This window comes from Streptomyces sp. NPDC048612 (assembly GCF_043199295.1).
GTDB lineage: Bacteria > Actinomycetota > Actinomycetes > Streptomycetales > Streptomycetaceae > Streptomyces.
In genome coordinates, this window is sequence record NZ_JBICVV010000010.1 from 1 (window position 1) to 57,129 (window position 57,129).

Genomic DNA, 57,129 nt, shown 5'->3' on the forward strand with positions numbered 1-57,129 from the left:
CGCCGTTGCGCCTGCGGCGGGCGGGTGCGTTGTGGGTGCGGTGACGGGCCTCCGGGGCCTGGTGTGTGGACTGCTTCGCTTTACGTCCACACACCAGGCCCCTCCGGCCCGTCCCCTCCAGTTGGGGGGAGTTCTTTCCGTTGGTGGGGGTGGGCGTGGAGGGCCTTGTGGACTTTGGGTTCGGTAGGGCGGATGAGGCGTTTCGGGGTGAGGCCCGGGAGTGGTTGGAGGGGCATCTCGTCGGTCCGTATGCGGGGCTGGCGGGGGTGGGTGGGCCCGGGAGTGAGCACCTGGGGGTTGCCGAGCGGCGGGAGTGGGAGCGGGAGTTGGGGGGTGGGGGGTGGATCGGGCTCGGGTGGGAGTGTGCGGAGGGGGCGTACGGGAACCGGGTGGGGAGTCTGACGCGGCAGGTCGTGTGGGCCGAGGAGTACGCGCGGGCCGGGGCGCCGGGGCGGGTGGGGCACATCGGGGAGAATCTGCTGGCGCCGACGCTGATCGCGTACGGGGACGAGGCGCAGCGGCGGCGGTTTCTGCCGGCCGTCGCGCGGGGTGAGGAGCTGTGGTGCCAGGGCTACAGCGAGCCGGACGCGGGGTCGGATCTGGCGGGGCTGCGCACGGTGGCGGTTCGCGACGGGGCCGGCTATCGCGTCAGCGGGCAGAAGATCTGGACGTCGCTGGCCCGGGAGGCCGACTGGTGCTTCGTGCTGGCGCGGACGGACCCGGGGGAGCGGCGGCACCGGGGGCTCTCGTTCCTGCTGGTGCCGATGGACCAGCCGGGGCGGGTCGAGGTGCGGCCGATCCGGCAGATGTCGGGGACGGCGGAGTTCAACGAGGTGTTCTTCGACGGGGCGCTCGCCCCGCAGGTGGTCGGCGGCGAGGGCGCGGGCTGGCAGGTGGCGATGGGGCTGCTGGCGCGGGAGCGGGGGGTGTCCACGCTCGTGCAGCAGATCGGGTTCGCCGCCGAGCTGGCCGCCGTGATCGCCGAAGCGGTGCGCTGCGGGTCGCTGCGGGATGCGGTGCTGCGTGAGCAACTCATCGGGCAGTGGGCTGAGTTGCGGGTCATGCGGTGGAACGCGCTGCGGACCCTGGGGGCCGCCGGGGACGCGGGGGCGCCGAGTGTGGCGAAGCTGCTGTGGGGTGGCTGGCACCAGCGGCTGGGGGAGCTGGCGATGCGGGTGCGGGGCGCCGCCGCGGCGCTCGGGCCCGTCGACTGGACCGCGCGGGCGCCGTACGAACTGGACGCGCTGCAGCGGCTGTTCCTGTTCACCCGGGCCGACACGCTCTACGGCGGTTCGGACGAGATCCAGCGCAACATCATCGCCGAGCGTGTGCTCGGCCTGCCCAGACTGGAGCGGTGATGAAGGGCGTCATATTCGACGGCGAGCAGCCCCGGGTCGTGGACGATCTGACGGTGCGGGACCCGGGGCCGGGTGAGGTACTGGTCGGCATCCGGGCCGCGGGGCTGTGTCACAGCGATCTGTCGGTGATCGACGGGACCATTCCGTTTCCGGTGCCGGTGGTGCTGGGGCACGAGGGCGCGGGCGTGGTGGAGGCCGTGGGCGCGGGCGTCGGCCATGTGGCGCCCGGCGATCATGTCGCGCTGTCGACGCTGGCCAACTGCGGGGCGTGCGCGGAGTGCGACCGGGGGCGGCCGACGATGTGCCGGAAGGCGATCGGGATGCCGCAGAAGCCGTTCCGGCGGGGCGAGCGCGAGCTGTTCAGCTTCGCGTCGAACTCGGCGTTCGCGGAGCGTACGGTCGTCAAGGCGGTGCAGGCCGTGAAGATCGCCGAGGACATTCCGCTGACCTCGGCCGCGCTGATCGGGTGCGGGGTGCTGACCGGTGTCGGCGCGGTGCTCAACCGGGCGAAGGTGGACCGCGGGGACTCCGTCGTGGTGATCGGCGCGGGCGGGATCGGCCTCAATGTGCTCCAGGGCGCGCGGATCGCCGGGGCGTCGGCGATCGTGGCGGTGGACGCCAATCCCGCGAAGGAGGCGGTGGCGCGGCAGTTCGGCGCGACGCACTTCATCGACGCCTCGGCGGTGGCCGACAGCGTCAAGGCGGTGAAGGAGATCCTGCCGACCGGCGCCGACCACGCCTTCGAGTGTGTGGGCAGCACCCGGCTGATCCGGCAGGCCGTCGACCTGCTGGACCGGCACGGCCAGGCGGTGCTGCTCGGGGTGCCGCCGGCCACTGCGGAGGCGTCGTTCCTGGTGTCCTCGATGTACCTGGACAAGTCGATCCTGGGCTGCCGGTACGGGTCGGCGCGGCCCCAGCGGGACATCGCGCTCTACGCCCGGCTGTACCGCGAAGGGCGGCTGCTGCTGGACGAGTTGGTGACCCGGACGTACCCCGTGGAGGACTTCGCGCGGGCGGCGGACGACGCCCACCACGGGCGAGTGGCCCGCGGGGTGCTCACCTTCGGGGACGAGGCCGCTCCGGCGCCGGACCGTTCCTGAGGGGGCCTAGCCTTCCGGCCTGGTGGGGTCCGATTGCCCCGCGGCGGCGGGCGTGCCGGGCCCGGTCCTCGCCGCCGTCGTCTTCTTCGGAGTGGTGGCCGCCGGGTAGTGCGGCCCCGTGGTGGGGCGGCGCCTGGCGGGTGCATCATCCCGGGGGAGGGGTGATGGGGATGGGGACCACGGGTACTACGGGGGACGGGCGGCCTGCTGGGGGGACGGAGGTCGGTGCGCCCAAGGCGGCCGGGGCGGGCGGGAGTTACGGCAGTGGCGGAGGTCGTGGCCGTGGCGGAGGTCATGGGCGTAGCGGCGGTCATGGCCGTGATGGATTTCAGGGCCGGACCGGTCTTCACGGCACCGCCGGTGTTCACGGGCGGACCGGTCTGCACGGGCCCCTCGGTCCCGTATGGAGCGGCCGGACGCTGCTGGTGTCGATGGCGGCGCTGCTGGGTGAGGCCGGGCTCGCCGTGGTCGGGCTGCTGTTGCACGGTGCCACCCAGGAGGGCCCGGCCGGCAACGGCTTCATGGCGGGCATGGTCCTGCCGGTCGCGCTGGTCCTCGGCGCGCTCCCCGGGTTCGTGCTGACGGTCACCCTGGTGCTGCCGACCCTGTCGCTGGCGCGCCGGGCGGCCCGGTGGATCGGGCGGCGGGGGTGGCAGGCGTGGTGGTGGACGGCGGCCGCCGCCCCGTTCACGGCGGCCGCGGCGACGGTGGCGTACGGGGCGCTCTGCGCGCTCCTCACCGGCTCGGCGGGGCCGCCCGGGGTGTACGCCGGGTGCTGGCTGGCGCTCACCGTGGCGGCCGTACCCGCCGCCCTGACGGCCGCGGTCGCCGCCCGGGGCACCGGGGCCCGGCGCACCGTCCGGCTGACGCTCACCGTCGCGGGCAGCGGCTTCCTGGCCGCCCTCGTGCTCGGTGTCCTGGGCGTGGGCGCCCTCGCGACGGGCCTGTTGACCGTGTACGAGCACCCGAAGCCGGCCCGGAGCGCGCTCGTCGGGGTCTGGACGGACGGCGGGGGCGGCACGCTGGAGCTGTCCGCCGGCGGAGCGGCGACGACCCGCGGGATGAGCACCCCGGGGGACGACTGCGGCGGCGCCGGCAGCTGGGAGCTGAAGCGCGCCCCGGCGGGCGGGCAACTACGGGTGGAGGTGGGCCGCTGCGAGTGGTACGTCGGCGGCACGGCGGACGCACCCACCCTCTACGCCTTCCTGGGCGACCCGGACACGGGGGACCGGCAGGTGCTGACCCGGCGCGGGGACTGAGAGCGGCTCAGACGGCGGGACTCGGCTTCGCCGTCGCCTGCCGTCGCTGTCGCGGCCGGACTGCCGCGCTCACCGGCGGAAGTGGCCGAAGGCGCCCCGGTGGAAGAGGAGCGGGCCGCTCCCGGCGGCGGCCGGGTCGGTGCCGAGAGCCTCGACGCGGCCGACCACGATGAGATGGTCGCCGCCGGTGTGGACGGCCTGGATCGTGCAGTCGATCCAGGCGGGGACGTCCGCCAGCCGCGGTGCGCCGGTCACCGGCGCGGGCTCGTGGCGGACCCCCGCGAACTTGTCGCCGCCGCTGACCGCGAACCCCCGGCAGAGATCGCCCTGTCCGGCGCCGAGGACGTTGACGCAGAACACCCCGGCGCGGGCGATCCGCGGCCAGGTGGTCGACGTACGCGCCACCATGAACGTCACCAGCGGCGGGTCGAGGGACAGCGAGGCGAAGGACTGGCAGGCGAAACCGGCCGGGCCCGGCTCCCCGGGGGCGGTGATGACCGTGACGCCACTGGCGAAGTGCCCCAGGACGGAGCGGAATTCCATGGGGTCCATAGGGGCGCGCTCGTCCTCGCGTACGGCGCGCAGCGCGGGCCGGGGCGGCGTGGGGGCGGGCGACGGGCCGGCCGCAGTGGTGGGCGCGCCGACGGAGCGCAGGTACCGCACGACCGTGGCTGCCATTCCCGCGTGTCCCATCATGAGTTCATTGAATCTGATGGAGTGTCAGATGTGAAGGCGTACGGAGCGGGCACCACCCACAGGTGTGGTTTTCCCTGGTTCCGGGATGATCTGCGGCGGATTCGGGGGAGATCGGTGACTGGATTCCTGATTGCGTGGCGTCGCCGCGGGTAGCGTCCACTTCGGCCGCGTCCGTAGCCGAGCACGGGGGAGAGTTCCGGTACATGGCCGATGCGACACCGTCGTCAGCTTCGTCTGCCGCGACACCCAGCTTTGACGAGGTCTTCTGCGGGCTGCTGCCCCGGCTGTACCGAAGGGCGGTGATGCTGGCCGGATCGAGACAGTCCGCGGAGGACGTGGTGCACGAGGCCTATCTCAAACTCGCGGCCCGGCCCCAGCGCTTCCTCGCCCATCCCGAGCCCTACGCCTATGCCTTCACCACCGTCCTCAACGTCGCCCGCGACGCCTACCGCAAGGACCGGCGCCAGGTGCTGGTCGACGGCATGGAGGGGGTCGAGGAGGCCGGTGCGGGCGGTGGCGCCGGGGTGGGAGCCGGCGGGGCGGCCGGCGGCTGGGACGGCGGGGTGGAGCGGCGGCAGGCGGAGATCGAAGCGGTGCGCCTGCTGGGGCGGTTGTCGCACCGGCAGGCCGGCATCGTCATCCTCGTCGACCTCGACGGCTACACCCTCGACCAGGCCGCCAAGATCATGAAGGTGCACCGGGGCACCGCCGCCCGTCATCGCGCCCGAGCGCTGGACAGGCTGCGCGCCCACCTCGTTGAATCGGAACACGGGCAGGCCGGGAGGTGAGCGGCGCGGTGGACGTGGGGCCACGCCATGACGGCGGTGCGGGCGCGGCGGGCGGTGACGGCCGGGGCTTCGGCGGCGGGCGGGGCGACGGCTCCGGGGACGACGCCGAGACGCTGCTGCGCGCCCGGCTGCGGCTCGCGGACGAGCAGATCGAGACACCGGCCGGCCTGTGGGACCGCATCAGGGAGCCGGGTACCGCGCAACTGCCCGAGGTGGTGCCGCTGCCCCGGAGGCGGCCGCGGTGGGTGGTGCCCGTGGTGGCCGCGGCGGTGACCGCGGTGGTGCTGGGGGTGTGGTGGCTGGTGCGCCCCGGGCCCGTCTCCCTCCAGCCGGCGGGACCGGACCCGAAGGTGCAGATCACGGTCTACAACAGCGAACAGGCCTGCCGTACGGGCCGCTCCCTGGAGTGCGCGCTGCGGCTGGCCAACGACCCGCGCGCCAGGTACGCCGCGCGCGGCAACTCCGCCGGCCGCGTCTGGCACGGCGATGCGCTGTCCGCCCGCTGTGTGGTGACGGACGGCCGGATGGTCCGCGACGAGGCGGGCGTCACCTCCACCCGCTGGTATCTGGTCACCAGCGGGCAGGGGGTGCGGGGCTGGCTGCCGGGCGTGCGGACGCGCAACACCCGTGAGGTGCCGGAGTGCCCGGAGGGGGCGCGGTAGGCGCACGGGGCCTGCGCTCAGGGCCGTGATGTCGGGCGCCGGCCTCGGGCGCCGGGCGCGGTCCGTGGGAAGGGGGCCGGGGACGGTCACCTGCCGCGGTATGCCGGATGGCGGCGCGCGACGAAGGAGGCCACGCCCTCCTGTGCGTCCGCCGTCGTCATATTGATCTCCTGCGCGGTGGCCTCGGCGGCCAGGGCCGCCGCCCTGTCGGTGTCGAGCGAGGCGTTGACCAGCTGTTTCGTCAGGGCCAGTGCGCGGGTGGGGCCGGCCGCCAGCCGCTCGGCCCACTCCCGGGCCGTCGTCGCCAACGCGCCGTCCGGCACGACCCGGTTGACCAGACCCAGCCGCTCCGCTTCGGCGGCCGGTACGGCGTCCCCGAAGAACATCAGCTCCTTGGCGCGCTGCGGGCCGATCAGCCGCGGCAGGAGGTAGGCGCCGCCGCCGTCCGGGACCAGGCCGCGGCGGACGAACACCTCGATGAAGCGGGCGGATTCGGCGGCCAGCACCAGGTCGCAGGCGAGCGCGAGATGGGCGCCGAGCCCGGCCGCGGTGCCGTTGACGGCGGCGATGACCGGCTTCTCGCAGTCCAGCACGGCCGTGATGAGCCGCTGGGCGCCGCCCCGGATCAGCCGGGCGACATCACCGGCGACCCGCTCGCCGGCCGACGGCGCTCCGCGCAGATCGGCACCGGCACAGAAGCCCCTGCCGGTCGCGGTGAGGACGACGGCCCGCACGCCGGGGTCGGCCGAGGCGTCGGCGAGCCGGTCGATGAGGCGTTCGCGCTGGTCGGGGGTGAGGGCGTTCATCGCCTCCGGCCGGTTGAGGGTGAGCCACGAGACGCCGTTGTCAGTGGTGTGCAGTATCAATGAATCGATGGGGTCCGCGGGGGAGGCGGAGCCGGTCCGGCCGGCGGGCTCGCCGGCCGCGGCGGGGGGAACGGAACCGGGGGACGGTGAGGGTGTCATGGGGGAACGGCTCCAGAGGGTGCGGTCGGGGTGGTCACGGTGGCCGGTGGCGTGGTGGGCGGTGGTCCGGGCGCTGCTGTGGTCCGGGGCGTGGGTGTGGGCGCGCCGGTCGGTGCGGTTACGGGTGCGGGCGCCGGTGCGGTCAGCGGCAGACGGCGAGCGCGTCGAGGGCCACGGCACCCTGGCCGCGCGGCAGCACCACCAGCGGGTTGATGTCCAGTTCGGCCAGCTCGTCACCGAGTTCGAGCGCCATCCGCTGCACCCGCAGGACGACCTCGACCAGCGCGTCGAGGTCCGCGGGCGGCGCTCCGCGCACGCCGTCCAGCAGGGCCCGGCCGCGGAGTTCGTCGAGCATCGCGCGCGCCTGGTCCTCACCGAAGGGCGGTACGCCCACCACCACGTCCCGCAGCACCTCCACGAGCACCCCGCCGAGCCCGACGGTCACGGTCGGCCCGAAGAGGCTGTCCTGGGTGACGCCGACGATCGTCTCGACGCCCCGCTCGATCATCTGGCAGACCAGCACCCCGTCCAGCGGGACGTCCTCGTAGCGGGCGATGTCGGTGAGTTCGCGATAGGCGTCCCTGACCTGGCTGGCCGAGGTCAGCTGGACCTTGACCAGGCCGAGTTCGGTCTTGTGCGTGAGCTGTGGCCCGGAGGCCTTCATCACCACGGGATAGCCGACCAGGCTCGCGGCCCGTACGGCCGCCGCCGCGCTCGTCACCAGCTGCTCGCGCGGGACCCGGATGCCGTAGGCGCGCAGCAGCTGCTTCGCCGCGTGCTCGCTGAGCTGCTGGCCCGGACGCATCAGGGCCTGCGCCTTGCGGGCGGACGGGGACAGGACGCGCGGGGCGTCGTCGAAGGGGGAGCGGTAGCCGGCGACGAAGCGGTGGTGGTCGAGATAGGCGCGGACGGCGGTGATGCAGTTGGCGAAGGTGCGGAAGGTAGCCACCCGCGAGGAGCCGAGGAGGGTGCGGCGGTAGGCGTCCTCCGTGCCGACCGGCGAGCCCCACACCACACACACCAGCTTGTCCGTCTGCTCCGCCGCGTCCACCAGATCCTGTGCGAGCTTGTCGCTCATCGGCGGGAAGGGGCCGGTGATCGGGCAGATCAGGATGCCGACGGCGGGGTCGGCCAGGAGCGCGTCGAGGATCTTGCGGCCGCGCCAGTCGCCGACCGGGTGCCCGCCGTTGTCGACCGGGTTGGCGACGTGCAGGTACTCCGGTATCCACTGGTGCAGTTCGGCCTGCTTGGCGGCGCCGAGGGTGGGCAGCCGCAGCCCGGCCGCGGTCGCCAGGTCGGAGAAGTGGGCGCCGGTGCCGCCGGAGATCGAATAGACGGCGACGCCCTCGGCGGAGGGCTTCCTGGCACGGGCCAACAGCGCCGCGGTGTCCTGCAGCTCGTCGAGCCCGTCCACCCGGATCACGCCGAACTGCCGCATCGCGGCGTCCACGACCTCGTCGGCGCCGGTCAGCTTGCCGGTGTGCGAGGCGGCCGTCCGGGCGCCGGTCTCGGTGCGGCCGACCTTGACGGCGACGACGGGCACCTTGTTGCGGGCGGCGCGGTCGGCGGCCAGCAGGAAGCTCCGGCCGTCCTTGAGCCCTTCCACATACGCGGCGATGGCGCCGACCTCGGGACGGGTGGCGAAGTAGGAGAGGAAGTCGGCGGTTTCCAGATCGGCCTCGTTGCCGGTGGGGGCCCAGTGCGAGAGGCGGATGCCCAGTTCCTGGAGGCTGAAGACGGGGCGGCCCTGGTGGCCCGACTGAGTGATCAGGGCGATCGCCGGTCCGTCCAGGTCGGTACGGAACTTCTCGAAGGCGTTGAGGTTGGTGTTCGGGCCGAGCAGCCGCAGCCCGGAGCGGGCGACGGCCTCGGCCAGCCGGTCCTGGGCGGCCGCACCGCGCTCGCCGGTCTCGGCGAACCCGGAGGCGAAGGCCACCGCGAACTTCACCTTGGCCTCGGCGAGTTGCTCGATGACCGGCAGCGGGTCGCCGACCAGCAGGACCGCGAGATCGACGGGTTCCGGCAGCTCGGCGATCCCGGCATGGCAGGGCCGCCCGAAGACCTCGGTGCGGCCCGGGTTGACGGGGTGGAGCCGGGCGCCGACCCGTTCCGCCCAGCCGATCAGCTGACGGGTGATGCCCGTATTGGGGCGCCCCTCGCTGTCCGAGGCGCCGATCACGGCCACCGACTCGGGCCGGAAGAACCGGTCCAGGTCCGGCACCGGAGCGTGCAGTGGACGGCCACTGACATCCCGGTCGACGGGGCAGGCGCCCTGTCCCCCGCCGTCGCGGTGCGGTTCACTCATGCCGTGGACGGTGTGTGGTGGTTGCTCCCCACAGGCCACGACGCGGGCCGGCCGGGAGTGAGTGGTGAGGGTGCCGTGAGTCGATCCAAGCATCGCAGACGCCCGCTCCTGTGTGACGGCTCTCATAACTGACGCATAGTCAGATTACTGAACTGACGGCATGTCAGGAATGGCCGTGCAAGGGAAAGGTTGCGCGAGGCGGGGCCGATGCGGCGGTGTGGCGGGTGATCGAGTGTCGTGGGTCCCGGGCTGTATCGCGCTGGGCCTCTTGCGCGCCCGACCCGCTTCGGTTGAACTGACGTACCGTCAGGCGCCGGGCTGCGGGCGTCCGCCGCGAGGAGCCGCGCGACAGGCCGGACCGGAGGGTGGCGGCGGGCCGGGCGCACGCCGTGCCGGATACGGCCGGCCCGGTGGATACGGCCGACCCGGCGGGCAGGGCCGGTCCGGTGGACAGGGCCGGATCGCCGGACGTGATCGGGTCGCTCGACGAGGTGCTGGGGGTGTTCCGGTGAGTGTTGGGGCTGCGGGGACGGGTGCGGACTCGGCGGGGGCGGGTGCGGCAGCGGACGTGGCTGCGACTGCTACTGCGGGGGCAGGTCCGACTGCTGTGGGCACGGGGACGTCCACGGGCGCGGCAGGGAGTGCCGGTGCCGCCCGTGGGGCCCGTACCGTCCGTGCCGCCGGGCCGGTGCGGCGGGCCGCGCGGTTCGATCTGCCGGAGGTGGACGCGTTCACCCGGCCGTACTGGGACGCGGCGGCCGAGGGGCGGCTGCTGCTGCGCCGCTGCCGGGCCGAGGGCTGCGGTGCGGCCCACCACTACCCGCGCGAGTTCTGCCCGCGCTGCTGGAGCGACGACGTCGGCTGGGAGGAGGCCACCGGCCGCGCCACCCTCTACACCTGGTCCGTCGTGCACCGTAACGATCTGCCGCCGTTCGGCGACCGGGTCCCGTACGTCGCGGCCGTGGTCGACCTCGCCGAAGGCCCCCGGATGATGACCGAGATCACCGACTGCCCGGGGCAGGAGCTACGGATCGGAATGCCGCTCAGGGTGCACTTCCGGGGCGAGGGCGAGGGCGAGGGCGGAGGCGCCGTGGCTGCCATCCCCGTCTTCCGGCCGGCGTGAACCCACGCCTCCCGGGGCCCGGCACCCGGCCGCTCGCCTCCCGTGCCCGATGCCGCCGAGCGGTCGCGGCCCGTGCCCGGCACCCCGGTTGTTGCCCGCTGTTCTCCCCCGCGGCGAAACCCGGTGGCGGCCCGGGCGGCCCCGAGGCATGCTGTGGCCGTGCTGATTCGTGAGGCGACCGCGGCTGACTGGCCCGCCATCTGGCCCTTCTTCCACACCATCGTGGCGGCCGGGGAGACCTACACCTACCCGCGGGACATCGACGAGGAGACGGCCCGCGGGACCTGGCTGCTGGCGCCGCCCGGCCGCACGGTCGTCGCGGTCGACGACTCCGGCACGGTCCTGGGGACGGCCAAGATGAACCCCAACCACATGGGCGGCGCCTCGCACATCGCCAGCGCCAGCTTCATGGTCGCCCCCGAGTGCGGCGGACGCGGCGTCGGCCGGGCCCTGGGCGAACACGTACTGGGCTGGGCCCGCGCCGAGGGCTACCGCGCGATGCAGTTCAACGCCGTGGTGGAGACCAACACCGGCGCCGTCGCGCTCTGGAAGTCCCTGGGCTTCCAGATCATGACGACCCTGCCCGAGGGCTTCCTGCACCCCACCGAGGGCTATGTGGGGCTGCACATCATGTACCAGCAGCTGTGAGCGCGGGCGGGAACGGCCCGAGCCGGTCACGCCGCCCGGACGACAGGACGAGCGGGCGCTGCCGCAGTCGGTGACACCGCGGCCGATCACCCCGCGGCCGATGCCGCCGCAGCCGGTGCCGCCCGTCCGGTGACACCGCAGGCCACCGCCGCGCGCACCTGCCGCCCGTGCCACCCGTACCGGCCCCCGCTCACGGCCAGAGCAGCTCCTTCACCCACCGCCCGCTCTCGAAGCGGTAGTTGAGCCGCAGGTGACGGCGTTCCGCGTCCCCCTGGAAGAACTCGACCTCCTCCGGCTGCAGCACATACAGCGTCCAGCTCGGCACCGGCGCCTCGGGCTCGTGCCGCGCGCGCTCCCAGGCCGCCTCCGAGGCGCGCGCCAGCTCCTCTACCGAGCCGAGCACCTCGCTCTGCCGGCCGACCAGCGCAGCGGCCAGCGCGCCCGTGGAGCGGCGGTGCAGATCGGCCGCGCTCTCCTCGGGGCCCGCCGCGGTCACCGTCCCGCTGACCCGCACCTGCCGGCCGACCGCCGGCCAGTAGAAGCCGAGCGCCGCTCGCGGCCGTACGGCCAGTTCGCGGCCCTTGCGACTGCCGCGGTGCGAGGCGAAGTGCCAGCCGCGCTCGTCGGCGTCGTGCAGCATCAGGGTCCGTACGGAGGGGGCACCGGCCGCGTCCGCCGTGGCGAGGGTCATGGTGTGCGGCTCGGGGACCCCGGCCTCGGCGGCCTCCCGCAGCCACTGCCGGAACAGCGGGAGCGGTGCGGCCGGGGCCGCCGCCGGGTCGAAGGACGGCAGGGCGACGTCCCAGACCCGCAGCCCGCGCAGCAGTTCGCGGAACGCGCGGGCGTCCGCGTCGTCGGAGTGTTCCGCCGGGGCGCCGGCGGGTGCGGCGTCCGGTGATTCCTGGGGCGCGGGGTGATCGGTCATGCCAGGCAGCGTACGTGGGGCGCCCGGCGGCCGGTGCGGGGCGAGGCCGAGAGCGAGAGCGAGGGCGAATCGGTCCCGGGCAGGGCGGGGTTCCCTTCGGTTCGGGGTGGGCGACGTCGGTGTCGGGGCCGTGACGCTCCCGCCAGCACCTGCGCCGAAGCCGACGCGCCCCCCACTGCCGCGAGCCGCTCGCCGACCGGCGGTTCCCCTTCAGGACTCAACCTGTCCTCAACCCCCCTTAGCGTCGGCCCAGGCCGTGTCACCGTGAAGGAGCAGACCACCATGAGCGAGATCAGCAGCAACCAGCCGCTCGGTACGCCGACGTGGATCGATCTCGGGGTCCCCGACCTCGACCGGGCGAAGGAGTTCTACCGCGCACTGTTCGGCTGGGAGTACGAGGAGCGGTCGGCGGCGACCGGGCCGCTCACCCTGTGTCTGCTGCGCGGCCGGCGGGTGGCGGCCCTGCGGTCCGTCTCCGCCGCGGATGTCGCGGGCGAGTCCTGGTGGCTGCCGTACCTCGCCACGGACGACTGCGACGCGGCGGCCAAGCGGATCGTCGAGTCCGGCGGGACGGTGCCGGTGCCGCCCGCGGAGGTGGCGGGGCTGGCCCGTACGGCGGTCGTGGCGGACCCCGTCGGCGCCCGTTTCGGCCTCTGGCAGGGGCGTACGCTGCCGGGCTGCGAGCTGGTCAACGAGCCTGCCACGCTGATCCGCAACGACCTCACGTCCCCGGACCCCGAGCCCGCCCGCAGCTTCTACGCCGACGTCTTCGCCTTCACGCTCGACGGCAACGACGACCTGCCCGGCGTCGACTTCACCTTCCTGCGGCGGCCCGACGGCCATGAGATCGGCGGCATCATCGGCGACGCCACGGCCCGCGCCTCCCGCTGGCAGACCCTGTTCGAGGTGGCGGACACCGACGAACTGGTGGCCCGTGCCGTCGCCGCCGGCGGAGCGGCCGAGGCCCCCGAGGACACCCCGTACGGCCGCATGGCCGTGCTCACCGACCCCTTCGGTACGGCCTTCAGCGTCGGCGCCCGCCCCGCCGCCGACTGAGCAACGGCCGGCCTCCCGGCTCTGTCCGGTCGCCCGGCCCCTCCGGCCTCGGCGCCGGGCCGCCCGCGAGCCCCCGCAGGGCTCCCACCGGGCGCCTGCCGTCCGCCAGACCCCTGCCGTCCGCCGGGCCCCGCCTCCCGAGGCCCGGCGCAGGGCCCCGCCTCACCCCCGCCCCAACACGACCGTCCCCGAGGAGCAGAACCAGCCGCCGGTGCCGGAGGCGACCGCGAGCTGGGGCAGCCGGCCGCCGGGCCGGTGGACCTGGCGGTCCGGGCCGGCCTCGCCGCGGAGCTGGCGTACCGCCTCGACCAGCAGGAACAGCCCCCGCATCCCGGGGTGGCAGGCGGCCAGCCCGCCACCGTCGGTGTTGACCGGCAGCTCCCCGTCCCGCAGCAGCCGCCCCTTGCCCACGAACGCGCCGCCCTCGCCCTTGGCGCAGAACCCGAGGTCCTCCAGCGTCACCAAGGTCATGTAGGTGAAGGCGTCATAGATCTCGGCGAGGTCGATCTCGTCCGGGCGGACCCCGGCGCGGTCGAAGGCCAGCCGGCCGGAGACCGCCGCGGGGGAGACGGTGAAGTCGTCCCACTCCGACATGGTGGTGTGGGACACCGCGGTGCCGGAACCGAGCACCCATACCGGCGGTTTGGCGAGGTCCGGGACGTGGTCCTCGGCGACGAGCAGGACCGCGCAGCCGCCGTCGGAGCGGATACAGCAGTGCAGTTTGGTGAACGGGTCGGCGATCACCGGCCCGTCCAGGACGTCGTCGACGGTGATCGGTTCGCGGTACAGGGCGTCCGGATTGGCCGCCGCGTTGGCGCGTGCCTGGACCGCGACCTGGGCCAACTGCTCCAGGGTGGTGCCGTATTGGTGCATATGGCGGCGGGCGGCCATGGCGTACTTGGCGATCAGGGTGTGCCCGTAGGGGACCTCGAACTGGAGCGGGCCGCGGGCGCCGAAGGACAGGTTCGCGGTGCGCCGCCCGGCCCTGATGTCGGCGCGGGCGGTGGAACCGTAGACGAGGAGCACGGCGTTGGCGTGGCCGGCGGCTATCGCGTCCGCGGCGTGCGCGGCGAGCACCTCCCAGGTGGCGCCGCCGACCGAGGTCGAGTCGACCCAGGTGGGGCGCAGTCCCAGGTATTCGGCGACCTCGACGGGCGCGAGGGTGCCCAGACCGGCCGAGGCGAAGCCGTCGATCACCGCACGGTCCAGCCCGCTGTCGGCGAGTGCCCGGCGGGCGGCCTGGGCGTGCAGGGCGTACGGGGTGGCCCGGTCCACGCGTCCGCAGTCGGACAGGGCGACTCCGGCGACGGCGACCTTGCGCTTCCCGTAAGTGGTCCCTGAGGTCATGAATCTGACGGTACATCAGGTATAGGGAGCCCGGGCAGGGGGCGGGGTGCGGCTCCGGCCCGGAAGGGTTCCGCGCTCGCCGGTCGGAATGCGATCACCATCGCCGCTGCGGCGTCGTCCGGAGAAGGCGACTTAAAGCGATTATCGGAGAATCTGAGATATGTGGCGGTCTTTAAAAGACCTCCCGGGAACGGTATTCTCGCACCGCTTTGTGCATTTCACCGGCCGGCTCTCGGCCGGCTGACTGCTCGCTGTTTGCCCATGCGGCGGAGCAGACATTTCCGTGTGCGGGACGAAAACGCTCCCGCCTGCCTGAGGGAGTGTCATGTTCGCCTTTACTCCGCACATTCCGACGCCCGCACTGGCGCGAAGTTCCGGATTACGTGCCGCATTTGTGGCGGGCGCGGTTATTCCGGTGGGTGCGCTGCCCCAGGGAATTACCCTTTCGCCCGACGGTTCCCGCGCCTATGTCGCCAACCGGGGCTCGGACACGATCAGCGTGATCGACACCGCCACCAGTACCGTGACTGACACCCTCCCCACGGGAGCCGGTCCCGGCATCGTGGCGCTCACACCGGACGGGACTCGTGGCTATGCGGTCCTCGCCGACGCCGGACTCGTCAGCGTGCTCGACACCGCCACGAACACCTTCGGCACGGACATCCCGGTGGGGAACGGGCCGGCGGGGGCAGCGGTCACCCCGGACGGCAGCCGCGTCTATGTGAGCCAACAGGCCGGTGGCACCGTGAGCGTGATCGACACCGCCACCAATACGGTCAGCGATGTCATCACCGTCGGGAACGCCCCGACCGGCGTGGTGATCGCCCCGGACGGGGCCGGTGTCTATGTGGCATGTTTCGGCTCGGGGGCGGTGAGCGTGATCGACACCGCCACGAACACCGTCTCGGCCGCCATTCCCGCCGGTCCGGTCCCCATCCTGCTGGCGGTCAACCCCGACGGGTCCCGCGTCTATGTCACGAACGTCGGCAACTCCACGGTCGGCGTGATCGACACCGCTCTGGGGGCCGTCATCGACACCATCGGGGTCAGTGCCCAGCCGCGCTTCCTGGCGGTGACCCCGGACAACGCCCATGTCCTGGTGGCGAATTCGCTCCCGGACACGGTGAGCGTGATCGACACCGCCACCCATACCGCCGTCGAGAACATGGGGGTGGGCGCCGGCCCGGCCGGCCTCGCCATCCATCCCGACGGGACGCACGCCTACGTCGTCAACACCGAGGCCGGCACGGTCAGCGTGATCGCGACGACCGTGCTGCCGGACCAGGGGGCCACGGCGGGCGGGGCCACCGTGACGGTGACCGGTCACCACCTGGCCAACGCCACCGCCGTGCGCTTCGGGACCGCGCAGGCCGGCATCACCGCCAATACGGACACCTCGCTGACCGTCACCGAGCCCGCCGGGTCGGGTGCCGTCCCCGTGACGGTCACCACCGCGGGCGGCACCGGCACCCTCGGCACCTTCTACTACACGCCGTTGCCCGCGCTCACCAGCATCAGCCCCGCCTCCGGGCCGGTCGCCGGCAGCGACGACGAGATCGTCCTCACCGGCCGCAACCTCGCCGGGGCGATCGATGTGTACTTCGGCACCAGCCGGGCCGTGATCCAGAGCGTCTCCGACACCGCGATCACCGTCCGGGCGACCACGGCCCCGGGGCCCGGCGGCGTCCCCGTCACCGTGCGCACCGCCGGCGGCAGCGTCCAGGGCCTGACCTACACCTACGTCAGTTCCTCCACCGTCACCGACATCAGCCCCAATTCGGGACCGACCTCGGGCGGCACCGTCGTCACGATCACCGGCACCGGCCTGTCCTACACCGAGCAGGTCACCTTCGGCGGCGTCCCGGCGCCCTTCGGGATCGTCTCCGACACCGCCGTGACCGCCACCTCCCCTCCCGGCGCCGCCGGCACCGTCACGGTCACCGTCACCGGCCCCGTCGACGACCCCACCGGCTCGTTCACCTACGTCGACGACCCCGGCATCTGACCCCGGGGGAGCCGAGCCGCGGCCGGGCGGACCCGTCCGGCCGGCGCGGCACCGGCACACCGAGTTTCCGGCCGACCGGAACCCGGCCGACGGGCCGGGCGGGAGTCGCGGGGCCCTGCCGTCCACGCGACAGCGGACCGGGATCGAAAGCACCTCACGGCACAGCGTCAGAGCAATTCCCTTCCAGTCCCAGAGGAGAAAACTGTGCGTCCCTTCAAGCAGATCCTGCTGACCGCGGCCACCGGAATGTCGGCGCTCCTTTTCTGCGCACCGGCGGCCTCCGCGGCCGGTGCCGCGGCCGATTCCTTTCCCCCGAACGAGACGGTCTTCCAGCTGGTCGCCAAGCAGACGCAGGGCACGTTCGTCGATGTGGACGGATCGTCCGGGCCGAGCCAGGGCGACGAATTCGTCAACACCGGGAATCTGTTCCGCGCGGGCCTCCCGGTCGGCACCTACAGCCAGATCTGCACCCTGACCCGGACCGCCCCGGGCGACGAGTTCGACCTCCAGTGCGCGTCCGACCTCGCACTTCCCCTGGGGCAGATCACCGCGGAGGGCCGCTTCACCGTCACCGCCGCCGGCCCCGGCACCATCAACTTCGCGATCACCGGAGGCACCGGCCACTACCGCACGGCGCACGGCTCCATCCACGCCGTCAACGTCAGTGACACGGAGACCAACCTCACCGTGCACCTGATCCGCTGACCGGCAGCGGGCGCGAGGGAGCCGGGTCACGGCAGTGTGTGACCCGGCTCCGTCCTGCTTCCGGATGCCCGAGTCCCCGGCCGCCCCGATGACTTGCGGACCCGGCCTAGGAAAGTGCACCCCTCGTCCCTACTATGACGGCCCGTCAGATCGGAAGCGGAGGCCCGTCGGACCGGACGGGCGTTGTCGCACGGCCGGGAGGAGCCCGCCGATGGATGCCGCGTTCACCGAGGAGCAGCACGAAATCCGCCGTACGCTGCGCGAACTGCTGCTCAAGCGCTGCGGTCCGGACGAGGTCAAGGCGGCGGTGCGCACCCCGCCCGGGTACGACACCCAGCTGTGGCAGCAGCTCGCCGGCCGGCTCGGGCTGCCCGGTCTGGCGCTGCCCACGGCGTACGGAGGGGTCGGCTGCGGCCCCACCGAACTCGCCCTGGCCTGCGAGGAGACCGGCCGCGCTGTGCTGCCCGCACCGCTGATCGCGACCGCCGCGCTGGCCGCCCCGCTCCTCCTCGCGCTGGGCAGCGAGCGCCAGCGCCACACCCTGCTCCCCGCCCTCGCCGCCGGGGAGCTGACCGCGACCCTCGCGGTGCCGGGCGGCCGGCTCGCCACCGCACTGGCGCTGACCGGCCCGAACGACGGCGGCTGGGCGGGCGGCGGCCGGGCCGGCGGCATCCAGGCGCGGCGGGTGCCGGAGGAGGGCGGGACGGCGAACGGCGCAGGCCCGGCCGGCGGCTGGCGGCTGTACGGGGAGGCCGGGCAGGTGCTCAACGGGCACACCGCGGACGTACTCCTGGTGGCCGCGCACACCGGCGGCTTCGCGCGCAGCCGCACCCTGCTCTTCCTCGTACGGGCGGACGGGGGCGGTGCCCGGTCCGGCGCGGCGTCCGGGGTGCCCGGTCTGCTGCGGACCCGGCAGACCGCACTGGACGAGACCCGGCCGCAGGCCCGCCTCGAACTGCGCGAGGTGCCCGCCGCGTTGCTGGGGGAGGGCGACGGCGACGAGACGGCGGTGGCCGGGGCGCTCGCCGCGACGGGGGCGACGGCGGCCGCGGCGCTGGCCGCCGAGGCCGTGGGCGCGGCCGACGCGGCGCTGGCCCGCACCGTCGCCCATGTCCGGCAGCGCGAACAGTTCGGCCGGCCCATCGGCTCCTTCCAGGCGGTGCAGCACCGGCTCGCCGACCTCTATGTGCGGCTGCAGGCGGCCCGCTCGGCGGCGTACTACGCGGCCTGGTCGGCGGGCGGCGGACCGGCCGGGAGCGGCGCCGGTCCGGACGGCACGGCCGAGCCCGGGGTGGGGGCGCTGGCGCTCGCCCAGGCGCTGGAGACCCTGCGGGCGGTGGCGGCCGAGGCGGTGCAGCTGCACGGCGGCATCGGCTTCACCTGGGAGCACGAGGCACATCTGTACTTCAAGCGCGCGGCCTGCGACGAACTGCTGCTGGGGCCCGTGCACCGGCTGCGGGCGCGGGCCGCGGAGGCGGCCGGGCTGTTCCCGGACGGGGCGGCGGAGCCGGGCGGGCGCGGGGAGCCGGCCGGTGTGCCGGCCCCGGGCCGGCCGGCGGCGGTGCGGCGCTGATGCGCCCGGGTGAGCGGTTGCTCATGAAGGTCTCCGCGACCCGCGCGTTCGCCCGCACCGCGCCGTACGTCATTCCCGCGCTGGACCGGGCGGTGCACCGGCTGAGCCGCGGAAAGGTGCTGCTCAGCGCCCGGATGCTGCCCGGTGTGGTGCTGACCGCGACCGGCGCCAGGAGCGGGCGGCCGCGGCGTACCCCGCTGGCGTGCGTACCGGAGGAGGGCGGCAGCTGGCTGCTGGTCGGCAGCAACTTCGGGCGGCCGGGGCATCCGGCCTGGACCGGGAACCTGCTCAGCAATCCGGAGGCCGAGGTGAGTTGGCGGGGCCGGGACATTCCGGTGCGGGCCCGGCTGCTGTCCGGGGAGGAGCGGGCGCGGGCCTGGCGGGCGGCGCTGGCGCTGTGGCCGCCGTACGCCGCGTACCAGGCGCGGGTGGAGCGGGAGATACGGGTGTTCCGGCTGGAACGGCGCTGAACGGGCCGGTGCGTGCCCGGATACGCGCAGCGGGCGCCGTGCCGGACCCCGGAGGGCCGCGCGGCGCCCGCTGCGTGTGCGGTACAGCTATGGCAGGACGGACACAGGAACGACGGCGAACCGTCCCGGGAACACCGGGACTTCGAGGCGCGGCGGCTTCTCCGGCCGCTTCCCCGACCGCTCTCGCGGATGCTTCGGTTATTTGGTCGGCTTCTTGCCGGTGACACCGAGGTGCACCAGCAGCGCGAGATTCGGCTTGAGCTCGGCCTGCTTGACGCCCCAGCTCTGGAAGCCCTTCTGGTGCGCGGCGACCGCGGCCAGCATCGCGACCATCGAGCCGGCGATGGCGGCCGGGCTCACGTCCTTGTCGACCTTGCTCTTGCTCTGCAGGTCCTTGATGGAGTCGGTAAGGGAGTTGGTGACGGCATTGAGGATCTTCATGCGGATCTTGTAGAAACGCTTGTCGCCCTCGGCGGCACCCAGGTCGACGACGCGCAGAATGGCGTCGTTCTTGCGCCAGAAGGAGAGAAAGCCCTCGACCAGATCCTCCGCGGCCTGCCAGGCGGATTTGCCCACCCAGGAGCGTCCGGCGACAAGATCGGTCAGAGTGGCGCCTTCTTTGGCCATCTCCTCGGCGATTTCGAGGACGGCACCCTCGACGTCCGGGAAGTACTGATAGAACGTTGCGGGTGAAGTCCCCGCTTTTCGGGCTACATCGATGACCTTGACGTCCCGATAGGGGGACGAACTGAGCATTTCACTGAGGCAGTCGAGAAGCTTTTGCCGCGTCGCCTGTCCGCGGCGGCCGGCAACTCTGCCGTCGACGGTTCGAACTTGTCCTGTCATGCCGTCAGCTTACCGAGGGGTGATCGGAGCGCGATTTGGCTGCCTGCAAATGGGGATGGGGGAGTTAGGGGTGGGTGGCCCCGGGGAGTGCCGTGCCGGCGGGCCGGTCCGCACTCACGGCTCGAATGCCGCCGCTTGGTCCGAACCGGTGAACGGTGTTATCAACAGCCTGTGGACAACTTCGGTGGATAAGTGGTCACCCTCCGTCCAACAAGTGCACGACGATGGCCGTCAGTTGAACTCCGCCCCCTTCTCTCCCGTCGGTGGCGCCGGGCCCTTCGGGCCTCTCAGTAATCGATCCCGTGTTCGAATCTCTGCCGAGCGTACTGCGCGAACCGGTACTAGCGTGGACATATGGCCGCCGCGGCGGCCGTTGCTTCCGGCTGCCCCGGTGTCATTCAAGGCGCCACGCCCGGCGCGCGTGCGCCGAAATGACCTTCGAACACGCAGAATTGGAGCGTGGGGCGGACGTGACGGCGGGGAGGCCAGGCGTGATGGGGGGCGGGTGTGTGCGGCCGGTGGGGCGGCAGCGTGCGGAGCATCGCGGCGACCGGATGCCGGGGAAGCTCAACCGTTCTCCTCATGGGCGCGTCAAACGAAGTGGTGAACGTCCGCAGGGCGGGCGGTGCCCCGCGCAGGGGACCCGCGACCGAGCGGTAACCCGGTGGGCAATCGCCCGTCGCAGGACGTATCGGAGCACGTCAGGCGGGGTTGGATGACGTCGGGTAACGGACCCGGTGCGGGCTACGGGGGGTATGCCGTGACACGGCGGACAGGCCCCGGGTTCGCAACCGTCGGCTCGGCCAGGAAGAATCAGCACGCGTACGGCCGTTTCGGCCAGGCGGTGAGACGCTGCACGGGGCAGTGGCTCTCGGCAAATCGTGGCAATTGAGAGTCTCTTTCAACGCCCCACGGGGAGGTGGCAGGTAAGTGGTGGAGCAGCTGAAGCAGCTGACGCAGCACGATCCCCGGCGGATCGGGCCGTTCGAGGTGCTCGGCCGTCTCGGGGCCGGCGGCATGGGGCTGGTCTATCTGGCACGCTCGGCGTCCGGCCGGCGCGTGGCGATCAAGACGGTGCGTACCGAGCTCGCCGAGGACCAGCTGTTCCGGGTCCGCTTCACCCGCGAGGTCGAGGCGGCCCGCGCGGTCAGCGGCTTCTACACGGCCGCGGTGGTGGACGCCGACCCGCGCGCGGCGGTGCCCTGGCTCGCGACGGCCTATGTCCCCGCGCCCTCCCTTGAGGAAATAGTCAATGAGTGCGGGCCGCTCCCGGCCCAGGCGGTGCGCTGGCTGGCGGCCGGGATCGCCGAGGCGCTGCAGTCCATCCACGGCGCGGGCCTGGTGCACCGCGACCTGAAGCCGTCGAACGTACTGGTCGTCGAGGACGGCCCCCGGGTGATCGACTTCGGTATCGCCTCCGGGGTGTCCAACACCCGGCTGACGATGACCAATGTGGCCGTGGGCACGCCCGCCTACATGTCGCCCGAGCAGGCCCGTGACTCGCGCAGTGTGACGGGCGCGAGCGATGTCTTCTCCCTCGGGTCGACGCTGGTCTTCGCCGCCACCGGGCACGCGCCGTTCCACGGTGCCAACCCCGTCGAGACCGTCTTCATGCTGCTGCGCGAGGGCCCCGACCTGGCGGGGCTGCCGGACGAACTCCGTCCGCTCATGGAGTCCTGCATGCAGATGGAGGCCGGCCAGCGGCCGTCCCCCGCCGATCTCCAGTCCCAGCTCGCGCCGCACCTCTTCGGCTCCGGCAGCGATGACAGCGGTACCGCCTCGGCCTGGCTGCCGCCCGGCGCGGTGGGCCTCATCGAGGGCCGGCGCGGCGGCCGCACCACCGTGCCCGCCAACGGTCAGCGGGCCGCCGCCGGCCGCGGCTCCGCCCGCCCGGCGCCCGCCGCACCGCAGGCCCCGCCCGTGTCACCCCCGATGCCCGCCCCCGTCCAGGCCCCGCCGCGGCCGGAGCGCGCCCCCGCCGCCGTCGCGGAGTCCGGCTGGCCCGGCCAGATCGGCGCGGGCCCCGGCGCGCACCGCGGCGACCCGCGCGGTGCCCACCCGGGCCCGATGCCGCAGCCCGCGGTCCTCGGCCCGGACGCCTCCACGGCCCGGGTGACGCCGGTCTCCGCACCGCCGCCCGCCTCCGCGCCGTCCCCCGCCGCCGCGTTCTCCTCCGCAGCGCCCGCCCCGTCGGCGGCCCCCGGTGAGGGCGCCGCCGGTCCCGTACAGCTCGGTGGCTCGCACGCCCCGATAGGGCCCGGGCCGCGCGCCGAGGCACCGCCGCCGCGCGCGCAGGCCGGTGCCGCGACGAACTGGGTACGGCCGCCCGGCGCCGGACCCACGACCGGGGTGCCCCCGCAGGGTCCGGCGCACGGCGGGGAGAGCCCGGCCCGCAACGAGGCCGCACCGCCCCCGCCGCCCGAGGCCCCGCCCGCCGAGCCGGGCCGCTGGCGCCCCTGGCGGTTCCGGATGTCGAACGACGTGTGGGGCACCCCCGCCGTCGCCGGCGACCTGCTCTACGTCACCTCCTTCGAGGTGCACGCGCTCGATGTGGCCAGCGGGCGGCGCAAGTTCAAGACCCGTGACGTCGCCTGGGCGATGGCCGTCGCGGACGGCCGCATCCATGCCTCGGACGGCCCGAGCCTGTACGCCCTGGACGCCGACGACGGCACCGAGCGCTGGCGGCTGAACACCGAGGGCTGGGTCTACGCCCTCAAGGTCGACCGCGGGACCGTCGTCACCAGCACCCGCGGGGGCGGCATCCAGGCCTGGGAGGCCGCCAACGGCGAACTGCTGTGGGAGACCGGCGGCGTCCAGACCGACTTCGAGACCGCCGAGGCCGGGCCCGTGGTGCACGAGGGCACGGTCTTCGTCTGGGCCGATGCCCGGCTCAAGGCGCTGGAGGCCCGGACCGGCGCCGAGCGCTGGTCGTACCCGGTGGGCGACGCCGCGGCCTGCGGCGGGGTGCCGATGCGGCTGCTGCCCGCCTCGGACGGGGCGGTCTATGTCGTGGCCGGTACCCGGGTGCTGGCGATCGACATCGCGCGCGGCGACGTGCGCTGGCACTTCGAGGCGCCCGCGGTGTTCCTGAGCCCGCCCGCCTTCGCCCCCGGCCCGGCCGTCACCGGCGGCGGGGTCTATCTGGCGGACTACCTCGGCACGGTCTACGCGCTGGACCCGGCGGACGGGCGCGACCGCTGGCGGATCGCCACCGAGGCCCGGCAGTCCACCGAACCGGTGCTGGTCGCACACGGTGCGGTGCATCTGGGTAGCGGCAAGGCGCTCTACACGCTCGATGCGGTCACCGGCACCCCGCGCTGGCGGTTCCAGGCCGGCGCGGAGGTCATCGGCGCCCCGGTCGTCGCGGAGGGCCGGGTGCACTTCGGCTCCGCCGACCACTGCCTCTACACGCTCGACGCGATGGGCGGCCAGCTGCGCTGGAAGCTGGAGACCGGCGGCGAGATCACCGGTTCCCCGATCGCGGTCGGCGGTGTGGTGTACGCGTGCAGCAAGGACCGCTGTGTGTACGCCCTGGACGCGGGCAAGGGGACGGGGCTGGCGCGGCGGTCGTGACGGCCGCGGGCGGCTGACGGCCGGGGGCCAGCTGACGGCCGGGACGGTGTCCCCGCCTGGTCGCCCGGGTGTCTACTCCCGTTCCTCCGGGGGCTGTTCGCGCCGTTCGGGGGCGTCGGGCATGCCGGGCCGGCCGGGCTGATCCGGGCGGTCGGTCCGTTCGGGTGGCGGGGGAGGCGGCCGGCGCTGATCTCTGCCCCACTCCACCGGAGGCGTGGGCGGCTGCTTATGGGCCGGCAGGGTCGGTGGCGGCGGGGGAGCTTGCTGCTGTGGCGGCTGCTGCGGCTGCTGCGGCTGCTGTACGGGCGGTTGTTGTGGCTGCTGTTGTGCTTGCGTCCACTGTTGCTGTTGCTGTTGCTGTTGCTGTTGCGGGGGCGGTGGTGGTGGCGGGGTGACCGGCAGGGGGGTGGTGGGGGTGTCCTCCTGCTGTCCGTAGGGGACACCTCCGGGACCGGCCGGGGGCGCGGCGGGGTTGGGGCCGGTCGAGTACGGCTCCGGGTTCCACTCCTCGGCACCGGGACGTCCCGCGTCCCACGGCTCGGGCGTCCCCGGCGGATAGGGCGTGTACGGGTCGTACGGCCCCCGCTCGTCGTAGCGCTCGTCGTACCCATGGCGCCCGTAGCGGCCGTCGTCGTACCGGCCGTCGTCGTAGTCGGGGCCGTAGGAGCGGCGGGGGCGGCCGCTCATGACGAGGGCGCCGAGCAGCAGCAGCGCGCCGCCGCCCAGGGCGTTGGCGACGCCGATGCCGAGACCGCGGGCGCCGGCCGTCAGCTCGCTCGCGGCCTGTCCCTGGCGGACCATCCACAGAATCGTGAACCCCAGTACCACCAGGCCCGCGAGGGTGATCAGCCCCCGGGAGCGCAGGGCGACCCCGATCAGGGTCAGCAGGGCGGCGAAGGCCATGGGGAGGAGTACGGAGCCGAAGAGCGCGGCGCTGTCGTGCGTGAGCCCGTTGAAGAGGTCCTCGATCCGCACGTCGCTCCCGCGACGGCCGTCGTACCAGGGACGGAAGGGGCTCCAGACGGCGGCCGCCGCTCCGGCGAGGGCGATCAGCGACCCGAGAACGTTGCGCACCACGGGCGTCGCCTCGCTTCGGGTCGTCCGGTCATCCTCCGGGACCGACGCTACGCCTGCGCCTCTGCCCTCGCGAGGCATGTACGCCCGCATGCGCTGCCGGGGCCGTCAGGGGTGTCACCGGCGCTTGCTAGGGTGCCGTGCACGCGTCAACTGAAGAGTGACGGCTCAGCGTTTTTCCACGGGGGAGTGGACGGAATGAAGCAGCGCATGCGCACAGCCACGGGCAGCCGCGGGGGTACCCGTAGGGGTACCAGGGTCGCGGTGGCGGCCGGGCTGGCGCTGGTGACGGTGGCGACGGCCGGCGGCTGTGCCTTCAGCCGGCCCCGGGTGAAGGTGCCGGTCTCCTTCCCCAGCCCCACGTCCACCAGCGGCTACGACGCGTCCCCGTCGTACGAGCCCAGCTACTCGCCCTCGCCGACCCAGGAGACCTACGACCCGGACGGGCGGTCGGACGCCCGCGGCAGCGGCTGCGACTTCTCCGATTCGCTGCGCCAGTTCACCTATACGGTCTCCATCACCAACCCGTCCCTGAACGATTCCTTCTCCTACGACATGGCCGTCAACTGGATGAAGGCCAAGCCGGCCGACGGCAAGGCGTACGGGCTGCACGAGCGCTCGATCGTCGTCGGCCCCGGGGACACCGAGACGTACACCGCCAAGTACACCGTCAACCAGTCGTCCATCGGGCAGTTCTGGTTCACCTGCGAGATCACCCGGGCGCAGAAGACCCGTATGTAGGGGTCACCTGACCAGGGGGTGACCGCTCGGCCCGCCGTCCCGGCCGCCTTGCTGCCCGCCGTCCCGCTTCCGGGCGGCGAACAGCGCGGCCTGCCGGTCCGGGGGCAGGTTGCCCAGCGCGATCAGCTGCGGCGCGTGCGCCAGGGCCTGCGCTCTGGCCGTCTCGTTGGCCGCCCAGAGGGCGCGTACGGTCCCCTGGACCGCCCCGGTGGGCCGGTCGGCGAGGACGGCCGCGCGCCGCAGTGCCACCTCGGCCGCGGCGCCGGGCGCGGTCAGCTCGGAGACCAGGCCGATCCGGTAGGCGCGCGCGGCGCCGAGCCGCTCCGCGGTCCCCATCAGGGCCAGCCGGGCGGCCTCCCCGTAGGGCATCCGCTGTGCCATGAAGACGGACTCGTAGGCGCTCACCATCCCGTAGGTGGTGTGCGGGTCGAAGAAGGTGGCGTTCTCGGCGGCGACGAGGAACTCGGCCTCGCCCAGGAGGTAGAACGCGCCGCCGCAGGCCATGCCCTCGACGGCGGCGATCACCGGTTTCCACAGGTCGTTGGCCTTGGGGCCGATACGGAGCAGCGGGTCGTCGAGGGAGTAGGGGGAGGACGGCTGGGGGACGTCGACGGAGCGGTCGACACCGGTGCAGAAGGCCCGGCCGCCGGCGCCGGTGAGCACCACGGCCCGTACGGTGTCGTCGTGGCGGAACGCCCGCCAGATCTCGGCGAGTTCGGCGGCGGTGGCGAGGTCGATGGCGTTGTGCCGTTCGGGCCGGTCGAGGGTGACCAGCGCGACCCCGTCCTTGATCTCCGTGCGGACCGTCATGGCCGCTCCAGGAGCCAGCGGGGGACGGTCACGCCTCCCGGCATGGTGTGGAAGGCGGCCTTCACGGGGGCGCCTATGCGCAGCCGGGCCGGGTCGACGGAGTTGAGGGGGGCGTCGGCGGCGGTGACGAGGTTGCCGACGAGGCGGATGCGCGGGGATTCGGCCAGCTCCACCACGATCGCGTTGTAGCCCGGCTGTGCGGCGTACGCGGGCAGCAGCGGTGGGTGCGGCACGACATAGGACCAGATACGGCCGCGGCCGCTCATCCGCTGCCAGCGCGCGGTGAAGGACCGGCAGTGCGGGCAGCAGGGGCGGGGCGGGAAGCGCAGCGCGCCGCAGTCGGCGCAGGCCTGGATGCGCAGTTCGCCCCGGGCGGCGTACTCCCAGAAGGGCGCACCGTCCTCGTCCGGGACGGGAAGCAGCAGGCCGTCGCCGCTGTCGGAGGGATTGTCAGTGGCGGGTGCCACGATCGGTGTCATGGCTTCGCGAACGGATTCACGGACGGATTCACGGACCGACTCCCGGGCGGATTCCCGGAGGGGCTCAGGCGGCGGCTCACGCCGTGGCTCACGAGCGGACTCCCGAGTGCTCATGACGTATCAACTCCTCAGCAGCAGGGCCGAGGTGGGGACTCCCTCGCCCGCGGTGACCAGGCAGGTGGCGGCGTCGGGGACCTGCGCGGTGCTGGTGCCGCGCAGCTGCTTGACGCCTTCGTTGATCAGGTTGAAACCGTGCACATACGCCTCGGACAGGCCACCGCCGCCAGTGTTGAGCGGAAGCCGGCCGCCGATCTCCAGCGCGCCGCCCTCGGTGAAGGCCGCGCCCTCACCACGTCCGCAGAAGCCGTAGCCCTCCAGCGAGAGGGGGATCAGGGGGGTGAAGGCGTCATAGATCTGTGCCACGTCGACGTCCTGCGGGCCGAGATCGGCGCCCTTCCACAGGTGCCGGGCGGCCGCCCAGGCGGGGCCGGTGAGCGGGTCCTCGTTCCAGTAGTTGACCATGCCGTGGTGCTGGGCGGGCAGGCCCTGGGCGGCGGAGTGGACGTAGACGGGCCGCTGGCGGCAGTCGCGGGCGCGCTCGGCGGAGACCACGACACAGGCCAGCGCGCCGTCGGTCTCCAGGCAGTTGTCGAAGAGGCAGAGGGGCTCGCTGATCCAGCGGGCGGTCATGTACATCTCGCGGGTCAGCGGCCGCTCGTACATCATCGCGGCCGGGTTCTGGTTGGCCCGGTTGCGGCAGGCGAGCGCGACGTTGAAGAGGTGGTCGCGGGTGGCGCCGTATTCGTGCATATAGCGGCGGGCCAGCATGCCGATCTCGTCGGCGGGGCGCAGCAGCCCGAAGGGGCGGGTCCACTGTCCCGGGGTGGGCAGCTGGACCCGGGTGTTCTTCCAGGGGCGCGGCCCCGAGCCGCGCTTGCGGGACCGCCAGGCGACGCCGACGCTCGCCTGGCCGGTGGCGATGGCGGCGGCCAGATGGGCCACCGTGGCGCAGGAACCCCCGCCGCCGAAGCCGACCTTGGAGAAGTGGGTGAGGTCCCCGGCGCCGATGGCCTTGGCTATCTCTACCTCGTCGGTCTCCTCCATGGTGTAGGAGGCGAGGGCGTCCACCTCCGAGGGGTCGATCCCGGCGTCGTCCAGTGCCGCGACGATCGCCCGGCAGGCCAGGGTCTTCTCGGATTCCGGGAGTTGTCGGGCGAACGGGGTCTGTCCGATGCCGGCTATCGCCGTCGCGTCCTTGAGGGTCGCCCCCATGGCCACCTCCGTGGTCGGCCGCCAGTACTGACAGCGGAGGAGGCTACCGCTAATCTGACGGGCAGTCAGCTAGTGGCGTACGGGCTCTTCGTCGGGAGGCAGTGCGATGCGTGACGACCTCGATGCGCGGGCGGACCTGGAGTACGGCGCCATCCCCCGTCTGGTGCGCGCCGCCGCCCTGCGGTACGGCTCCCGGGAGGCCGTGGTCGAGGGCCGCACCCGGGTCTCGTACGCCGAACTGGGCGAACGGGTCGAGCGGGCGGCCGCCGCCTGCATCGCCGCCGGGGTCACGCCCGGCGACCGGGTGGCCGTCTGGGCGCCCAACACCCTCGACTGGATCGTCTCCGCCCTCGGCGCCGTCACCGCGGGCGCCGTCCTCGTGCCCGTCAACACCCGCTTCAAGGGCACCGAGGCCGCCTACGTCCTGCGCCGCACCCGCGCCAAGCTCCTCTTCGTCACCGGAACCTTCCTCGGCACGTCCTACGTCGCCGCGCTCCGCCGCGCCGCCCGGGACGGCAGCGGCACCGGTCCGCTGCCCGGACTGCCGCGGCTGGAGAAGGTCGTGGTGCTCTCCGACGACGCCCCCGACGACTTCGTCACCTGGCGGGGGTTCCTGGCCGGCGGGGCCGCGGTGCCCGCGGAGACCGTCCGCGACCGGGCCGACGCCCTGCGCCCCGACACCCCCTCGGACATCATCTTCACCTCCGGTACCACCGGCCATCCCAAGGGCGCCGTGCTCACCCATGCGCAGACCCTGCGCGCCTATGACGTCTGGAGCGAAATGGCCGGCCTCCAGGAGGGCGACCGCTACCTGATCATCAACCCGTTCTTCCACACCTTCGGCTACAAGGCCGGGATCATCGCCTGCCTGCTGCGCGGCGCGACGATGATCCCGCAGCCGGTCTTCAGCGTGGAGACCGCGCTCGCCAAGATCGCCGCCGAGCGGATCTCCGTACTGCCCGGCCCGCCCACCCTCCATCAGCAGCTCCTCGACCACCCCGCCCGCTCCCGGCACGACCTGACCGCGCTGCGCCTGGTGGTCACCGGCGCCGCCGTGGTCCCCCTGGAGCTGGTCGAGCGGCTGCGCAGCGAGCTGGGGATTGCCACCGTGCTGACCGCGTACGGCCTGTCGGAGAGCTCGGGCGTGGTCACGATGTGCCGCCGCGGCGATCCGCCCGAGGTGATCGCCGCGACCTCGGGCCGGGCGCTGCCCGGCACCGAGGTCCGGGTCGTCGACGCAGCGGACCGCCCGGTGCCGCCCGGCGAGGCCGGCGAGGTGCTGGTCCGCGGCTACCACGTGATGTCCGGCTACTTCGAGGACCCGGCCGGCACGGCCCGCGCGCTCACCCCCGACGGCTGGCTGCACACCGGCGACGTCGGCGTGCTCGACGCGGAGGGCAATCTCCGGATCACCGACCGCATCAAGGACATGTTCATCGTCGGCGGCTTCAACGCCTATCCCGCCGAGATAGAGCAACTCCTCGGCCGCCACCCGGACATCGCCGACGTCGCCGTCATCGGCATACCCGACCCGCGGCTCGGCGAGGTGGGCAAGGCCTTCGCGGTCCGCCGCGCCGGCTCCCTGCTCACCGCCGACGACCTGATCGCCTGGTCCCGCCGCGAGATGGCCAACTACAAGGTCCCCCGGGAGGTCGCCTTCGTCGCCGCCCTCCCGCGCAACGCCGGCGGCAAGATCCTCAAGACCCGGTTGCGGGAGGACGCCCCGGGGCCCGCTCCCGCCTGACCGGGCGGGGGCCCGCGGCTACGCCGCCGGCGGCGTCCAGCCGGGCCGGCGGCCGCTGAGCGCCACCACCTGGTCCAGCAGCGGCGCGTCCGCCGCCACCGCCACGGGCCGGCCGAACGGCCCGCGCTCCGGGCTCTCGGCCAGCGGCGCGAGCAGCGCGTACGAGACCCCGAGACCGGCCCTGTCGGGCGCGTACTCCTGACCGGTGGCGCGCGCCAGGTCCCAGCCGTGCAGCACCAGCTCGTTGAGCGCGAACCGCCCCGCGACGGCCGCCGGCAGGGTCACCCCGCCCGCCTGGGTCTCGCCCTCCCAGGCCTCCGGGGCGTGCCAGGCCTCGGCCATCCCCCGCAGGTTCCGGTCCAGCTCCTCGCGCCAGCCGGGCGCCACATCGGGCACCTCCGCACCGGGATCGACGCTGGTCACCGGCCCGATGTTCTTGCGCGCCGCCTCCTGGAAGGCCGCGGACAGACCGACGAGATGGCCCAGCAGATGGCGCACCGCGTACTCCTCACACGGCGTGGGGTCATCGAGCTGCTCCTCGGCGGTCCGGGCCGCGAGCTGCGACACCAGCCGGGCCTGCGCCGCGAAGTCGATCGTCTCGGTCATCGTCCGGGTCCTTCCGTCCTGACGGTACGTCCTGCCGGTACGTGCCGGGCCGCCACCGGTGCGGCCCGCCCACGCGGTGCCGTTCCCAGTGAAGACTCCACCGGCCCCCGGAACTCATCGCCACACCGCGGCACGACCCCGGCCGGACGAACCCCCGGGACCCGGCCGGACCCCGTCAGGCCCGGTCAGCCGGAACGACAGGCCCTAGTCCGCGTACCGCTCCCGCAGCACCGTCTTGAGCACCTTGTTCAGCGGCCCGCCGCGCGGCAGCTCGTGGACGGTCTCCAGCTGCTCCGGCAGCTTCTGGGTCATCAGTCCCGCCGCCCGCAGATGCGCGGTCAGCCCGGCCAGGGTCGGTGGCGGCGCGGACGGATCGGCGGGCGTGACCACCGCGCACACCCGCTCCCCGCGCTCCCGGTCCGGCAGTCCGATCACCGCGGCCTCCGCCACCGCCGGATGGGTGTGCAGCAGCTCCTCGATCTCCTGCGCGGAGATGTTCTCGCCCTTGCGGATGATGATGTCCTTCAGCCGCCCGGTCAGCACCAGATGCCCGTCCGGGCGCAGTCGCCCCAGGTCACCGGTGCGGAAGAAGCCGTCGGCGGTGAACGCCTCCGCGGTCAGTGCTGGGTCCGTGTACCCGCGGAAGAGCATCGTCCCCTTGAGCGTGACCTCGCCGGTCTCCCCGGTGCCGGCCTCCGACCCGTCCGGCCGCACGATCCGCACCCGTGCCCCCACGACCGGCCTGCCGACGGTCCGCGACAGCTGCTCGTCGCTGTCGTACGGCGTCCCCATCGCGATCATCGGGCACTCGGTCATCCCGTACCCGTGCACGACCGCGCACTCCAGCTCCCGGCCGGCCGCCGCATACAGCTCCGGCGGCAGTGGCGCCCCGCCGCCGGACAGCAGCCGCAGTGACGGCATCAGCCGCCCCGCGTGCGGCAGTTGCCGCCGGTAGCGGCGCGACTCGTCCAGGAACGCCTGGTAGAACGCGGTGCTGCCGCCGGCCATGGTGACCCCGTGCCGCCGGTAGACCGCGGCCGCGCGGCCCGGCTCGAAGCTGTCCAGGATGACCGCGGGAAATCCGCTGACAAGCATGGCGATGACGTAGTCCGGGCCGGCGATGTGCGCGTACGGAAAGGCGATCGAGCCGATGTCGTCCGCGGACATGCCGAGCGCGGTGGCCAGCCCGACGCCGCCGGCGATGAGGCCGGCATCGGTGTGCCGCACGCCCTTGGGGGCGGAGGTGGTGCCGGAGGTGTAGTAGATCCAGGTGGTGGCGCCGTCGCCGCCGGGCGCCACCTCGGGCAGCCCCGCCGGGTCCCCCGTCGGCAGCCCGTCGCCGACCGGCAGCACCCGCACCCCCTCCACGGCGAGCTTCCGCACCATCGCGGTGTGGTCGAACCCCCGCCACACGCCGGGTACCAGCACGAACTCCGCCGCCGACTCCGCCAGGACGAAGCCGGTCTCACGCTCCCGGTGCAGCGGAATGACCGGTGTCTGTACGGCTCCCAGCCGGGCCAGCGCCAGCGAAGCGACCACCGTTTCGATCCGCGTCGGCAACTGCCACGCCACCCGCGTCCCGGCCCCGATCCCCAGCTCCCGGAACCCGGCCGCCACCCGCAGTGCCTCGTCCCGCACCCCGCCGAAGGTGACGGCCGGCCCGTCCCCGTCGAAGAACATCGGCCTCCCACCCGAGGCCCGCGCACGGTACTCGACCAGTTCCCAGAGCGTCTGTATACGGGCGGGGTCGAACATGGCGCCTCCTCGCTGAGCGCGGGGCAGATGAAGGAGGCGGCACTGTAGCACCCAGAACTGACGAAACGTCAGATGGCAACGGGGCCCGAGCGTCAGCCCGGCCCCCGTTCGTGCGCCCGCCCCGGAGCGACGGCCGGCGGCCCGGGTGCTGTGCGCGGTGCCGCGTGTGCGCTCTGGTGCGATCAGGGCATGTGGTTGTCCATCGGCGTCAGCGGGGTGGGGTGATCCAGCGATATCACCGTGGAGTGCTGGTCCTGGGCCGCCAGGGAGTGGGGCGGGCCGGGCATGTGATTGTCGGCCGTGGCGGGCAGCGTGGCGACTCCCAGCGCACTCAGCGTGATGCCGGTGACGATAAAGGCTTTCTTTGTGCGGGTCATTCCAACTCCTGTGAGGCCGGGGAAGATTGACGTTCTCAAAACACGCTAGCGGTGATTGCAGGCAGATGTTTGATCATCATGCAAATAGCAGAAATATCGCCAGTTTTGCGGCCGGGTAAAAAGCCGCAGGGGCCGGTTTCGATGGCACCCCCTCCATGCCATCGAAACCGGCCCCTGCGTTCCCCCGAATATCCCCCTGGTGGTGCTACGGCCCCTTGCCGGGACCGTGGTCGAACCGGGATCAGCTCTTCTTCGAAGCGCCGTTCCCCGGGGTGGGCTGGTGATTGTCGTCCGTCAGGGGTGTGGCGATGGGCTGGTGGTTGTCCATGGGCTTGAGGACGTCCCGCTCTTCCGACTTCTTCGCCTGTGTGGCGACGCCGGCCCCGCTGATGGGCTGGTGGTTGTCCATGGGCTTGAGGACGTCCCGCTCTTCCGACTTCTTCACCTGCGTGGTGACGCCGGCGCCACTGATGGGCTGGTGGTTGTCCATAGGCCGGATGATGTCCCGGTCACCTGGGACTGGGGCCTTGTTGTCGGCGTTCACTTGGATCAACTCCTGTGTGGGCGCTTACTGCTTGGTCACCCGGCCGGCGACTCCCCCGTGGGTCGCCGGACGGGCGTAGCATGGCCGCTCACCATAACTGCGGCCTGGGCACCGAGCCGCTTGCCCCCCGAGGCGGCGGATCGATGGTGATAAGACTGGCCCGCCGCGATGAACGATCGATAAACGTCGGAGTCCACCGCTGGGTGGAAGCGCTTATGCGACCACCGTGGGTGCGAGAAGTGCCTGGACAGCGTTGCCATCCGGGGAGCCCAGGCGCTCGAAAATCGCCAGCGCCTCCTGCCAGCAGACCCGTGCGCGGCCCGTCTGGCCGAGCGCGTGCAGGGCGCGTCCCAGCGTGGTGAGTACCGTTGCGCGCCAGGAATCGCCGCCGATGCCCCGCAGGGCCGTCAGCGCCTGTTCGGCATGGTTCGCCGCGGTGGCCGGACGGTGGGCGGCGAGCTCCACTTCGGCGAGCCGGAAGTTGGTCATCCCTTCCCAGAAGCGCTGCCGGCTGTCCCTGAAGATGGCGAGCGCCGCGGTGAGTTGCTCGGTCGCCTCCTCCAGCCGCTGGGCCTGGGTGTAGGTGAGGGCGAGGGCGTACATTCCGTTGGCGAGCCGGCGCTTGGCCCCCAGCCGGCGGTATATCGCGAGCCCCTCTTCCGCCAGGTCGATGGCGCTGTCCACCCGCCCGGTGTCCAGATGGACGCGGGAGAGGTTGCACAGCGCGCTGGCCTCGGCCTGCTGGTTGCTGTCGTCGCGGAAGGCGGACAGGGCCTGCCGGAGGTAGCCCTCCGCGTCGGCGTGCCGGTGCTGCGCGTTGGCGATGATGCCGCGGTCGTTGGGCGCGGACGAGGAGACGTAGGGGTCCTCGGAGGCGAGTCCGAGCAGCATGGCGGACTTGGCGTTCCCGTCGGCCTCGTCCAGGCGTCCCGACAGCGTCCGGACGTAGGTGAGCGCGAGGTGGGCACGCGCCTCCGCGTGCTGGTCCCCGGCCTCCCGGGCCGCCGTCAGCAGCGCGACGTTGGCCTGCTCGTACTGCAGCGCGGCGGCACCCGATTCGGCCAGGTCCTTGGTGAGCAGCAGCAGGTCGGCGGCCCGCCGCAGCGCTTCCGGGCTCCTGGACTGCCGGGCGCAGGCGAGCAGGCATCCGGCCTCGTTGAACAGCCATTCCAGCGCCGCCGCACGGCCGTCGAAGACGAGGCCCGGGTAGTTGGTGCTCTCCATGTGGTCGATCAGGCGGTCACCCGGACGTTCGAGTGCGTACATCCGCGCGGCGGTCGCCAGGTAGAAGTCCAGCAGACGCGACTGCGCGGCATCCCGCTCCGACGGCGGATGCTCATCGCGTTCGGCGCAGGCGCGGGCGTAGAGGCGGACCAGGTCGTGGTAGCGGTAGCGGCCCGGGGCCGCGGACTCCAGGAGGGAGGTGTCGACGAGGGACTCCAGCAGTTCCTCGGCCTCGTCGGCGTCCAGGTCGAGCATGGCGGCGGCCGCCGTGAGGGAGATGTCCGGCCCGTCGGCCAGGCCCAGCAGGCGGAAGGCCCGTGCCTGCTGGGGCTCCAGCTGGCCGTAGCCCAGTTCGAAGGTGGCCTTGACCGCGAGGTCGCCGGCACGGAGTTCGTCCAGGCGGCGGCGTTCGTCGGCGAGCTTGCTCGCCAGGATCGAGACGGTCCACGTACGGCGGGCGGCCAGCCGGGAGGCGGCGATGCGGATGGCCAGCGGCAGGAAGCCGCACGCGCCGACGACGGCCATGGCGGCCTTCCGCTCCGAGGTGACGCGCTCCTCGCCGACGATGCGGGTGAAGAGGGAGAGCGCCTCCTCCGGGCTCATCACGTCGAGGTCGATGAGGTGCGCCCCGGCCAGGTCGTTCATCCGGGCGCGGCTGGTGATCAGTGCGGCGCAGCCCTCGGTCCCCGGCAGCAGCGGGCGGACCTGGGAGGCGTCCCGGGCGTTGTCCAGGAGGGCCAGGACGCGGCGGCCGGCGAGGGTGGAGCGGTAGAGGGCGGAGCGTTCCGCCAGGCCGTCGGGGATGGAGGCGTCGGGTGTCCCCAGGGCGCGCAGGAAGGCGCCGAGGACGGCCACCGGTTCGGAGGGGGTGTGGCCGGCGCCCTGGAGGTCGACGTAGAGCTGCCCGTCGGGGAAGTGGTCGCGGGCGGTGTGGGCGACATGGACGGCCAGGGTGGTCTTGCCGACGCCGCCGATGCCGGTGAGGGCGGAGACGGCCATGACGCTGCCCTCGGCGGTGGCGAGCTGGTCGCCGAGTTCGGAGACGAACGCGGCGCGGCCGGTGAAGTCGGCGACGGTGGCCGGGAGTTGCTGCGGGCGCACGATGGCGGGGCCGGCGGGGTCCGCGTCGAAGGTGACGAGGACGGGCGCGTCCAGCTCCGGGTCGGCGCGGAGAATCCGCTGCTGGAGTTCGGCGAGCGAGGCGCGGGGTTCGACGCCCAGCTCCTCGTCGAGCAGCTGGCGGGTGTCGGTGTAGACGGCCAGCGCCTCGGCCTGGCGCCCGCTGCGGTACAGCGCCAGCATGAGGAGTTCCCGCAGCCGCTCGCGCAGCGGGTGGGCGGCGGTGAGGGCGGTCAGCTCGGAGACCGCCTCGGCGTGGCAGCCGACCTCCAGGTCGAGTTCGAGGCGCATCTCCAGCAGGGTCAGCCGCCACTCGTCGAGGCGGGTGCGCTGGGTGTCGGCGTACGGGCCGGGGAGGCCGGCCAGGGGCTCGCCGTCCCACAGGGCGAGCGCGGCGTCGAGGAGTTCGCGGGCGCGGCCGCGGTCGCCGACGGTCTTGGCCTTCTCGGCCTCGGCCGCGTACTGCTCGGCGTGGTCATGGTCCAGGTCCAGCGGGTGGCCGTCCACCGAGCGGATCGCGTAGCCGCCGGACTCGCTGACCAGGGCGGCGGCGTCGTCGCCCAGCGCCTTGCGGAGCCGTGAGGCGTAGGTGCGCAGGGCGGCGAGCGCGGCGTGCGGCGGTTCGTCGCCCCACAGCGCGTCGACGAGCTCGGGTGCGGTGGCGGTACGGCCGCCGCGCAGCAGCAGTGCGGCGAGCAGCGCACGCTGCTGCGGGGAGCCCGCAGCCAGCGGCGCATGGCCGCGCCAGGCCCGCACGGGGCCGAGCACGGAGAAGCGGAGCCGCTCCCGCCCCTGCCCCGGACTGTGGTCCATGAGTCCCCCTGCCTTGTGCGTCCGTTCGTACCGTTCGCATCGGTTCACCGTGCGCAACGGTCAGTCTGCCTTGTCCCGGCCCCGTACGTCAGTAGGGGTCCGGAGCATGCACAAAGCCTCCTCGGGCGATCAAGTGGCGTATGCGCCAGCGCACAAGGGCGCGCGGAAGGTCCACCTCCACGCGCCCGGTGGCCGACGGGCGCCCCTGTGGCGGCCCGATCACGCCGGACCGCGCCCCTCCTCTCCGGCGGCCGCACCCCGCCCCGGCCGCCGTCCGCCTGCGGTCCTCCCCGTTCCGGAAGCGGCCCGTGCACGCATTACTGACGGACCGTCAGATCGGCGCTACCGTATCCGCCATGGAGACCTTCCCGAAGATCATCTCGGTGGACGACCACACGGTGGAGCCCCCCAACGTCTGGCGGGACCGGCTCCCGTCGAAGTACCACGACCTCGGTCCGCGCATCGTCCGGGCGCCCGTGAAGGAAATGACGTTCGTGGGCGGAAAGTTCGCCCCGAAGATGGGCGCCGAAGGTGACGGCGGGCCCATAGCCGACTGGTGGGTCTACGAGGATCTGCACCGTCCGCTGACCCGCCTGGACACCGCCGTCGGCTACGCCCGGGACGACATCAGGCTCGAAGGCATCACCTACGAGCAGATGCGGCCGGGCTCCTTCAGCGTCCCCGAGCGGCTGGCCGACATGGACGTCAACCATGTCCAGTCCGCGCTCTGCTTCCCCACCTTCCCCCGCTTCTGCGGCCAGACGTTCACCGAGGCCAAGGACCGTGACCTGGGCCTGCTGAGCGTGCGTGCCTACAACGACTGGATGGTGGAGGAGTGGTGCGGCCCGCAGGCCGGGGGGCGGCTGATCCCGCTCGCCCTGATCCCCCTGTGGGACGCCGAACTGGCCGCCGCGGAAGTACGGCGCAACGCGGCCCGCGGCGTCCGTGCCGTCTGCTTCAGCGAGATCCCGCCCCACCTGGGGCTGCCCAGCATCCACACCGACTACTGGGACCCCTTCCTCCGCGCCTGTGACGAGACCGGCACGGTCGTGGCCATGCACATCGGCTCGTCCAGCAAGATGCCCTCGACCTCCGCCGACGCCCCGGCCGCGGTCGGCTCCACGATCACCTTCGCCAACTGCTGCTTCTCGATGGTCGACTGGCTGATGAGCGGGAAGTTCGACCGCTTCCCGAACCTGAAGATCATGTACGCGGAGGGCCAGATCGGCTGGATTCCGTATGTCCTCGAACGCGCGGACGTGGTCTGGGAGGAGAACCGCGGCTGGGGCGGCGTCGCCGACAAGGTCCTCCGCCCGCCGTCCGAGCTCTTCACCGAGCACGTCCACGGCTGCTTCTTCGACGACGCCTTCGGCCTGCGGAACCTGGACGCGATCGGCGTGGGCAACGTGCTGTACGAGACGGACTACCCGCACTCGGACTCGACCTGGCCGAAGTCGAGGGAGGTCGGCGAGGACCAGATGGGGCACCTGGCGCCGGACGTGGTGGAGCGGATCGTCCGGGGGAACGCGATCGCGCTGCTGGGGCTGACGGCGGAGGGCCTGTGGGCGGGGTGAGCGGCAGCGGGGCGCGGGACGAACTCCGAGGCGGACAGGGCTGGAGGGCCGGTGGACGGCGTACGTGGTGGGGTGTGGCGGCCGGCGGACGGTCGGCTGGTGTACGGCATGCAGTTGCCGGTGCAGTCGCAGAGCACGCTCTTCGCGGAATCCTGGGAGGCGGCCGCGGGGCCCGCTGATCTGGTCGAGGTCGCGCGGGCGGCGGACCGGGCCGGCTTCGCGTACGTCGCCTGCTGTGAGCATGTGGCGATTCCGCGGCGGCTGGCCGAGGCGATGAGCACCGTCTGGTACGACCCGGTGGCGACGCTGGCGCATCTGGCGGCGGTCACCGAGCGGGTCCGGCTGCTGAGCCATGTCGCGGTGGCCGGGCTCCGGCATCCGCTGATCACGGCCAAGCAGTACGCGACGCTGGACCGGCTCTCCGGCGGACGGCTGATCCTGGGGGTGGGCGCCGGACACGTACCGGAGGAGTTCGCGGTGCTCGGGGCGGACTTCGGACGGCGCGGGGCGGTGCTCGACGAGACCGTCGACGCGCTGAAGGCGGCGCTGGGACCCGACGAGTTCCCGGAGTTCACGGGGAAGCGGTTCGCGTTCGAGGGGCTGGGGCAGGCGCCGCGGCCCGTGCAGACCCCGCGGCCGCCGATCTGGGTGGGCGGCTCCTCGCCCGCCGCCGTACGCCGGGCCGCCGAGCGGGGCGACGGCTGGCTCCCGCAGGGGGACCGGCGCGACCAGCTGCCCGGCCAGATCACCCGGCTGCGGCGGCTGCGGGAGGCGGCCGGCATCGAGGAGCCGGCGGTGATCGGCACCATCGCCGAGCCGCTGCACGTCGGCGAGCCGGGGTGGGAGGTCGGCCGGCGGACCCTGTCCGGGCCGGCCGAGCGGATCGCGGACTCGCTGCGGGAGTACGGAGCGATGGGCGTAGCGCAGATCCAGGTGCGGTTCCGCAGCCGGAGCCGCGCCGAACTGACGGACCAGATGGCCGCGTTCGGGGCGGAGGTCGCGCCGTTGCTCAACGGCTGACGGCGCACGCCCCGGCGGTCACGTACGCACCAGCGGAGGAGTGCAGGCATGGGCAAGCTCGACGGACGGGTCGTCGTGGTCACGGGTGCGGCGCGCGGGCAGGGGGAGCAGGAGGCGCGGCTGTTCGCCGCTGAGGGCGCGCGGGTGGTGCTCGGGGACGTGCTGGACGAGCAGGGTGCGGCGCTCGCCGCCGAGCTGGGGGAGGACACCGCGCGCTACGTCCGTCTGGACGTGACGCGGGAGGAGGACTGGCAGGCCGCGGCCGTCGCCGCCAAGAACGCCTTCGGCAAGATCGACGGGCTGGTCAACAACGCCGGGATACTGCGCTTCAACGAGCTGGTCTCCACGCCCCTGGCGGAGTTCCAGCAGGTGGTACAGGTCAACCAGGTCGGCTGCTTCCTGGGCATCCGTACGGTGGCGCCCGAGATCGAGGCGGCCGGCGGCGGCACGATCGTCAACACCGCCTCCTACACGGCGCTGACGGGGATGGCCTTCGTCGGCGCGTACGCCGCGACCAAGCACGCGGTCCTCGGGCTGACCCGGGTCGCCGCGGTGGAGCTGGCGTCGCGGAAGATCCGGGTCAACGCGGTGTGCCCGGGGGCGGTGGACACCCCGATGACCAACCCGGCCGCGCTCGACCCGGACGCCGATCCGGCGGAGTCGAAGCGGGCCGTGGACGAGCTCTACCGGAAGCTGGTGCCGCTGGGGCGGATCGGGCAGCCGGAGGAGGTCGCCAGGCTGGCGCTCTTCCTGTCCTGCGAGGACTCGTCGTACATCACCGGGCAGCCGTTCGTGGTCGACGGCGGGTGGCTGGCCGGGGTCAGCGTCATCTGACGGCATGTCAGACAGCGCCGGTGACGGCTCTTGACGCTCCCCGCACGCGGTGGAACAGTCGGCACATCCGATCTGACGGTTCGTCAGATATAGCCACAGGGACGGTGAACCTCCTTGGAATTCGGGCTCTTTGTACAGGGATACGTGGGCAAGCGGGCCGAGACCGACCCGCTCGCGGAGCACAAGGCGCTGATGGAGGAGACCGAGTACGTCATCCAGGCGGACAAGTCCGGCTTCAAGTACGCCTGGGCGTCCGAGCACCACTTCCTGGAGGAGTACTCCCACCTCTCCGCCAACGACGTCTTCCTCGGCTATCTGGCCCACGCGACCGAGCGCATCCATCTGGGCTCCGGGATCTTCAACCCGCTCGCCCAGGTCAACCACCCCGTGAAGGTGGCCGAGAAGGTCGCCATGCTCGACCACCTCAGCGAGGGCCGCTTCGAGTTCGGCAGCGGACGGGGCGCCGGCAGCCACGAGATCCTGGGCTTCCTGCCGGGCATCACCGACATGAACCACACCAAGGAGATCTGGGAAGAGACCATCGCCGAGTTCCCGAAGATGTGGCTCCAGGAGGAGTACGCCGGGTTCCAGGGCAAACACTGGCAGCTGCCGCCGCGCAAGATCTTCCCCAAGCCGTACGGGGCCTCCCACCCGCCGATGTGGTACGCGGCCGGCTCACCGGCCTCCTACGCCATGGCGGCGAAGAAGGGCCTCGGGGTCCTCGGCTTCAGCGTGCAGAAGGTCTCCGACATGGAGTGGGTGCTGGAGCAGTACAAGACGGCGGTCCGGGACGCCGAGCCGGTCGGTGACTTCGTCAACGACAACGTGATGGTCACCTCCACCGCGATCTGCGCCGAGACGCACGACAAGGCCGTGGAGATCGCCGTCAACGGCGGTCTCAACTACCTCCAGTCGCTGGTCTTCCGCTACCACGACACCTTCCCGCGGCCCGACGGCATCCCCGAGTGGCCCGAGCTGCTGCCCGACTACACCACCGAGATCATCGAGCTGCTGATCGCCGAGGAGCTGATGATCTGCGGCGACCCGGACGAGGTGCTCGGACAGTGCAGGCGCTGGGAGCGGGCCGGCGCCGACCAGCTGAGCTTCGGGCTGCCGATCGGGATCTCGTACGAGGACACGATGAACACGGTCAGGCTCATCGGCGAGCACGTGATCCCGAAGATCGACACCGATCCGGTGCACCGCACCACCCGGTTCCGGCAGGCCGCGGGCAGCTGAAGTCCGCCGAGGGGAAGGGGGCGCACCCCATGCTCGACCACCTGATCAAGGGCGCGACCGTTGTGGACGGGACGGGCACGCCCTCGTTCACCGCCGATGTCGGCATCCGCGACGGGCGGATCGCCGTCGTCGCGCCGCCCGGCACCGTCACCGAGGAGGCGAGGAGCAGCGAGGACGCGAGCGGGCTCGTCCTCGCCCCCGGCTTCGTCGATCCGCACACCCACTACGACGCGCAGCTCTTCTGGGACCCGTACGCGACGCCCTCGCTCAACCACGGGGTGACGACGGTGGCGGGCGGCAACTGCGGGTTCACGCTCGCCCCGCTGAACCCGGAGCGGCCCGCCGACGCCGACTACACCCGCCGGATGATGTCCAAGGTCGAGGGCATGTCCCTGGTGGCGCTCGAAGAGGGGGCGCCCTGGTCGTGGAGCTCGTTCGGCGAGTACCTCGACGCCCTGGAGGGGCGGATCGCCGTCAACGCGGGCTTCATGGTGGGGCATTGCGCACTGCGCCGCCACGTCATGGGCGAGGACGCCGTCGGCGGACAGCCGACGCCCGCCCAGCTGGAGCGGATGCTCGCGCTCTTCCACGAGGCGATGGCGGCCGGGGCGTGGGGCTTCTCCACCACCCAGTCCGCCACCCACACCGACGGGGACGGACAGCCGGTCGCCTCCCGGCACGCCGCACCGGCCGAACTGCTCGCGCTGTCCCGGGCGGTCGCCGAGCACGAGGGCACCCAGATCGAGGCGATCGTGGCCGGCTGCCTGGACCAGTTCAGCGACGCCGAGATCGAGCTGCTGGTCGAGATGAGCGCGGCGGCCGGGCGCCCGCTGAACTGGAACGTGCTGACCATCGACGCGGCCGTGCCCGAACGGGTGCCGCGGCAGCTGATACCCAGCGCACGGGCCCGGGAGGCGGGCGGCCGGATCGTGGCGCTGACCATGCCGATCCTCACCCCCATGAACATGTCCCTGGGGACCTTCTGCGCCCTGAACCTGATCCCCGGATGGGGCGACATCCTGGGCCTGCCGGTCCCCGAACGGATCGCGCAGCTCCGTGACCCCGCCGTCCGGGCCGAGATGCTGCGGCGCGCCGACAGCAAGGAGGCGGGCGTCTTCCGGCGGCTCACCCACTTCGGCCGGTACGTCATCGGGGACACCTACTCCGCCGCCAACGAGGGCCTCACCGGACGCGTCGTCAAGGACATCGCCGCCGAGCGCGGCCAGGAGCCGTTCGCGTGCCTGGTCGAGATCTGCGCCAACGACCAGCTGCGTACCGTCCTGTGGCCGATGCCCACCGACAACGACCCGGACTCCTGGGCGCTGCGCGCCGAGACCTGGCAGCACGAGGACGTCATGCTCGGCGGCTCGGACGCGGGCGCGCACCTGGACCGGATGTGTGGCGCCCCGTATACGACGCGCTTTCTCGGTGACTGTCTCCGGGGCCGGAAGCTGATGGGCCTGGAGCAGGCCGTGAAGATGCTGACCGACGACCCCGCGCAGCTCTTCGGCCTGCGGGAACGGGGCCGCATCGAGGAGGGCTGGCACGCCGATCTGGTCCTCTTCGACCCCGAGCGGATCGACGCGGGCAAGGCCACCCTCGTCCATGACCTGCCCGGCGACAGCCCGCGGCTGGACTCCCGGGCGATCGGGATCAACGCGGTGTGGGTCAACGGTGTCGAGACGATCCGCGAGGACGTGGTGACCGGCGCGGTACCGGGGACGGTCCTGCGGTCGGGGCGGGACACGAGGACGGTGAGCACGAAGTGACGGCGAGGGGGCGGGGTGCGGGCGAGCGGCGGGGCGTGGTGCGGGGCGCGGCGCCGGGCCCGGGCGGCCCGCGGTGCGGTGCGCCGGGTGCGGGGGCGGTGAGCGGCAGGTGACGGCTCCGGAGCGGTTGTTCATCGGTGGGGAGTGGGCCGCGCCGGACGGTGGGCACTACGAGGTCATCGACCCGGCGACGGAGGAGGTCGTCGGGCTCGCGCCCGAGGCGAGCCCGGAGCAGGTGCACCAGGCGGCGGCCGCGGCCCGCGAGGCCTTCCCCGCCTGGTCCGGGACGTCGCCGCAGCGGCGCGCCGCGATCCTCGACCGGGCCGCCGAGGTGATGCAGCGGGACGCCGCGGCGCACGCCGAGCTGGCGCAGGCGGAGAGCGGTGCGACGACCGGCACGGCGCGCGGGATGCAGGTCGCGGTGGGGGTGGCGCGCTTCCGGCGGTATGCGAAGGGGGCGCTGGAGCCCGTGGAGCAGGCGCTGCCGCCGCAGATCAACGAGGCCGGGCCGATGGGGAGGGCGGGCGTGCTCGGCGCCCTGGCGGTACGGCAGCCGGTCGGCGTGGTCACCTGCATCACCTCGTACAACAACCCCTGGGCCAACCCGGCGGGCAAGGTCGCCCCGGCCCTGGCGATGGGCAACACCGTCGTGGTGAAGCCCGCCCCGCAGGACCCGCTGTCGGTCTACCGGATGGCCGCGGCGCTGGCGGAGGCGGGGGCGCCGCCGGGCGTCGTGAACGTGGTCAGCGGCGCCTCCCCGGCGGTCGGTGAGGCGGCCGTGGACGCGCCGGACGTGGACATGGTGAGCTTCACCGGTTCGACGGCCGTGGGGCAGCGCATCGCCGAGGTGTGCGGCCGCGGCATGAAACGCCAGCTCATGGAGCTGGGCGGGAAGGGCGCCGCGCTGGTCTTCGACGACGCGGACCTGGACTCGGCGGTGGCCGGCATCGGTACGACGTACTCCTTCTACAGCGGGCAGATCTGCACCGCGCCGACGCGGGTGATCGCGCAGCGCGGGGTGTACGAGGCGCTGGTGGAAGGGCTGACGCGGTACCTGGGACGGCTGCCGGTCGGCGATCCCCGGGCGCCGGGGACGGTGGTCGGTCCGGTGATCTCGGCCGCGCACCGCGACCGGGTCGCGTCGTATGTCGAGCTGGGCAGGAAGGAGGGCGCCCGGGTCGTGGCGGGCGGCGGACGGCAGTCCCTTCCGGAGCGCGGCTTCTACGTCGCGCCGACGCTGCTGGCCGACTGCACCCCGGACATGCGGGTCGTCCGGGAGGAGATCTTCGGTCCGGTCGTCGCCGTCCTGCCCTTCGACGACGAGGACGAGGGGATCGCCCTCGCCAACGACAGCGACTACGGGCTGATCGACTACGTGTGGTCCGGCGATGTCGCCCGCGCCTTCCGGGTGGCCCGGCGGCTGCGGGCCGGCGGGGTCGGGGTGAACACGGTCGGGCGGAACATGGAGGCGCCGTTCGGCGGCTTCAAGAAGAGCGGGGTGGGGCGTGATGTCGGCTCCTACGCGCTGCATGCCTACAGCGAGCTGCAGGCGATCGTCTGGGCGGGGTGAGGAGGCGGGAGTGCGGCGGCGGGGCGCGGCGGCCGGGGGCGCGGCGGCCGGGTGGGGTGCCGGGGCCGGCTCGGCGGCTGCTGTGGGATCGGCGGGGGACGGGAAAATTTTGAACTGGGACAAAGCGGACGTTGCTGCGGTTCTCGCAATGCGAAAGATGTAACCCGGAAGCGTTGAAGTGAAGGTGGTGCCTTCTCTTCTCCTCGCAATAGTGGGTGTGGATGAGGGGTTGACCTTTGTGGTGAAGGTCTATTCCCCGGAGGATGATCTTCCGGATGCGGATACAGCAGGCCCTAACGTCCTGTTCATGGTTCAGGTTGACCCCCGGCCCCAGACCGGAGACACGGTAACGAGCGTCGGCGCTCCCGTCGGTGACACCGGCGGCGGCACCCGCGGCAAGGGCCTCAGCGGCAACTCCGTGGGGCTGCTCGGCAGCGCGGTCATCGGCATCTCGACCGTCGCACCCGTGTACTGCCTCACCTCGACCCTCGGCCCCACGGTCGGCGAGGTCGGGGTGCAGATGCCCGCCGTCTTCCTCGCGGGCTTCCTGCCGATGCTGCTGGTCGCCTTCGCCTACCGCGAACTCAACAAGGCCGTGCCGGACTGCGGCACCTCCTTCACCTGGACGGTCAAGGCCTTCGGGCCACGGGTCGGCTGGATGTGCGGCTGGGGTCTGGTGATCGCCACGATCATCGTGCTCTCCAATCTGGCGGGCGTCGCCACCTCGTTCTTCTATCTGCTGCTCGGTGAACTCACCGGCAGCCAGGCCGTCGCCGCCCTCGACGACAACAAGGCCGCCCATGTGCTGACCTGCCTGGCCTTCATCGCCCTCGCCACCGCCATCAGCTACCGCGGGATGACCGCCACCAAGGGCGTCCAGTACGCCCTGGTCGGGCTCCAGCTCGCGGTGCTCGCGGTGTTCGTCGTGCTGGCCGTGACCAAGGCGCGGTCCGGCGACTTCGCCGGCTCCCTCGACTTCTCCTGGACCTGGCTCGACCCGTTCGCCGTCCAGTCGTTCTCGTCCTTCACGGCCGGCCTGTCGCTGTCGATCTTCATGTTCTGGGGCTGGGACGCCTGCCTCACCGTCAACGAGGAGACCGCCGGCAGCGCGAAGACACCCGGCCGGGCGGCCCTGCTGGCGATGGTCGTACTGATCGGCTCCTACCTCCTCACCGCCGTCGCCGCCCAGATGTTCTCCGGCATCGGCAACCAGGGGCCGGGCCTCGGCAACCCGGACACCGCCGACAACGTCTTCGCCGCGCTCGCCGACCCCGTCATGGGCACCGTGCTCGGCGTACTGCTCTTCGTCGCGGTCCTCGCCTCGGCCGCGGCCAGCCTTCAGACCACCTTCATCCCGGTGGCCCGTACGGTCCTGGCGATGAGCACCTACGAGGCGCTGCCCGCGTCCTTCGCCAGGATTCACCCGCGGTTCCGCTCCCCGGCGCAGGCGACCGTGGCGGCCGGTGTCGCCACCGGTGTCTTCTACGCCGTGATGAGCTTCCTCAGCGAGAACGTGCTGATCGACACCATCTACGCACTCGGCCTCATGATCTGCTTCTACTACGCGATCACCGCCTTCGCCTGTGCCTGGTTCTTCCGCCGCGAGCTGCGGAACTCGGCCCGCGACCTGCTGTTCAAGGGGATCTTCCCGGCGCTGGGCGGCGCCCTGCTCGCGGCCGTCTTCGGCAAAACGCTGGTCGACATGTGGAACCCCGCCTATGGATCGGGCAGTTCGGTCTTCGGTATCGGCTCGGTCTTCGTCATCGGCGTCGGACTGCTGCTGCTCGGCGTCGTGATCATGCTGCTGATGCAGCGCCGCAGCCCCGCCTTCTTCCGCGGCGAGGTACTGACCCGTGCCACGCCGGCGCTGGTGGTGGAGGAGTAGGGGCGGGAGCGGGGGAGTTGGGGAGCAGGGGCCCGGCCGCGCCGGGCTCCCCCTCCCGACGCCGTCAGGCCCGCCCGGCTCAGCCCCGGCGCCCCAGGAAGACCGGGTTGGTCATGGCCGCCATGGGGCCCGGCAGGCCGGGGGTGGTCGCGGGGTGGCGGACCTCCGCGCGTATGTAGGCGGCGTGAGCGGGGGTGGTCTGCCAGCTGACGGTGCCGTCGCCCGAGGGGGACAGCGGGGCGGAGTGCAGTCGGCCCTGGTCGGTGACGAAGGAGACCGTGCAGCCGGGGGCGCCCGAGACCGTCAGCCGCGCGGTGACCCGCGCCGTACCGGAGACCGCCAGCCGCTCGCCGATTCCGGCGTGTTCGCCCCGCTCCCCGGAGACCGAGAACGCCAGGCCGACCTTCGACGACTCGGCGATCCAGACCCGGCCGGCCCGGATGCCGTCCTGCACCGCCCGGCGCGAGAGGTCCTCGGCGAGCACCACGGTCTGCGGCAGTCCGACGACATCGGGGTCGCGATGGGCGTCGCTGTGGCCGACGGCCGGCAGCCAGTCGGCGCGGCCCCGGGAGTGGGCGACCAGGGTGTTGTCCCACTCGGCGAGGGTGACCTCGTCATCGGGGGTGTACGGGCCGTTCCAGACCTCCACCGCGTCGGCCTCGTTGAGCCCGAACTTCCAGTTGCAGCCGATGCAGGTGGCGTGCGGATGCGCCGGGATGACCAGGCCGCCGGCCCGCCGGATGGCGCGGGCGTACTTCTCGAAGGCGTTGTCGCGGGCCCGGTAGCGCCAGTCGATGAAGACCCCGGGGTCGGTCCCCATCGCGAGCACGTGGCCGTTGCGGGTGGTGACCTCCTCGCCGGTCAGGATCAGCAGGTCATCGCCCCACAGGCCGTCCCAGGCACGGTGGGAGGAGGTGGTGTTGTGCTCGGAGGTGGTGAGGAAGTCCAGCCCGGCGGCGCGGGCCAGCGCGGCGATCTCGGCGGGGGTGCGCCTGCCGTCGGAGTGGACGGAGTGCAGGTGGTTGTCCCCGCGGTACCACGCGCGGCCCCGGCCCCGGGCGCGCTCGGGCGGATGGACGGGCGCCGGGGTGCGCCCCTGGGGGCCGTACTTCAGGGTGACCGTGACCTCGTAGGACAGCCCCTGCGGGGCGACCGTGTACGGGCCGAGGGCGATATGCCAGGTGCCGGCGTTGACGGGGCCGGGGAGATAGCCGGGGGTGGCCTCGTCGGCGCGCAGGAAGAACTCCGTGCGCGCCCCACCCGACCAGCCGCGGAAGCCGGCGCCGCCGAGGTCCGTGCCCCGCTCGTCGAAGATGCCGATGTCACAGGCGTTGCCGGCCGTGCCCTCGGGGACGGTGGGCCTGTCGTAGCGGTAGGACACGGCGATCTCGCGCACCCCGCGCGGCACTTCGACCGGCAGGTACACGAAGTCGGGAGCGCCCGTGGGCAGATGGCCGGTGACCCGCCGGGTCCGCTCGCCCGGCCCGCCTCCGGACCGCCCGTCGGCGGACGCCGCCTCGGCGAAGCTCACACGTCCGAGCGTAAGCGCGCCCGTCGCGCCCGCAACCGCCGAAAGTCTCAGAACATCACGCCGTTCCATCCCGCCCCCCTGCGTCGTGCGGTGTCCGCCGCGCGGCCGGCTCGTTGCGCCGCGTGAAATCTGTTGTACGCGGCTGTGACACCGAGCGAAAGGGCTGTGGATAACCGTCGGGCGGTGAGGCACCATGCGGTCACGCACAGCCCCGACGCGGAGGTGTCCCCAGCATGCGGATCGCGACCACGATCTTTCTGACCGACGAGACGATCCGGCCGGACCGGCTGGGCCACGAGCTCGAACAGCGCGGATTCGCCGGCCTCTACCTCCCGGAGCACACCCACATCCCGGCCGGCCGGGAGACTCCCGCGCCCATGGGTGAGCCCCTGCCGCGTGAATACGGCCGGACCCTCGACCCGTTCATCGCGCTCGGCCAGGCCGCCGCGGTCACCGAGCGGCTCGCCCTCGGCACCGGCATCACCCTGGTCGCCCAGCACGACCCGGTCGGCCTCGCCAAGCAGGTCGCCACCCTCGACTTCCTCTCCGGTGGCCGCTTCACCCTCGGCATCGGCTACGGCTGGAACGTCGAGGAGGCCGCCGACCACGGGGTGGAGTGGTCGACCCGGCGGGAGCTGACCCGGGACCGGGTGGCGCTGATGCGCGCCCTGTGGGCCGACGAACCGACCGCGTACAAGGGCGCGTTCGGGTCGGTACGGGCGTCCTTCGCCCACCCCAAGCCGGCCAACGGCGCGCCTCGCATCCTCCTGGGCGGCGCGGCCGGACCCAAGCTCTTCGGGCAGATCGCCGCGTACGCGGACGGGTGGCTGCCGATCGGCGGGCGGGGGCTGACCGAGACCGTTCCGGTGCTGCGGCAGGCGTGGGCGGACGCCGGACGCACCGGTGAGCCGGTGGTGGTGCCGTACGCGGTCCGCCCGTCGGCCGGAAAGCTGGCGCACTACCGAGAGCTGGGCCTGCGCGAGGTGGTGCTGCAACTGCCCGCGGCCGGGGAGGCGGAGGTGCTGCGGACCCTGGACGACTACGCGCAGTACCTGTGACGCACGGCAGCATGCCGTACCGGACGGGTGACGCCGGGAGGCCCGGAGGAGCGCGATCGAGCCGGACAGGCCCTAGGTCCATCGGCGTACGGCACCCCTCCCCGGTCCGGGACCGGAGACCGATTCGCGCCCGGCCGCCGCGGTCGTAGCGTCGGAGGTGAGGACCTGTTGAGCCACCCGCACTCAACGGTCAGGAGATCGGCCCTCGGTCCAAGAACAGCGACGGTCCGGACGATCCCGCAGATCAGGGGATCACGCCGATCACGGGACACAGAGATCAAGGAGACCCCATGCCTCGCCTCGACCACACGATCGTGCACAGCACCGACCGTTTCGCCTCCGCCCGTTTCCTGGCCGATCTGCTGGGCCTGCCCGAGCCCCAGGCGGTCGGCCCCTTCGCCGCCCTCAAGCTGGACAACGGGGTGGCCCTCGACTACTCCGAGCATGTCGCAGACAGGGAGTTCGTCCCGACGCACTACGCGTTCCTGGTGACCGAGGAGGAGTTCGACAAGATCTTCGGCCGCATACAGGAGCGCGGGCTGTCCTACTGGGCCGACCCCATGCACCACCGGCCCCAGGAGATCAACACCCTGGACGGCGGCCGCGGTCTCTACCTCCTCGACCCCGATGGCCACAACATGGAGTTCCTGACAAGGACGTACTCCGACGAGCTGCTGGCCGGTATGTGAGCGTGCGATCCGCCGCCGCCGGGAAGTGCCCGTTCCGCGCCCCGCCGGAACATCCGGACGCAGTGATCAGCGGCACACCAACGGCCCCTTCTCCGGCGGCGGGGCTGTCGGTGGCCGCTCGTATCCTCGGAGGATGACTTCCAGCGCGCAGGGACCTGACCAGGCATCCGACCGCGAGACGAGCGCCGCTCCGGCTGCCGGCCGGCCCACGGCGAACGCGATGCGCCGGGCACTCAAGCGGGCCCGCGACGGTGTCGCGCTGGATGCCGGCGAGGCCACGGTGCTGCTGCAGGCGCGCGGTGCGGACCTCCGGGACCTGTGCGCCTCCGCGGCCCGGGTGCGGGACGCCGGCCTGGAGGCCGCGGGCCGCCCCGGGGTCATCACGTACTCGCGCGGTGTCTTCATCCCCCTCACGCGCCTGTGCCGGGACAAGTGCCACTACTGCACCTTCGTCACCGTCCCCGGCAAGCTGCGCCGGGACGGCCACGGCATGTTCCTGTCGCCCGACGAGGTGCTGGACATCGCCCGCCGCGGCGCCGAAATGGGCTGCAAGGAAGCGCTGTTCACCCTCGGGGACAAGCCGGAGGACCGCTGGCCCGAGGCCCGCGAGTGGCTGGAGGCGCACGGCTACGACGACACGCTCTCGTACGTCCGCGCCATGGCCATCCGCGTCCTGGAGGAGACCGGTCTGCTGCCGCACCTCAACCCCGGGGTGCTGTCGTGGACGGACTTCCAGCGGCTCAAGCCCGTCGCCCCGTCCCTGGGGATGATGCTGGAGACGACCGCCGAGCGGCTGTGGAGCGAGCCCGGCGGCCCCCACCACGGATCGCCGGACAAGAACCCGGCCGTCCGGTTGCGGGTCCTGGAGGACGCCGGCCGCTCCAACGTCCCCTTTACCACCGGGCTGCTCATCGGCATCGGCGAGACGTACGAGGAGCGCGCCGAGTCCCTGTTCGCGCTGCGCCGCATCCAGCGTGCCTACCACGGCATCCAGGAACTGATCATGCAGAACTTCCGCGCCAAGCCGGACACGGCGATGCGCGGAATGCCGGACGCCGAACTGGAGGAGCTGGCCGCGACGATCGCCGTGGCCCGGCACCTCATGGGCCCGTCGACCCGCATCCAGGCACCGCCCAACCTGGTCGACGGCGAGTACCAGCTGCTGATCGACGCCGGAATCGACGACTGGGGCGGCGTCTCCCCGCTGACCCGCGACCACGTCAACCCCGAGCGCCCCTGGCCGCAGATCGACGAGCTGACCGAGCGCTGCGCCACGGCCGGCTTCGAGCTGCGGGAACGGCTCCCCATCTACCCGGAGTTCCTCCAGCGCGGCGAACCGTGGCTGGACCCCCGCCTGCTGCCGCACGTCCGCGCCCTCGCCGACCCGGAGACGGGCCTGGCCGTGGAGGACGCCCCCGTGGTGGGCCGCCCCTGGCAGGAGCCCGACGAGGGCTTCACGATGAGCGCCTCCGGCCGCACGGACCTGCACCACAGCATCGACACCGAGGGCCGTACCTCCGACCGCCGTGACGACTTCGACGAGGTCTACGGCGACTGGGAGGCGCTGCGCGAGGCGGCGGCCCCCGGGATGGCGCCGGAGCGCATCGACTCCGACGTACGCCAGGCCCTGTCGCAGGCCGCCGACGACCCCACCCGGCTCACCGACGCGGAGGCCCTGGCGCTGCTGCACGCCGACGGGCCCGCCCTGGACGCCCTCTGCACCCTCGCCGACGCACTGCGCCGCGACACCGTGGGCGACGACGTCACCTACATCGTCACCAGGAACATCAACTTCACCAACGTCTGCTACACCGGCTGCCGCTTCTGCGCGTTCGCCCAGCGCCGCACCGACGCCGACGCCTACACCCTCTCCCTCTCCCAGGTCGCCGACCGCGCCCAACAGGCCTGGGACGTGGGCGCGGTCGAGGTGTGCATGCAGGGCGGCATCCACCCCGACCTGCCCGGCACCGCCTACTTCGACATCGCGCGCGCCGTCAAGGAACGCGTCCCCGGTATGCATGTGCACGCCTTCTCGCCCATGGAGGTCGTCAACGGCGCGACGCGCACCGGGCTGTCCATCCGCGAGTGGCTGAGCGAGGCCCGGGCCGCGGGCCTGGACAGTATCCCCGGCACCGCCGCCGAGATCCTCGACGACGAGGTCCGCTGGATTCTCACCAAGGGCAAGCTGCCCACCGCCACCTGGGTCGAGGTCATCAAGACCGCCCACGAGCTGGGCATCCGCTCGTCCTCGACGATGATGTACGGCCATGTCGACCAGCCCCGCCACTGGCTCGGCCACCTCCGCCTGCTCGCCGAGATCCAGCAGGAGACCGGCGGCTTCACGGAGTTCGTCACCCTCCCCTTCATCCACACCAACGCCCCCGTCTACCTGGCCGGCATCGCCCGGCCCGGCCCCACCACCCGTGACAACCGCGCGGTGACGGCCATGGCCCGGGTGCTGCTCCACCCGCACATCACCAACATCCAGACCAGCTGGGTCAAGCTCGGCACGGAAGGCGCCGCCGAGATGCTCCGCTCCGGCGCCAACGACCTGGGCGGCACCCTGATGGAGGAGACCATCTCCCGTATGGCGGGATCGAGTTACGGCTCCTACCGCTCCATCCAGGACCTCATCGCCATCGCCGACCACGCCGGCCGCCCGGCCCGCCCCCGCACCACGTCCTACGGCCCGGTCCCCGAGGAACGCCGGGCCGCCGCCCACGCATCGGACGGCCACCTGCCGGAACTGCTGCCGGTCGTGGACTAGCCGCCCGGCGCCCACTCCCCACCGCCCCGGGCGGGCAGGCGGCCCGTCAGCCGAAGGCGGCGGGGGCACAGGCCGGCCGCCGCTCCCTCACTCGCCCACGCCCCCCTCGTACTCCGCCTCGTGTTGCAGGATGCACTGCTGCCACTGGGACAGTGCCTCCTCGCGGTCGCCTCCGCTGTCCTGGGCGGCGACGATCAGTGCGTCGGCGGCCATGGCGGCGAGTCGTACGGCGATATGGCACACATCGCTCTGGGGGAGCGGCCGGAGGAGTTCCACCGCGCCGTCGCTGTCTCCGGAGAGCGCGGAGGCGACGACAGCCATGGTGGTGCGATCCCACTCGTACTCGGACATGGGGAGAGCATGCCCAACGGGCGCCGCCGCCATCATCGAACGGATGAACGTCGAGGTGGGGGCGGAAGGGGAAGGCGGGGCGGAAGGGACGGGGTGGGGCCGGTCCTCCTGAGGGACCGAGCCGCTCGTCCGCGGGGCGGGTCCCACGTCCGGATGACCGGAGCCGCCTCGGTCCGGTTGACGGATCGGGCTGCCCGCCAGGCACCGGCGGGCCGGTCTCCCGCCTCGCACCAGCCAACCCCGCACCCACCGACCCCACACCCACCGACCCCCACCCATCGGGACGGTACCGGCCAAAAGCCTCCTTACGAATGACTATTCGCAATACCCTCCTGGCCAAAAATTGATCATTCCTGGTCGATTACAGTGCTGCGCCAGGGGCCCCGTACGGCCCCGGAACGTAGTGAGTTTCAGGAGGGCGCAGTGAGCGAACGCAGCGAGCGTGCCGTTCAGAGGTGCGCGCCGCACGCATGCGAGGCCGGGCGGGGCGAGGTCTCGGCATGAGCGCGGCGGGCGGCGCCCTCTGGGGGCGCGCGGAGCAGCAGGACTTCCGCAGCCGGGTACGCGGCTGTCTGCTCGGCGGCGCCATCGGCGACGCCCTCGGCGCCGGTATCGAGTTCGACTCGCTCGACGCGATCCGCGGGGCGCACGGCCAGGAGGGCGTGACCGACCTGGTGCCCGCCTTCGGGCGGCGCGGCGCGGTCACCGACGACACCCAGATGACCCTGTTCACCGTGGACGGCCTGATCAGGGCCCAGGTGCGCCGCGACACCGGCGCCTGGCACCCGCCCACCGACGTCCACCGCGCCTATCTGCGCTGGGCCGTCACCCAGCGCGACTGGGGCCCGGACGAGCGCAGGGAGGACGACGGCTGGCTCGCCCGCCAGGAGTGGCTGTACTCCCGCCGGGCACCGGGCCGGGCCTGCCTGAGCGGCCTCGGCGACGAGGCCATGGGCACCCTGGAGACCCCCAAGAACCCGGACTCGAAGGGCTGCGGCGCGGTGATGCGCTCCGCGCCGTTCGGGCTGCTGGTCGGCTGGGAGCCGCAGCTGGTCTTCCAGCTCGCCGTCGAGTGCGCGGCACAGACGCACGGCCACCCCACCGGCTATCTGGCGGCCGGCGCCTTCGCGGTCATCAGCCATGGGCTGGCCCGCGGCGAGGACCTCGACGGCGCCGTGCAGAAGGCGCTGGCCCACCTGGCCACCCGCCCGGGCCACGAGGAGACCACCGACGCCCTCAAGCGCGCGCTCGGCGCCGTACGGCAGGGCATGCCGACGCCCGCCCGGGTGGAGTCCCTGGGCGAGGGCTGGACGGCAGAGGAGGCGCTGTCGATCGGCGTGTACTGCGCACTGGTCGCCGAGGACATCCGGCACGGCCTCCTGCTGGCCGTCAACCACGGCGGGGACAGCGACTCCACCGGCTCCGTCTGCGGCAATCTGCTGGGGACCCTGCACGGCGAGACGGCGCTGCCGCCGGACTGGCTGGTCGAGCTGGAGGGCCGGGACACCATCCTGCAGCTGGCCGACGACTTCTCGATGGAGATGACGCAGGGCGCCGCGCTGCACGGCCCGGCCGGGTCGTCACCGGGCTGGCTCGCCCGCTACCCGCGGGCCTAGCGCGCCCGCAAAGCCCGCAAAGACAGGCCCCCGGCAACCACCCCAGAATCCGCCCCGGAATCCGCCCCCGGAACCCGCACCTCATCGACGATGACGCACCCGGCCCCCAGCACCCGGCTCGGCCGCACCCCGAACGTGGCGTGAAAGGTGCTGCTCAGGTGGGACGGGCTGGCGAAGCCCGCCTCCGCGGCCGCCGCGGTCAGGGTTCCGAAGTCGCGCAGCGCCCGGGCGGCGCGCAGCATCCGTGCCCACATCCGGTAGCGGCGGAAGCTCGTCCCGGTCTCCGCGCGGAAGAGGTGCAGGAAGCGCGACCGGGACAGCCCGGCCGCGACGGCGTACTCCGTGGCGCCGTCCGGGAGGTGCGGCTCCGCGAGCAGCCGGCGTACGGCGGCGCGGACGCGGGGATCGAGGTCCGGGCGCTCCGCCCGCTCCGGCGCCGCGCAGAGCCGCCGTACGAGGTCCAGCTCCGCCGCCGCGGAGACCGTCACCGGCTCCCCGCCGGCCCCCAGCGCCTCCCGGCAGGCGCGTTCCGTCGCCGAGCCCGGCTCGACGTAGCAGAAGGTCATCCGGCCGCCGTGGGCATCGATCCGGTGTGCCACGCGGGGACGGATCAGCGCACTCCGGGCGGTACGCCGCACCCCGTCCGCCGCCGTCTCGACCGTGAAACCGGCCTCCTCGCCGACGGCGAGACAGGTCACCGAGCCGGAGTGCATGTCCAGCTCCAGGGAGGGGCCGCTGTACCGGGCACGTCCGGGCCACAGGCTCAGCCGGGCGGAGGGCTCCGGGTGCGGCTCCGGGCGGCAGCACGTTGGTGAAAGCGCGTCGTCGGCCATGGCGGCATCCTCACGGTATGCCCCTTCCTGACGCCACCGCGTTCACCGTCACCGCCCTGCGCACCGCCTGCGCGCTCTTCTTCCTCGGCATGGGGCTGTACGGGCTGGCTGCTCCCGCCCGTCTGGTCCGCCCCTTCCGCATCGCTCTGAACGGGGCCACGGCCCGTACCGAAGTGCGGGCGGTCTACGGCGGGTTCGGGATCGCGATGGCCGCGCTGCTCGGCTGGACGGCTGCCGGACCGGCGGACCCCCTGCGGCGTGGCGCGGCGCTCGCGGTCGCCGTCGCACTGCTGGGGATGGCCCAGGGACGGCTCGCGGCCCGCCCCGCCGAGGCGCCGGAGTCCTGGTACCCGTCATGGTTCTACTTCTGCGTGGAACTCATCGCCGGGGACGCGCTCCTGGCGACCGTCCTGATGACCTGAGCCCCCGGCGCCTCCCCGTACGGGCCGCCTCCGGGAAACCCCGACCCCGCAGCGCGGCCGGAACGCCGCCTACCGCATCAGTTCCCCCGCGTTGACCAGCAGCGACTGGCCGGTGATCGCGCGCGCCCGGTCGGAGGCCAGAAAGACCACGGTCTCCGCCACATCCGCGTCCGTCGCCAGCTCGGGCAGCGCCATCCGTTCGGTGAGCCGGGCCAGCACCTCGGCCTCCGGGACGCCTTCACTCCGCGCCTGGAACCGTACGTACGCCTCCACCGGCGGTCCCCACATCCAGCCCGGCTGCACGGTGTTGACCCGTATCCGGTCCGGCCCCAGCTCGCGCGCCAGTGAGTACATCGCCGAAACCAGCCCGCCCTTGGACGCCGCGTACGCCGCCTGCTGAACCTGGGAGGGCGCGGCGACCGACGACTGGGTGCCGATCACCACCACCGAACCGCCGCCGCGCGCCGTGAGCGACGGCAGACAGGCCCGGGTCATCCGCAGCGTGCCGAGGAGGTTGACGTCCACGACGCGGTGCCAGACGTCGAAGTCGGCGTCCCGCAGGCCCCCGAACAGCGAGTCCAGCGCGGCCACATGGACCACCGCGTCGATCCCGCCGAACCGCTCCACGGCCAGCGCGGCCAGCGCCGCACACTGCTCCTCGTCGCCGATATCGGTCGCCCGCCAGGCGGTACGCGCCCCCGAAGGGTCCAGCTGCGCCGCCGACTTGGCGAGGTTCGCCTCCGTACGCGCCCCCAGTACCACCGAGGCGCCCTCCCGCACACAGGCCGCCGCGACCTGATGGCCGAGCCCGGCCCCCACACCCGAGATGACGACGGTCTTGTCCCGCAGCAGCATGTGTGCCTCCCGGCGGCCGCCCAGCGCGCATCTGATGGTGCGTCAGGTTAGGGCCGGGAGCCACGGAAGGCCAGAGGCGTACGCCGGGACACCGTGCGCCGCGGCGGCCGCGCTCAGCCGTGCCGAGGCGCCCCCTCCAGCGCCTTGCGCAGCCGGCCGAGCCCCTCGCGGATCTCCTCCGGGGAGTGCGTCACGAACGACAGCCGGGCGGCCGCGGCGTCCGGCGGCCCGGCGAAGAACGGCGCACCGGGGACGTAGGCGACGTCATGCCGCACCACCTCGGGCAGCAGCGCCGTCGCGTCGTACCCCTCGGGCAGCGTCGCCCACACGAACATGCCACCCGCCGGACGGTTCCACCGCGAGCCCTCGGGCAGCGCCGCCGCCAGCCCGTCGACCAGCGCGTCCCGCCGCTCGCGGTAGGCCTCGCGCACCCGTCGCAGATGCGCGTCCAGGTCCGCGACCGCCAGATACCGTGCCGCGGCGGCCTGGTCGACCGTCGAGGTGTGCAGGTCGGCGGCCTGCTTGGCGATGACACAGGCGCGCCGCAGCACGGCCGGTGCGCGCAGCGAACCCAGCCGCAGACCGGGCGCCATCACCTTGGAGAACGAGCCCAGCAGCGCCGTACGGTCCTCCGCCCCGGGGAAGGACGCGACCCACGGCACCGGCTCACCCTCGAAGCGCAGCTCCCCGTACGGGTCGTCCTCGGCGATCCACAGCCCGCGGCGGGCGGCGATCCCGGCGACCGCGGCCCGCCGCTCGGCGGACAGCGTGCGGCCGGTCGGGTTCTGGAACGTCGGCACGAGGTAGAGCAGCTTGGGCCGCTCCCGCGCGGTGATCTCGTCCAGCGCGGCCGGGTCCAGCCCCTCGTCGTCGGTCGGCACCGGCACCACCCGGGCGCCGGCGAAGGAGAAGATCTGCAGCGCCGCGAGGTAGCAGGGGTTCTCCACCAGTACCACGTCCCCCGGCTCCAGCAGGGCCGTGGCCAGCAGCGTCAGGCCCTGCTGGGAGCCGGTGGTCACCAGCAGGTCGTCGGCCTCCGTCGCCAGCCCGCGTGCGGTGGTCCGCGCCGCGACGGCCGCGCGCAGCTCCGGGCTGCCCTCGCTGGTGGAGTACTGCAGCGCCCGCAGCGGGTCCTCGGCCAGCACATGCCGGAA

Annotated in this window: 47 protein-coding genes (1 of these 47 only partly in view); 27 read left to right on the forward strand and 20 right to left on the reverse strand. The window is 73.0% G+C overall.

Annotated elements, in window-relative coordinates; genetic code table 11:
• The first annotated feature begins 167 nt into the window (after positions 1-167).
• The 3 genes from ACGFN2_RS17055 (at position 168) to ACGFN2_RS17065 (ending at position 3,717) form a co-directional block, all read left to right on the forward strand.
• A complete protein-coding gene (locus ACGFN2_RS17055) occupies positions 168-1,358 on the forward strand; it encodes an acyl-CoA dehydrogenase family protein (protein WP_393360931.1) in 1,191 nt (396 codons plus the stop codon).
• Positions 1,358-2,458 (forward strand): Zn-dependent alcohol dehydrogenase, encoded by a 1,101-nt coding sequence (locus ACGFN2_RS17060; protein WP_362602916.1) that lies wholly within the window; start codon positions 1,358-1,360, stop codon positions 2,456-2,458. Before ACGFN2_RS17055 ends, ACGFN2_RS17060 begins: the two co-directional genes overlap by 1 nt.
• A 431-nt stretch (positions 2,459-2,889) precedes the next feature.
• Complete coding sequence (locus ACGFN2_RS17065; protein WP_393360934.1) at positions 2,890-3,717, forward strand: hypothetical protein; 828 nt, start codon at positions 2,890-2,892, stop codon at positions 3,715-3,717.
• Between the two features lie 69 nt (positions 3,718-3,786).
• Here the strand turns inward: ACGFN2_RS17065 and ACGFN2_RS17070 are convergent, their stop codons facing one another.
• Positions 3,787-4,395: a flavin reductase family protein gene (locus tag ACGFN2_RS17070; RefSeq protein WP_362602910.1), complete on the reverse strand. Its 609-nt coding sequence runs from the start codon at positions 4,393-4,395 to the stop codon at positions 3,787-3,789.
• A gap of 221 nt (positions 4,396-4,616) precedes the next feature.
• Between ACGFN2_RS17070 and ACGFN2_RS17075 the strand changes: the two genes are divergently transcribed.
• Both ACGFN2_RS17075 and ACGFN2_RS17080 read left to right on the forward strand, forming a co-directional pair.
• A complete protein-coding gene (locus ACGFN2_RS17075) occupies positions 4,617-5,201 on the forward strand; it encodes an RNA polymerase sigma factor (RefSeq protein ID WP_393360937.1) in 585 nt (194 codons plus the stop codon).
• An 8-nt stretch (positions 5,202-5,209) separates the two neighbouring features.
• Positions 5,210-5,863, forward strand: coding sequence for a hypothetical protein (locus tag ACGFN2_RS17080; RefSeq protein WP_362602904.1), 654 nt, complete (start codon positions 5,210-5,212; stop codon positions 5,861-5,863).
• An 86-nt stretch (positions 5,864-5,949) separates the two neighbouring features.
• On the opposite strand, the gene ACGFN2_RS17085 is transcribed toward ACGFN2_RS17080, so the two are convergent.
• Together ACGFN2_RS17085 and ACGFN2_RS17090 are read right to left on the reverse strand one after the other, a co-directional pair.
• The gene (locus ACGFN2_RS17085) at positions 5,950-6,828 is read right to left on the reverse strand and encodes an enoyl-CoA hydratase/isomerase family protein (protein WP_393360940.1); all 879 of its coding nucleotides are present in this window, start codon (positions 6,826-6,828) and stop codon (positions 5,950-5,952) included.
• A gap of 142 nt (positions 6,829-6,970) precedes the next feature.
• Positions 6,971-9,226, reverse strand: a complete 2,256-nt coding sequence (locus ACGFN2_RS17090) for an acetate--CoA ligase family protein (protein ID WP_393360943.1) — start codon at positions 9,224-9,226, stop codon at positions 6,971-6,973.
• Positions 9,227-9,821: 595 nt separating this feature from the next.
• Here ACGFN2_RS17090 and ACGFN2_RS17095 point away from each other — a divergent pair.
• Both ACGFN2_RS17095 and ACGFN2_RS17100 read left to right on the forward strand, forming a co-directional pair.
• Positions 9,822-10,256, forward strand: coding sequence for a Zn-ribbon domain-containing OB-fold protein (locus tag ACGFN2_RS17095; protein WP_393361451.1), 435 nt, complete (start codon positions 9,822-9,824; stop codon positions 10,254-10,256).
• A 159-nt stretch (positions 10,257-10,415) separates the two neighbouring features.
• Positions 10,416-10,904, forward strand: coding sequence for a GNAT family N-acetyltransferase (locus ACGFN2_RS17100; protein WP_393360946.1), 489 nt, complete (start codon positions 10,416-10,418; stop codon positions 10,902-10,904).
• Between the two features lie 190 nt (positions 10,905-11,094).
• On the opposite strand, the gene ACGFN2_RS17105 is transcribed toward ACGFN2_RS17100, so the two are convergent.
• Complete coding sequence (locus tag ACGFN2_RS17105; protein ID WP_393360949.1) at positions 11,095-11,829, reverse strand: pyridoxal 5'-phosphate synthase; 735 nt, start codon at positions 11,827-11,829, stop codon at positions 11,095-11,097.
• A gap of 282 nt (positions 11,830-12,111) precedes the next feature.
• Here ACGFN2_RS17105 and ACGFN2_RS17110 point away from each other — a divergent pair, with 282 nt between their 5' ends.
• Complete coding sequence (locus tag ACGFN2_RS17110; protein ID WP_393360952.1) at positions 12,112-12,885, forward strand: VOC family protein; 774 nt, start codon at positions 12,112-12,114, stop codon at positions 12,883-12,885.
• Between the two features lie 162 nt (positions 12,886-13,047).
• Here the strand turns inward: ACGFN2_RS17110 and ACGFN2_RS17115 are convergent, their stop codons facing one another.
• Complete coding sequence (locus tag ACGFN2_RS17115) at positions 13,048-14,232, reverse strand: acetyl-CoA acetyltransferase (RefSeq protein ID WP_362602887.1); 1,185 nt, start codon at positions 14,230-14,232, stop codon at positions 13,048-13,050.
• Between the two features lie 415 nt (positions 14,233-14,647).
• Between ACGFN2_RS17115 and ACGFN2_RS17120 the strand changes: the two genes are divergently transcribed.
• The 4 genes from ACGFN2_RS17120 to ACGFN2_RS17135 all read left to right on the forward strand — a co-directional run bounded on the left by ACGFN2_RS17120 (position 14,648) and on the right by ACGFN2_RS17135 (position 18,985).
• On the forward strand, positions 14,648-16,237 hold the full coding sequence (locus ACGFN2_RS17120) for an IPT/TIG domain-containing protein (protein WP_362602884.1): 1,590 nt from the start codon (positions 14,648-14,650) through the stop codon (positions 16,235-16,237).
• 204 nt (positions 16,238-16,441) lie between these two features.
• Positions 16,442-16,942, forward strand: coding sequence for a hypothetical protein (locus ACGFN2_RS17125; protein WP_362602882.1), 501 nt, complete (start codon positions 16,442-16,444; stop codon positions 16,940-16,942).
• Between the two features lie 211 nt (positions 16,943-17,153).
• Positions 17,154-18,515, forward strand: a complete 1,362-nt coding sequence (locus ACGFN2_RS17130; RefSeq protein WP_393360956.1) for an acyl-CoA dehydrogenase family protein — start codon at positions 17,154-17,156, stop codon at positions 18,513-18,515.
• Positions 18,515-18,985, forward strand: a complete 471-nt coding sequence (locus tag ACGFN2_RS17135; protein ID WP_362602877.1) for a nitroreductase/quinone reductase family protein — start codon at positions 18,515-18,517, stop codon at positions 18,983-18,985. The genes ACGFN2_RS17130 and ACGFN2_RS17135 overlap by 1 nt, the downstream gene beginning before the upstream one ends.
• A gap of 198 nt (positions 18,986-19,183) precedes the next feature.
• On the opposite strand, the gene ACGFN2_RS17140 is transcribed toward ACGFN2_RS17135, so the two are convergent.
• Complete coding sequence (locus tag ACGFN2_RS17140) at positions 19,184-19,831, reverse strand: TetR family transcriptional regulator (protein ID WP_362602874.1); 648 nt, start codon at positions 19,829-19,831, stop codon at positions 19,184-19,186.
• 942 nt (positions 19,832-20,773) lie between these two features.
• Between ACGFN2_RS17140 and ACGFN2_RS17145 the strand changes: the two genes are divergently transcribed.
• On the forward strand, positions 20,774-23,404 hold the full coding sequence (locus ACGFN2_RS17145) for a PQQ-binding-like beta-propeller repeat protein (RefSeq protein ID WP_393361454.1): 2,631 nt from the start codon (positions 20,774-20,776) through the stop codon (positions 23,402-23,404).
• 72 nt (positions 23,405-23,476) lie between these two features.
• On the opposite strand, the gene ACGFN2_RS17150 is transcribed toward ACGFN2_RS17145, so the two are convergent.
• On the reverse strand, positions 23,477-24,481 hold the full coding sequence (locus ACGFN2_RS17150; RefSeq protein WP_393360960.1) for a hypothetical protein: 1,005 nt from the start codon (positions 24,479-24,481) through the stop codon (positions 23,477-23,479).
• 207 nt (positions 24,482-24,688) lie between these two features.
• On the opposite strand from ACGFN2_RS17150, the gene ACGFN2_RS17155 reads away from it, so the two are divergent.
• Positions 24,689-25,219: a hypothetical protein gene (locus ACGFN2_RS17155; protein ID WP_362602865.1), complete on the forward strand. Its 531-nt coding sequence runs from the start codon at positions 24,689-24,691 to the stop codon at positions 25,217-25,219.
• A 3-nt stretch (positions 25,220-25,222) separates the two neighbouring features.
• On the opposite strand, the gene ACGFN2_RS17160 is transcribed toward ACGFN2_RS17155, so the two are convergent.
• The 3 genes from ACGFN2_RS17160 to ACGFN2_RS17170 form a co-directional block, all read right to left on the reverse strand.
• Positions 25,223-26,029, reverse strand: coding sequence for an enoyl-CoA hydratase/isomerase family protein (locus tag ACGFN2_RS17160; protein WP_393360964.1), 807 nt, complete (start codon positions 26,027-26,029; stop codon positions 25,223-25,225).
• Entirely contained in the window at positions 26,026-26,508 is a 483-nt protein-coding gene (locus ACGFN2_RS17165; protein ID WP_393360967.1) for a Zn-ribbon domain-containing OB-fold protein, read from the reverse strand. The genes ACGFN2_RS17160 and ACGFN2_RS17165 overlap by 4 nt, the downstream gene beginning before the upstream one ends.
• Before the next feature lie 120 nt (positions 26,509-26,628).
• Positions 26,629-27,780: a lipid-transfer protein gene (locus tag ACGFN2_RS17170; RefSeq protein WP_362602856.1), complete on the reverse strand. Its 1,152-nt coding sequence runs from the start codon at positions 27,778-27,780 to the stop codon at positions 26,629-26,631.
• A 106-nt stretch (positions 27,781-27,886) separates the two neighbouring features.
• Here ACGFN2_RS17170 and ACGFN2_RS17175 point away from each other — a divergent pair, with 106 nt between their 5' ends.
• Positions 27,887-29,524 (forward strand): FadD3 family acyl-CoA ligase, encoded by a 1,638-nt coding sequence (locus ACGFN2_RS17175; RefSeq protein WP_393360971.1) that lies wholly within the window; start codon positions 27,887-27,889, stop codon positions 29,522-29,524.
• Positions 29,525-29,542: 18 nt separating this feature from the next.
• Here the strand turns inward: ACGFN2_RS17175 and ACGFN2_RS17180 are convergent, their stop codons facing one another.
• The 5 genes from ACGFN2_RS17180 to ACGFN2_RS17200 all read right to left on the reverse strand — a co-directional run bounded on the left by ACGFN2_RS17180 (position 29,543) and on the right by ACGFN2_RS17200 (position 35,962).
• Positions 29,543-30,130, reverse strand: coding sequence for a TIGR03086 family metal-binding protein (locus ACGFN2_RS17180; RefSeq protein ID WP_362602851.1), 588 nt, complete (start codon positions 30,128-30,130; stop codon positions 29,543-29,545).
• 204 nt (positions 30,131-30,334) lie between these two features.
• Positions 30,335-31,885 carry a class I adenylate-forming enzyme family protein gene (locus ACGFN2_RS17185; protein WP_393360975.1) on the reverse strand — a complete coding sequence of 517 codons (1,551 nt, stop codon included), beginning with the start codon at positions 31,883-31,885 and terminating at the stop codon, positions 30,335-30,337.
• A gap of 182 nt (positions 31,886-32,067) precedes the next feature.
• Positions 32,068-32,262, reverse strand: a complete 195-nt coding sequence (locus ACGFN2_RS17190; protein ID WP_393360978.1) for a hypothetical protein — start codon at positions 32,260-32,262, stop codon at positions 32,068-32,070.
• A 241-nt stretch (positions 32,263-32,503) separates the two neighbouring features.
• On the reverse strand, positions 32,504-32,752 hold the full coding sequence (locus ACGFN2_RS17195; RefSeq protein ID WP_393360981.1) for a hypothetical protein: 249 nt from the start codon (positions 32,750-32,752) through the stop codon (positions 32,504-32,506).
• 267 nt (positions 32,753-33,019) lie between these two features.
• Positions 33,020-35,962, reverse strand: a complete 2,943-nt coding sequence (locus ACGFN2_RS17200; protein WP_393360984.1) for a BTAD domain-containing putative transcriptional regulator — start codon at positions 35,960-35,962, stop codon at positions 33,020-33,022.
• Positions 35,963-36,318: 356 nt separating this feature from the next.
• On the opposite strand from ACGFN2_RS17200, the gene ACGFN2_RS17205 reads away from it, so the two are divergent.
• The 7 genes from ACGFN2_RS17205 to ACGFN2_RS17235 all read left to right on the forward strand — a co-directional run bounded on the left by ACGFN2_RS17205 (position 36,319) and on the right by ACGFN2_RS17235 (position 45,853).
• Positions 36,319-37,536, forward strand: a complete 1,218-nt coding sequence (locus tag ACGFN2_RS17205; RefSeq protein WP_362602836.1) for an amidohydrolase family protein — start codon at positions 36,319-36,321, stop codon at positions 37,534-37,536.
• Between the two features lie 108 nt (positions 37,537-37,644).
• A complete protein-coding gene (locus tag ACGFN2_RS17210) occupies positions 37,645-38,556 on the forward strand; it encodes an LLM class F420-dependent oxidoreductase (RefSeq protein ID WP_362602937.1) in 912 nt (303 codons plus the stop codon).
• A gap of 48 nt (positions 38,557-38,604) precedes the next feature.
• On the forward strand, positions 38,605-39,390 hold the full coding sequence (locus ACGFN2_RS17215) for an SDR family NAD(P)-dependent oxidoreductase (RefSeq protein WP_393360987.1): 786 nt from the start codon (positions 38,605-38,607) through the stop codon (positions 39,388-39,390).
• Positions 39,391-39,504: 114 nt separating this feature from the next.
• Entirely contained in the window at positions 39,505-40,629 is a 1,125-nt protein-coding gene (locus ACGFN2_RS17220; protein WP_362602830.1) for an LLM class flavin-dependent oxidoreductase, read from the forward strand.
• A 29-nt stretch (positions 40,630-40,658) separates the two neighbouring features.
• Positions 40,659-42,398, forward strand: a complete 1,740-nt coding sequence (locus ACGFN2_RS17225) for an amidohydrolase family protein (protein WP_393360990.1) — start codon at positions 40,659-40,661, stop codon at positions 42,396-42,398.
• A gap of 109 nt (positions 42,399-42,507) precedes the next feature.
• Positions 42,508-43,968, forward strand: coding sequence for an aldehyde dehydrogenase family protein (locus tag ACGFN2_RS17230; protein WP_393360993.1), 1,461 nt, complete (start codon positions 42,508-42,510; stop codon positions 43,966-43,968).
• Positions 43,969-44,275: 307 nt separating this feature from the next.
• Entirely contained in the window at positions 44,276-45,853 is a 1,578-nt protein-coding gene (locus tag ACGFN2_RS17235; protein WP_393360996.1) for an APC family permease, read from the forward strand.
• A 79-nt stretch (positions 45,854-45,932) separates the two neighbouring features.
• On the opposite strand, the gene ACGFN2_RS17240 is transcribed toward ACGFN2_RS17235, so the two are convergent.
• Positions 45,933-47,453 (reverse strand): CehA/McbA family metallohydrolase, encoded by a 1,521-nt coding sequence (locus tag ACGFN2_RS17240; RefSeq protein ID WP_393360999.1) that lies wholly within the window; start codon positions 47,451-47,453, stop codon positions 45,933-45,935.
• A 164-nt stretch (positions 47,454-47,617) separates the two neighbouring features.
• Between ACGFN2_RS17240 and ACGFN2_RS17245 the strand changes: the two genes are divergently transcribed.
• From ACGFN2_RS17245 to ACGFN2_RS17255, 3 genes are all read left to right on the forward strand, one after another.
• Positions 47,618-48,442 (forward strand): TIGR03619 family F420-dependent LLM class oxidoreductase, encoded by an 825-nt coding sequence (locus ACGFN2_RS17245; protein ID WP_362602815.1) that lies wholly within the window; start codon positions 47,618-47,620, stop codon positions 48,440-48,442.
• 290 nt (positions 48,443-48,732) lie between these two features.
• A complete protein-coding gene (locus ACGFN2_RS17250; RefSeq protein WP_393361002.1) occupies positions 48,733-49,131 on the forward strand; it encodes a VOC family protein in 399 nt (132 codons plus the stop codon).
• Positions 49,132-49,264: 133 nt separating this feature from the next.
• On the forward strand, positions 49,265-51,898 hold the full coding sequence (locus tag ACGFN2_RS17255) for a bifunctional FO biosynthesis protein CofGH (protein ID WP_393361005.1): 2,634 nt from the start codon (positions 49,265-49,267) through the stop codon (positions 51,896-51,898).
• Positions 51,899-51,985: 87 nt separating this feature from the next.
• Here ACGFN2_RS17255 and ACGFN2_RS17260 read toward each other — a convergent pair whose 3' ends face one another.
• The gene (locus ACGFN2_RS17260; protein WP_085925785.1) at positions 51,986-52,249 is read right to left on the reverse strand and encodes a hypothetical protein; all 264 of its coding nucleotides are present in this window, start codon (positions 52,247-52,249) and stop codon (positions 51,986-51,988) included.
• Between the two features lie 500 nt (positions 52,250-52,749).
• On the opposite strand from ACGFN2_RS17260, the gene ACGFN2_RS17265 reads away from it, so the two are divergent.
• Positions 52,750-53,865 (forward strand): ADP-ribosylglycohydrolase family protein, encoded by a 1,116-nt coding sequence (locus ACGFN2_RS17265; protein ID WP_393361009.1) that lies wholly within the window; start codon positions 52,750-52,752, stop codon positions 53,863-53,865.
• Here ACGFN2_RS17265 and ACGFN2_RS17270 read toward each other — a convergent pair.
• Positions 53,862-54,698 carry a helix-turn-helix domain-containing protein gene (locus ACGFN2_RS17270; protein WP_393361012.1) on the reverse strand — a complete coding sequence of 279 codons (837 nt, stop codon included), beginning with the start codon at positions 54,696-54,698 and terminating at the stop codon, positions 53,862-53,864. The two genes, ACGFN2_RS17265 and ACGFN2_RS17270, sit on opposite strands and share 4 nt — an antisense overlap.
• A 17-nt stretch (positions 54,699-54,715) precedes the next feature.
• Here ACGFN2_RS17270 and ACGFN2_RS17275 point away from each other — a divergent pair, with 17 nt between their 5' ends.
• Positions 54,716-55,120: a DUF4345 domain-containing protein gene (locus ACGFN2_RS17275; protein WP_362602800.1), complete on the forward strand. Its 405-nt coding sequence runs from the start codon at positions 54,716-54,718 to the stop codon at positions 55,118-55,120.
• A gap of 69 nt (positions 55,121-55,189) precedes the next feature.
• Here the strand turns inward: ACGFN2_RS17275 and ACGFN2_RS17280 are convergent, their stop codons facing one another.
• Positions 55,190-55,975 (reverse strand): SDR family oxidoreductase, encoded by a 786-nt coding sequence (locus ACGFN2_RS17280; protein ID WP_362602797.1) that lies wholly within the window; start codon positions 55,973-55,975, stop codon positions 55,190-55,192.
• A 113-nt stretch (positions 55,976-56,088) separates the two neighbouring features.
• Positions 56,089-57,129: the 3' portion of a PLP-dependent aminotransferase family protein gene (locus ACGFN2_RS17285; RefSeq protein WP_362602794.1), read on the reverse strand. Its footprint extends 180 nt past the window's final position; 1,041 of the gene's 1,221 nt are visible here — the last part of the coding sequence; the start codon falls outside the window, past its right edge; its stop codon occupies positions 56,089-56,091.

Coding starts and splice junctions, on each gene's coding strand:
- ACGFN2_RS17060 (WP_362602916.1), top strand. CDS start 1,358: ATGAAGGGCGTCATATTCGACGGCGAGCAGCCCCGGGTCGTGGACGAT.
- ACGFN2_RS17065 (WP_393360934.1), top strand. CDS start 2,890: ATGGCGGCGCTGCTGGGTGAGGCCGGGCTCGCCGTGGTCGGGCTGCTG.
- ACGFN2_RS17070 (WP_362602910.1), bottom strand. CDS start 4,395: ATGGCAGCCACGGTCGTGCGGTACCTGCGCTCCGTCGGCGCGCCCACC.
- ACGFN2_RS17075 (WP_393360937.1), top strand. CDS start 4,617: ATGGCCGATGCGACACCGTCGTCAGCTTCGTCTGCCGCGACACCCAGC.
- ACGFN2_RS17085 (WP_393360940.1), bottom strand. CDS start 6,828: ATGACACCCTCACCGTCCCCCGGTTCCGTTCCCCCCGCCGCGGCCGGC.
- ACGFN2_RS17090 (WP_393360943.1), bottom strand. CDS start 9,226: ATGCTTGGATCGACTCACGGCACCCTCACCACTCACTCCCGGCCGGCC.
- ACGFN2_RS17105 (WP_393360949.1), bottom strand. CDS start 11,829: ATGACCGATCACCCCGCGCCCCAGGAATCACCGGACGCCGCACCCGCC.
- ACGFN2_RS17110 (WP_393360952.1), top strand. CDS start 12,112: ATGAGCGAGATCAGCAGCAACCAGCCGCTCGGTACGCCGACGTGGATC.
- ACGFN2_RS17115 (WP_362602887.1), bottom strand. CDS start 14,232: ATGACCTCAGGGACCACTTACGGGAAGCGCAAGGTCGCCGTCGCCGGA.
- ACGFN2_RS17130 (WP_393360956.1), top strand. CDS start 17,154: ATGGATGCCGCGTTCACCGAGGAGCAGCACGAAATCCGCCGTACGCTG.
- ACGFN2_RS17135 (WP_362602877.1), top strand. CDS start 18,515: ATGCGCCCGGGTGAGCGGTTGCTCATGAAGGTCTCCGCGACCCGCGCG.
- ACGFN2_RS17140 (WP_362602874.1), bottom strand. CDS start 19,831: ATGACAGGACAAGTTCGAACCGTCGACGGCAGAGTTGCCGGCCGCCGC.
- ACGFN2_RS17155 (WP_362602865.1), top strand. CDS start 24,689: ATGCGCACAGCCACGGGCAGCCGCGGGGGTACCCGTAGGGGTACCAGG.
- ACGFN2_RS17160 (WP_393360964.1), bottom strand. CDS start 26,029: ATGACGGTCCGCACGGAGATCAAGGACGGGGTCGCGCTGGTCACCCTC.
- ACGFN2_RS17165 (WP_393360967.1), bottom strand. CDS start 26,508: ATGACACCGATCGTGGCACCCGCCACTGACAATCCCTCCGACAGCGGC.
- ACGFN2_RS17170 (WP_362602856.1), bottom strand. CDS start 27,780: ATGGGGGCGACCCTCAAGGACGCGACGGCGATAGCCGGCATCGGACAG.
- ACGFN2_RS17175 (WP_393360971.1), top strand. CDS start 27,887: ATGCGTGACGACCTCGATGCGCGGGCGGACCTGGAGTACGGCGCCATC.
- ACGFN2_RS17180 (WP_362602851.1), bottom strand. CDS start 30,130: ATGACCGAGACGATCGACTTCGCGGCGCAGGCCCGGCTGGTGTCGCAG.
- ACGFN2_RS17185 (WP_393360975.1), bottom strand. CDS start 31,885: ATGTTCGACCCCGCCCGTATACAGACGCTCTGGGAACTGGTCGAGTAC.
- ACGFN2_RS17190 (WP_393360978.1), bottom strand. CDS start 32,262: ATGACCCGCACAAAGAAAGCCTTTATCGTCACCGGCATCACGCTGAGT.
- ACGFN2_RS17195 (WP_393360981.1), bottom strand. CDS start 32,752: ATGGACAACCACCAGCCCATCAGTGGCGCCGGCGTCACCACGCAGGTG.
- ACGFN2_RS17200 (WP_393360984.1), bottom strand. CDS start 35,962: ATGGACCACAGTCCGGGGCAGGGGCGGGAGCGGCTCCGCTTCTCCGTG.
- ACGFN2_RS17205 (WP_362602836.1), top strand. CDS start 36,319: ATGGAGACCTTCCCGAAGATCATCTCGGTGGACGACCACACGGTGGAG.
- ACGFN2_RS17210 (WP_362602937.1), top strand. CDS start 37,645: ATGCAGTTGCCGGTGCAGTCGCAGAGCACGCTCTTCGCGGAATCCTGG.
- ACGFN2_RS17215 (WP_393360987.1), top strand. CDS start 38,605: ATGGGCAAGCTCGACGGACGGGTCGTCGTGGTCACGGGTGCGGCGCGC.
- ACGFN2_RS17225 (WP_393360990.1), top strand. CDS start 40,659: ATGCTCGACCACCTGATCAAGGGCGCGACCGTTGTGGACGGGACGGGC.
- ACGFN2_RS17235 (WP_393360996.1), top strand. CDS start 44,276: ATGGTTCAGGTTGACCCCCGGCCCCAGACCGGAGACACGGTAACGAGC.
- ACGFN2_RS17240 (WP_393360999.1), bottom strand. CDS start 47,453: ATGGAACGGCGTGATGTTCTGAGACTTTCGGCGGTTGCGGGCGCGACG.
- ACGFN2_RS17245 (WP_362602815.1), top strand. CDS start 47,618: ATGCGGATCGCGACCACGATCTTTCTGACCGACGAGACGATCCGGCCG.
- ACGFN2_RS17250 (WP_393361002.1), top strand. CDS start 48,733: ATGCCTCGCCTCGACCACACGATCGTGCACAGCACCGACCGTTTCGCC.
- ACGFN2_RS17255 (WP_393361005.1), top strand. CDS start 49,265: ATGACTTCCAGCGCGCAGGGACCTGACCAGGCATCCGACCGCGAGACG.
- ACGFN2_RS17260 (WP_085925785.1), bottom strand. CDS start 52,249: ATGTCCGAGTACGAGTGGGATCGCACCACCATGGCTGTCGTCGCCTCC.
- ACGFN2_RS17265 (WP_393361009.1), top strand. CDS start 52,750: ATGAGCGCGGCGGGCGGCGCCCTCTGGGGGCGCGCGGAGCAGCAGGAC.
- ACGFN2_RS17270 (WP_393361012.1), bottom strand. CDS start 54,698: ATGGCCGACGACGCGCTTTCACCAACGTGCTGCCGCCCGGAGCCGCAC.
- ACGFN2_RS17275 (WP_362602800.1), top strand. CDS start 54,716: ATGCCCCTTCCTGACGCCACCGCGTTCACCGTCACCGCCCTGCGCACC.
- ACGFN2_RS17280 (WP_362602797.1), bottom strand. CDS start 55,975: ATGCTGCTGCGGGACAAGACCGTCGTCATCTCGGGTGTGGGGGCCGGG.